Genomic DNA, 57,671 nt, shown 5'->3' with positions numbered 1-57,671 from the left:
TAGGAGAAGATCCGGCCGAGCGCCTCGGCGGCACCGTTCTCCGGCAGCTCGTCGACGCCGGCGAACAGCGGCACCACGGCCAGCCCCTGCAGCGCCGCGCCGAGGTTGCCGCGGATCATCGTGGACAGCCGGTTGGCCTTGCCGTCGAGCGAGAGCCGGACGCCCTCGATCTTCTCGTAGTGCTCGAGCTCCAGCTGGAACAGCCGGACCATCTCGATGGCCAGGCCGGCGGTGCCGGCGATGCCGACCGCGGAGTGCGAGTCGGCGACGAACACCTTCTCCATGTCCCGCTGAGCGATCAGGTTGCCCATGGTCGCGCGCCGGTCACCGGCGATGACCACGCCGCCGGCGAAGGTCAACGCGACGATCGTGGTGCCGTGCGGCAACTCGGCCGACCCGGGCGCACCCGCACGGGCGCCCGGCAGCAGGTGCGGCTCCGCGCCGGCCAGGAAGTCGGTGAACGATCCGGTGCCGGGGGTCAGGTAGGGCGCCGGGACGGCTGCGACCGGCCAGTCGGCCGGACCGGGCAGTCGGCTCACTGGCCGCCCTTCTGCACGTACGAGCGGACGAAGTCCTCGGCGTTGCTCTCCAGCACGCCGTCGATCTCGTCCAGGATGTCGTCGGTCTCGGCGGCCAGCTTCTCCCGACGCTCCTGACCGGCCGGCTCCGCGCCGGTGGCCTCGTCGTCGTCCCCGCCGCCCTGGCGGCTGGTCTGTTCCTGTGCCATGTCGTGCTCCCGTCCCGGACGCGTCCACGCTCGCGTCGTGATCCTTCGACCTTAACCGTTGGCCGTCCCGGCCGGATCGCGACGGTCGGGCAGGATCCGGACGGGCTCGTCCCTGCCCGGTCGGGCCGGGGTTCGTCGTCGCCAGTTGGTGAGCGCCGGGTGGCCGGCGCCGGGTGGGCCGGCCCAGGGTGGTCAGGGCCGCGCGGTCAGCGCCGGGTGGTCAGGGCGTCGACCAGCTCGGCGGCGTCCGCGGAGGCGTCGAGCAGCGCGCCGACGTGCGCCTTGGTGCCGCGGGCCGGGTCGAGGGTGGGGATGCGCACCAGCGACTCGCGGCCGACGTCGAAGATCACCGAGTCCCAGGAGGCGGCGGCCAACCGGTCGGCGTACTGGGACACGCACCGCCCGCGGAAGTAGGCGCGGGTGTCCTCCGGCGGGTCCGTCATCGCCGCCTGCACCTGCGCCTCGGTGACCAGCCGCTTCATCGACCCGCGGGAGACCAGCCGGTTGTACAGCCCGCGGTCCATCCGGATGTCGGAGTACTGCAGGTCGACCAGTGCCAACCGGGGCGCGCCCCAGGCCAGCCCGTCCCGGGCGCGGAACCCTTCCAGCAGGCGGAGTTTCGCCGGCCAGTCCAGGGTGTCGGCGAGCTCCATCGGGTCCCGGTCGAGCTTGTCCAGCACGTCCAGCCAGGTGGCGAGCACCTGTGCGGTCTGCTCGTCGACGTCGTCGCCGTACCGGTCGGCGACGTAGGCGGCGGCGGACTCGGCGTAGGCCCGCTGGACGTCGACGCCGGTGAAGCTGCGGCCGTCCTGCAGCCGGACGGTGACATCGAGGCCGGGGTCATGGGAGATCTGGTGCACGGCGTGCACCGGGCTCTCCAGGTCGACCGCGGGCAGCTGCCAGCCCTCCTCGATCATCGACAGCACCAGTGCGGTGGTGCCCAGCTTGAGGAAGGTGGCGGTCTCGGCCAGGTTCGCGTCACCGATGATCACGTGCAGCCGGCGCCACCGGTCGGCGTCCGCGTGCGGCTCGTCCCGGGTGTTGATCAGCCCGCGTTTGAGCGTCGTCTCCAGGCCGACCTCGACCTCGATGTAGTCCGACCGCTGGGCCAGCTGGAAACCGGGGGTCTGGCCGGCCGGTCCGATTCCGACCCGGCCCGCACCGGCGAACACCTGGCGGGAGGCGAAGAACGGCAGCAGCCCGGAGATCAGTGCGGGGAAAGGGGTCTCGCGCCGGCACAGGTAGTTCTCGTGGGTGCCGTAGGAGGCGCCCTTGCCGTCGGTGTTGTTCTTGTAGAGCTGCAGCTGCTTGGCCCCGGGGACGGCGGCGGCCAGGTTCGCAGCGGCCTCCATCACCCGCTCGCCGGCCTTGTCGTAGAGCACGCCGTCGAGCGGGTTGGTGACCTCCGGCGCGGAGAACTCCGGGTGCGCGTGGTCCACGTACAGCCGGGCGCCGTCGGACAGGATCACGTTCGCCGCACCGATGTCGTCGATGTCCGGGTCCGCGGCGCCGAACAGTGCCGACAGGTCGTAGCCGCGGGCGTCGCGCAGCGGCGACTCCACCTCGTAGTCCCAGCGCGGCCGCCGGGCCCGGGGCGCCTCGACCGCCGCCGCGTAGGCCAGCACCACCTGGGTCGAGGAGATCACCGGGTTGGTGCCGGGGTCCCCGGGTGCGGAGATGCCGTACTCGACCTCGGTGCCCATGATGCGGCGGACTGTCATGGCCCCGACAGTAATCGGACACCGGTCAGGCCCCTTCCCGACCCCGGTCACGCCCGGCGGCGGCCGATCGGTTCGGACGCGGACCGACGGTCGCACTCCCGGCGCGAGATCGGCGGGCGTGCGCGACCTGACCCGCAGCCCGCCGCTCGCCGCGGTTCCGTGCCCTGGCCTCAGCCCCGGGCCAGCGAGCCGGTCACCTCGCCGGAGTCCTTGATCCGGGCGATGCACCAGAAACCCCGTTCGCCGAGCACGAAGTCGGTCTCGGACGGCGGCAGGATCCGGACGTCGAAGCTGCCGGAGGTGTTCGGCGGCAGGTACGCGACCAGCGTGTCCTGTGTGCAGGTCTTCACCACGTTCGGGTCCTTGGCCACGTCGACCAGGCCGGGCGAGCGGGTCGTCGCCGCGAGCACGCCGGTGCCGTAGGCCTCCCAGCCGTGCGGCTCGTCGCAGGAGTCCAACGCGGTGGCCGTGCTGCGCGAGCCGATGGTCACCAGGTTGGTGAAGCAGGTGCCGACCGGCGGCGGTGTCTGGTTGATCACCACGGTGGTCGGGGTGGTGGTCGTGGGTGTGCTGGGAGCGGTGGTCGGCGTGCTCGGCGCGGTGGTGGGGGTGCTCGGTGCGGTGGTGGGTGTGCTCGGCGGGGTGCTGACCGAGCCCTGCGACGAGGTGACCGACCCGCTGGTGGTCACGGAGCTCGGCGACGCGGAGGTCACCGACAGGCTTCCGGCCGTGGAGCTGGAGGCCCCGCCCCCGGCGATCCGGGCGTCACCGCCGACGGCGGCCTCCCGCCCGAGCATCACGGCGGCGCCGATCACCAACGCCAGCACAACCGCGGCGGCGGCGATCACCGGCCAGGGCCGACGGCGCCCCGAACGCTGCGCGGAGACCTGCACCATGTCGTCGAGCAGGCCCTGCCCCGTGCGGTCCTGGGTGACCGAACCCCCGGAGCCACCGGTGCGACCGGTGTCGGCGCGTTCGTCGGTGCGGCCCGGCGGGACCGGTGCAGGGGTGGAGAACGGTCGCAGGCCACCGGCCTGCTCCGGGTGCCCGGCCCGGACCGCGGCGAGCGCGTCCCGGAAGGCCGCGGCGGTCGGATAACGGTCGCCAGGGAGCACGGCGGTCGCCCGCCAGATCACCGGCATGAGGTCCTCGGCGCCCTCGACCCCGGCCGGCGGCAGCGGCTCGTTGAGGAGGACGAGCAGCTTGGTGAGCGGCGGGGAGGCGCCGTTGGGATCGCTGCGGGGTGGTCGGCCGAGCAGCATCGCGTACAGGGTGGCGCCGAGCGCGTAGATGTCCATCGACGCCGTCGGCTCGACACCGCCGAACGCCTCCGGCGCCGCGTAGGACGGCGTCAGCGAGTCCATGGTCACCGAGTACTGCTCGCCCGCCGGCGGCAGCGCGGCCAGGCCGAAGTCGGTCAGCGCCGGGTTGCCGTACCGGGAGATGAGAATGTTCCCGGGTTTGACGTCCCGGTGCAGGATCCCTTCGCCGTGCGCGGCGACGAGTGCATCGGCGATGGCGAAACCGATGTCCAGCACCTCGTCGGCCGGCACCGGCCCGGACTTCTTGATCCGCTCGGCGTACGACCCGCCGGTGTACAGCTCCATGACGAGGTACGGGTGGTCGTCGGCCGTGGTGCCGCCGTCGTACAGCGTGACGATGTGCGGGTGCGCAGCCACCGCGCCTGCGGCGATGATCTCCCGGGTGAACCGGCGCCGGTCCCGCTCGTCCACCAGCCGCCGGTCGTCGACCTTGACCGCGACGTCCCGGTCGACCGAGAGCTGGTGACCCCGGTAGACGGTGGCGAACCCGCCGCGGCCGACCTCTGCGTCCAGCCGGACACCGGGCACCTGGGGGAAGGCGCGCCGGGGCGCGTCGTCACCCGACGGGGGTCCTGGCGGTGCGGTCACTCGCTCATTGTGAAGGGCCGCGGGACGCCGGGCGCGCAATTGTGCGAAACGACGGGACGGATCACTCGGGACGTCCGGCCGCCCCGAGGGCGACGACCACGGCCGGTGAGCTGCGTCCGCAGACGCTGCTCACCGGCCGTGGGGCGTCCGGGTCAGAGGTACTGGCCGGTGTTGGACGCGGTGTCGATGGCCCGCGAACCCTCGGACTGCTTGCCCGAAACGAGGGTGCGGATGTAGACGATCCGCTCCCCCTTCTTGCCCGAGATCCGAGCCCAGTCATCGGGATTCGTGGTGTTCGGCAGGTCCTCGTTCTCGGCGAACTCGTCGACGATCGCGTCCAGCAGGTGGCTGACCCGCAGGCCGCCCGGCGCCGGGGCGCCCTGCGCCAGCATCGACTCCAGCCGCTCCTTGATCGCCGACTTCTTCGCCCGGTCCACGATGTTCTGGATCATCGCGCCGGAGTTGAAGTCCTTGAAGTACAGGACCTCCTTGTCACCATTGGCGTAGGTGACCTCGAGGAACCGGTTCTCGTCGGTCTCGGTGTACATCCGCTCGACGGTGTGCTGGATCATCCCGTTGATCGTCGCCGTCCGGTCCCCGCCGAACTCGGCGAGGTCGTCCGGGTGGATCGGCAGCTCGCTGATCAGGTACTTCGTGAAGATGTCCCGCGCGGCCTCCGCGTCGGGCCGCTCGATCTTGATCTTCACGTCGAGCCGGCCGGGGCGCAGGATGGCCGGGTCGATCATGTCCTCGCGGTTGGAGGCGCCGATCACGATGACGTTCTCCAGACCCTCGACGCCGTCGATCTCGCTGAGCAGCTGCGGGACGATGGTCGTCTCGACGTCGGAGGAGACGCCGGTGCCGCGGGTGCGGAACACCGAGTCCATCTCGTCGAAGAAGACGATGACCGGGGTGCCGTCCGAGGCCTTCTCCCGGGCGCGCTGGAAGATCAGCCGGATGGTGCGCTCGGTCTCGCCGACGTACTTGTTGAGCAGCTCGGGGCCCTTGATGTTGAGGAAGTAGCTGGTGACGTGCTCCTCACCACGGGCCGCGGCGACCTGCTTCGCCAGCGAGTTCGCCACCGCCTTCGCGATCAGCGTCTTGCCGCAACCAGGCGGACCGTAGAGCAGCACACCCTTCGGCGGCCGCAGCTGGAACTCGCGGAACAGGTCGGCGTGCAGGAACGGCAGCTCGACGGCATCACGGATCTGCTCGATCTGCCGGGTCAGGCCGCCGATGTCCTCGTACGCGACGTCCGGCACCTCCTCCAGCACGAGGTCCTCGACCTCGGCCTTCGGCACCCGCTCGTAGGCGTAGCCGGCCTTGGTGTCGACCAGCAGCGAGTCGCCGGGCTTGAGCGCGATGTCCATCAACGGCGAGGCCAGGTGCACCACCCGCTCCTCGTCGGCATGACCGACGACCAGCGCACGGTCGGCACCCAGCACCTCACGCAGCGAACAGACCTCACCGATCACCTCGAAGTTGCCCGCCTCGACGACGGTCAGCGCCTCGTTCAGCCGGATCTGCTGCCCACGACGCAGCTGCTCGATCTCGACCGTGGGCGACACGGCCAGGCGCATCCGGCGGCCGCCGGTGAAGACCTCGACCGTGCTCTCCGGGCCGGGGGCCAGGAAGATGCCGTAGCCGCTCGGCGGCTGCGCGAGCCGGTCGACCTCCTCCTTGAGCTGCAGCAGCTGGGCCCGCGCCTCGCGCAGGGTGATGACCAGCTTCTCGTTGCGCTCGGTCAGCGTGTTGATCCGCTGGGCGGACTCCGCCAGCTGGCGCTCGAGCGGGCGGGTGTCCATCGGCGCCACCGCGAGGCGCCGCCGGAGCTGCGCGATCTCCTCGTTCAGGGCGCGCACCTGCGCGGTGAGCGCGCCCGTGCTCGGCGTGGTGACGCCGGTGCCGTCGGAACTGTCCTGCGGCTCCGGGGCACGGTGTGCCCCTTCCCATCTCCGGTTCGCTGCGTCGTCGGTCATGGCGCCTCCCTTTCCGGTGCGGCCCTCACCTTTTCAACCCTACAGTCGGCGTATGACAGCGGGCTGAGATCTGTGTGACGACCGCGAGTCGGGCGCCGGTGGCCGGGTGTTCACCGCTCCTTCGCCGAACCCGGTCCGTTCCCGTCGCACGGTCGCCCCACACGCGGAGATCCGGGTCCGCGCGAATTTCCCCGCCGCGCGACGGAACCGGAGCAGCCGATCGGGAGTCACAGCTCCGACGGGTGTCGTCGGCAACCCTCCGGCGACCTTCGGGCAGCACTTCCGCGGGGTCGTCGGTGACGGCGCGGCCCGTGGTGGGCAGCAGCACGGCGGACAGGCAGGACGGACGTGACATGAGTGGAGCGTGGGCCGACTACGGCCGCGAGCGCAGCGGGGCGTACTCCGCCCCCGGAGCCCCGACCACCGTGCGACCGGTGGTGCCGGAGCCGCCGGCCCGGGCGCACCCCGACTGGGCGCCCGCCCAGGCCTGGTCCGCGCCCCCGTCGACCCATTGGTCCCCGGCTGTTGCCCCGGCCCCGCACCCGACCCGGATGTTCGAGCGCCCGGCCGGTCACTGGCCGGACCCGCTGCCCTACCGCGGCGCACCGCTCCCGACCCTGCCGCCGCCTCCGATCGCACCTCCGATCGCACCTCCGAACGGCCGGCCGGGCCGCAGTGGCGGCCGCTCACCCGCGGTCGTGTGGCTGTCCGCCCTCGTGCTCGCCGCCCTCGCCGTCACCGCCACCGTGATCCTGCTGTCCACCCGCGATTCCACCGGAACCGCTGCACCGGGCGGTCCGGTCACCGCGGGGATCCCTGCGACCACGGGGACCGCTCCGTCCACTGCCGGTACCGCCCCGTCCACTGCCGCTCCGTCGACCAGTTCCTCCGGGCCGCGACAGTTCCCGCCGATGACCGGTACGTCCAACCCCGACGGCGGCGGTACCGGAGGTGGTTCAGGCGGTGGTTCGGTCAGCGACCCGCCGGATCCGGTCACTTCTCCGCAGACGGACCCGGAGACCACGCCGTCGTCCGAGGGCGACCCGTACGTGCCGCCGATCGGTCCGGACGGCGGGTCAGGATCCGGCGATCCGGAGGAACTGGCGACAGCCGCGGCGGAGTCCTGGGTCGCCGCGCTGAACGATGGCGACGCCGATGCTGCTGCCGACCTGACCTGCGCGTCCCTGCGGTCGGCGGTCGACGAGGAGTTCGTCGACGCGCTGGAGCCCGGGTCGCTGACCATCGAGGACATCACCGTCGATCCGGACAGCACCGCGACCGAAGGGTCCGGCGAGCTGCGGATCGGTTACCAGCGGGTCGGCGACGACCCGCAGGAGGACACCCTGGACCTGGTGATCGAGCAGCGGGCCTGGGTCATCTGCGACTGAGCGTCATCTGCGACCGAGCGTCGGCTGGGACCGGGTGTCGTCTGAGATTGGTGTCGTCTGGGGACCGGGCGTCGTCTGCGACTGGGTGTCATCCGCGACCGAGTATCAACCGCAACCCGAGCGCGGTCGGCCTCCGATTCTGAACATCCGATGGCCCGAAAAGCGCATCGGATGTTCAGAATCCGGAGAGGTCTCGTCGATCAGCGACCGGACGCGGTCGGGCGGCGCTGGGGTTTCGGCGCCACTACGCCGGGAGCCAGTTTGCGGGCCTTCAGCAGGAAGGCGGTGTGGCCGATCATCCGGTGCTCGGGCCGCACCGCGAGCCCGACCAGGTGCCACGGCCGGTGCATGCTCTCCCACGCCTCGGGCTCGGTGAACCCGCCGCCCTCGCGGATCGCCTCGGCCACCCGGGACAGCTGCGTGGTGGTCGCGACGTAGACCATCAACACCCCGCCGGGCACCAACGAGGCCGCGACGGTCGGCAGCATCTCCCATGGCTCGAGCATGTCCAGCACGATCCGGTCGACCTCGCCGGAGTGCTCGGCCATGTCGGCGACCTTGAGCGTCCAGTTCTCCGGCCGCTCGCCGAAGAAGCGTTCGACGTTCCGGACGGCATGCTCGGCGTGGTCCTCACGGATCTCGTACGACAGCACCGAGCCGGTCGGGCCGACGGCGCGCAGCAGTGAGCAGGTCAATGCACCGGACCCGGCACCGGCCTCGAGAACCCTTGCCCCGGGGAACATGTCGCCCCAGTGCACGATCTGCGCGGCGTCCTTCGGGTAGATCACCGCGGCGCCGCGCGGCATCGAGAGCACGTAGTCGGTGAGCAGCGGCCGCAGCGCGAGGTAGGAGGTGCCCTGGGCGGAGGTGATGACGACACCCTCGGGCTTGCCGATGAGGTCGTCGTGCGCGAGTACGCCGCGGTGCGTGTGATAGCTGCCGCCGGCCTCCAGCACCATCGTGTACTTGCGGCCCTTGGAGTCGGTCAGCTGGACCCGATCCCCGACGGTGAACTCGCGACTCACTGCTGCCTGCACTTTCCCTGACGGATCCGGTGGACCCGGTATGACCTCGATCGTCCGCGCGGAGCGGTGCGCCCGCCGGACCGGTACGAGTATCCCGGACGCGACCCGCCCGTCGGACCGACCGGATCACGTGCCCGGACGGTCAGGAGTTGCGGAGCAGCCGGTCGACCTCGGCGGTCGGCACCACGCCGGCGGGGTGGCCGTCGGCGTCGACCAGCAGCAGCACCGGCCCGGCGTCACGGAGCCGCAGCGCGATCTCGGCCGGGTCGTCGTCGACCAGCACCACCATCTCCGGTCGGATCGGGGTGGCACAGCTCAGGGCGGGCCGGCTCGGGTCGGTGCGGGCGGCGGCGATCGCCGCTCTCTCGTCGAGCAGGCCGGCGGCGAACCCCTCAGCGGAGGTCAGCACCACCGCGCGGTCGCCTGCCGCCTGCAGCGCCAACCCGACCGGGACCTCCTGCGGCAGCTGCACGACCGGCCGGGCGAGTGCGGCCAGACCGGCGTCGGACGGCCAGGTCACGGCGCGGTCGCCGCGCTGTTCCGCGAGCGCCCCGGCCCCGATGAACAGCGCCATGGCGACACCGATGACGCCCTGCAACAGTCCTGCCCGCTCCATGCCACCGAACTGGACGATGGAGTAGACGATGAGCGCCGCGGCGATGACGTACCCGCCGATCGCGCCGGCCACCGTCCCCCACCGCCGGCGACCGGTGGCCCGCCACACCCCGGCCCGCAGCACCCGTCCGCCGTCCAGCGGCAGCGCAGGGAGCAGGTTGAACACCGCGATGACGGCGTTCGCCAGGGCCAGCTCCAACAGGATCAGCCAGCCCAGGGTGCGCTCGTCCGTCCCGCCGACGAACAGGAAGAACAGTCCGGCGAGCACCACGGAGAGTCCGGGACCGGCAGCCGCCACCACCGCTTCCTCCCGGGCCCGGGTCGGCACCCGACCGAGCTCGGACACACCGCCCAGCAGGTAGAGCCGCACCTGCAGCACAGGGATGCCGAGTGCCCGTGCGGCCATGCAGTGGCCGAGCTCGTGCACCAGCACGCTGGCACCCAGCAGCACCCCGAGCAGGATCGCGATGGTGATCGATGTGCCACGGGTGGTCCCGGGCACCGCCTGCTCGACGATGGGGGTGGCGAGGGCGGCGATGATCACCACCGACAGCAGCCACGACCACGACAGCACGATCCGGATGCCGCCCAGCCGCCCGAGCGGGATGCCGGCGGAGGGCCCGCGCGGGGCCTTCCGGGCCGGGGCCGGTGGCTGGGTCATGCGCGCAGAGTACTGATCATCCGCGGGTGATCCCGTCGGGCCGGGCCGTCGATGGACAGGCAGTCCGGTGACCGGGCACTCCGGTGCGCGGTCCGGCGGGCGTGTGCAGGATGCGGAACCGATCCGTTGGCGTCCGCCACGCTGCACGTGGCCCACCGCACCCGATCCGCAGCGCCGGCCTGCGCCTCGACCACTCCGGCCAGGACCGCGGGCGACGCTCCACCTGGCCGACCTCAGCAGTTCGATCGATGCCTCCTGGCGGAGACCGGCCGGGCCCGGGAACGCTGGGAGCAGGGTGAACGGGACGCGAACGGTGTGGGTGCCGGACGCTGTCGGTCGCGGGCCGTAGGGTCGCCGTCATGCAGGTGATCGACGCGTCCGCCACTTCCCCGGCCCCGGCCGGGCCGGATCCGGCGACCACGGACCACCTCGACGGCACGCAGGAACCGGCTGCGCGTCCCCGCCGGCTGGCGCTGTCCCCGTCCCGGGCCTCGGACTTCAAGGCATGCCCACTGCTGTACCGGTTCCGCGCGATCGACAAGCTCCCCGAACCGTCCGGCAAGGAAGCGGTGCGCGGCACCCTGGTGCACGCCGTGCTGGAGCGGATGTTCAGCCGGCCGCCGGCCGAGCGCACTCCGGAGGGCACGGCCGCCGCGCTGCGCCCGACCTGGGAGGAGCTGTCGGCGGAGCGGCCGGACTGGCGCGAGGTGATCCCGGAGCCCGACCTCGCGGCCTGGCTGTCCAGCGCGGAGACCATGGTGCACAGCTACTTCCGGCTGGAGGACCCGCGCCGGTTCTCCCCCGAGTCGTGCGAGCTGGCGGTCGAGATCGATCTCGCCGACGGCGTCGCGCTGCGCGGTTTCATCGACCGGGTCGACGTCGCGCCCACCGGTCAGATCCGGATCGTGGACTACAAGACCGGTCGGTCGCCGTCGGAGAACTTCGAGGCCGGCGCGCTGTACCAGCTGAAGTTCTACGCGCTGATGGTCTACCGGATCCGTGGTGTGGTCCCGGCCCAGCTGAAGCTGCTCTATCTGTCCGACGAGCTCCCGCTCACCTACACGCCGAGCGAGCAGGAGCTGCTCGCCTTCGAGCGCGGGGTGTCGGCGTTGTGGAAGGCGGTGCTCACCGCCGTCCGGACCGGTGATTTCCGGCCGCGGAAGTCCCGGCTGTGCTCCTGGTGCCACCACCAGTCCCTGTGCCCCGAGTTCGGCGGTACCCCGCCGCCGTACCCCGGCCCACCCCTGCTGGAGAACGTGACCCCGCTCGCCGGTTAGTTTGCCGGGGTGAACGACCCGATCCGCGACGCCCTCCCCGACACGACCGCCGACGAGACTCCCGACGCCTTCTTCCTGCCGCTCGGTGACGGCCGGTTCCGGCCCACCACGCATGCCCAGGGCGCTTGGTCCGAGCACGAGTCGCACATGGCGCCGGTGTCGGGGCTGATGTTGCACGAGCTGGAGACCCGGCTCCCCCGACCGGATCTCGCGCTCTCCCGGGTCGCCTTCGACATCCTCGGCAAGATCCCGGCGGAGGACCTCGTGGTGCGGACCAGGGTGCTGCGCGCCGGCCGGACGATCGAGCTGTCCGAGGTCGACGTGGCCGGGCCGGACGGTCGGAGCGCCGTCCGCGCCACCGTCTGGCGGCTGCAGACCAGCGACACGAGTGCGGTCGCCGGTGTCGAGGACCCGCCGATGGACCTGCCCGGTCCCGAGGCGCGGTTCCGGATGGGCGGGCTGTGGAACAGCGGTTTCATCCGCACCCTCGAGGTCCGGACCGCGGAGCCGCCGCGGCCGGGTCGGTCCCGGGTGTGGCTGCGCTCCTCGGTGCCGCTCTTCGGCGGACCCGATGCGCCCGACATCTCCGCGACCGCACGACTGTTCGGCCTTGTCGACACGGCGAACGGGGTGGCGGTGCGGGCGCTGCCGTCCGAGGTGATCTTTCCGAACGTCGACCTGACCATCCACCTGCACCGCGATCCGGTCGGCGAGTGGCTCGGGCTCGACGTGTCGGTCAGTTGGGGGGTGCACGGCATCGGCGTCACCTCGGCGGTGCTGCACGACCTGGACGGACCGTTCGGCCGGTCCGAGCAGTCCGCCACCATCCGGCTGCGCTGAGCCGTCGACGCGCTCCGGCCACCCTGGCGACGGTCGGGCACGCGTAGCTGATGAAGCCGGCCGCACCCCGACTGATCAGGGTGCGGCCGGCAGGTACGTCAGAGGCGGCAGGTGCGGATGTCGGATGCCAGGATCGCCTTCGCCCCGATCCCGACCAGCGCGTCCATCACCGGGTTCGCCTTCGTCCGCAGCACCATCGCCCGCACGGCCACCCACTCGGGATCGGCCAGCGGGGCGACGGTCGGGGACTCCAGGCCGGGGGTGATCGCAGTGGCCTGATCGAGCAGCGCCTTCGGGCAGTCGTAGTCGAGCATCAGGTACTGCTGGGCGAAGACGATGCCCTGCAGGCGGTTCGCCAGCTGCTTCGCGGCGGTCGATGTCGGCTGGCCGGCGCGCTGGATCAGCACCGCCTCCGACGCGCAGATCACGTCGCCGAACGGCGAGAGGCCGTGCTGCCGGAGGGTGCGCCCGGAGCCCACGACGTCGGCGATGGCGTCGGCGACGCCCAGCTGCACGGAGATCTCCACCGCCCCGTCGAGCCGGATGACCTCGGCGGAGACGCCGTTGCGCTCCAGGTCGGCGAGCACGAGGTTCTGGTAGGCGGTGGCGATCCGCTTGCCCTCGAGGTCGCCGATCGACCAGTCGGCGGCGCCCGGGCCGGCGTAGCGGAAGGTCGAGTAGCCGAACCCGAGGCCGAGCACCTCGGACACCGGGGCACCGGAGTCCGCGGTCAGGTCCCGGCCGGTGATGCCGAGGTCGAGTTCGCCGGACCCGACGTAGATCGCGATGTCCTTGGGGCGGAGGAAGAAGAACTCGACGTCATTGGCCGGGTCGAGCACGGTGAGGTCGCGGCTGTCCGACCGCTGCCGGTAGCCGGCCTCGCGCAGCATCTCGGCAGCGGGTTCGCTCAGCGTGCCCTTGTTGGGGACCGCGACGCGGAGCAGGGAATCTCGTGACATTGCTTGTCCTTCAGGGAAGTTCGGGGAGCTGGAGGGTCCGGAGCCGGTGCTGTTCCGGCGGGCCCTCGCACCGTGCGACGCGTGTGCGGACGGTGCGGGACGGCGTCGTCGCAGCGCGACGACGCCTACAGATGCCGGTAGACCTGCTCCAGCGTGACGCCACGGCCGATCATGATCACCTGCGCGCGGTAGAGCAGCTGGGAGATCTCCAGCGCCAGGTTGTCGTCGGACTCGTGCTCGGCGGCGAGCCACACCTCGCCCGCCTCCTCCAGCAGCTTCTTGCCCTGGGCGTGCACGCCGGCGTCGAGGGCGGCCACCGTGCCGGAACCGGCCGGTCGCTGCTCCGCGCGCTCGACGAGCTCGGCGTACAGGGAGTCGAAGGTCTTCACGATGACCCAGTGTCCCAGATCGGAGGGGGTGTCCCGGCCACCGGACCCGCACAGCTGTTGACACACGGATGAACCCTCGCCGACGGCCACGAGTCGGCCGACCGGCGCACCCCGACCTGTGCGGTGTCCGCGGCCGCCGGCCGAGGGACGAATCTCGATCGATGAACGCGAGCCCGGCCCCCCGACTCGGTGCGACCCCGCAGTGGACCGCGGCGGCAGTGCCGCCGACCGGGCGGAGGCCAGCTGACAGACCGGCCGACCACGCCGACCGGCGCAGACTCACGGCAGTGCGCGGAGCGGCAGCAGCCGATCCGCCCCGTGACCGAGCCCGACGATCAGCGCAGCTTGGCCGCCCGGCGCCGGGCCTTCGCCGCGGCCGCCTTGGCCTCCGCGGCGCGCACCTCGTCGGAGGTGGTCACCTCGTCGTCGTCCACGGCATCGAGCACCGCGACCGAACCACCGCCGTTCACCGCCCGCTTCGCCCGCGATGTCGCTGCCCCGGTCTTCGCGGAGGACGTGCCAGATTTCGCCGACCCGTTCGCGGTGCCGTTCGCCGGGCGGGAGCCGTTCACCGCGGTGGTCGACGTCGCGGGCGCCTTGCCGGCGGACTTCCGGGAGCGCTTCGCCGCGGTGGTCAGCGTGGCCCGGCCGGCCAGGATGTCGGCGAGGAACTGACCGGTGTAGGAGGCCGGGTTCGCCGCCACCTCCTCCGGTGTGCCCTGGGCGATGACGGTGCCGCCACCGGCGCCACCCTCCGGGCCCATGTCGATGATGTGGTCGGCGGTCTTGATGACGTCGAGGTTGTGCTCGATGACGATGACCGTGTTGCCCTTGTCCACGAGCCCGTTGATCACCAGCAGCAGCTTCTCCACGTCGGCGAAGTGCAGACCGGTGGTCGGCTCGTCGAGCACGTACACGGTGCGTCCGGTGGACCGCTTCTGCAGCTCACCGCCCAGCTTCACCCGCTGCGCCTCGCCGCCGGAGAGGGTGGTCGCCGGCTGCCCCAGCCGGACGTAGCCGAGCCCGACGTCGACCAGCGTCTTCAGGTGCCGGTGGATCGCGCCGATCGGCTCGAAGAAGACCGCGGCCTCCTCGATCGGGGTGTCCAGCACCTCGGCGATCGTCTTGCCCTTGTAGTGCACCTCGAGGGTCTCCCGGTTGTACCGGGCGCCCTTGCACACCTCGCAGGGGACGTAGATGTCCGGCAGGAAGTTCATCTCGATCTTCAGGGTGCCGTCGCCGGCGCAGGCCTCACAGCGCCCGCCCTTGACGTTGAACGAGAACCGGCCCTGCTGGTACCCGCGGACCTTCGCCTCGGTGGTGGAGGCGAAGAGCTTGCGGATGTGGTCGAAGACGCCCGTGTAGGTCGCCGGGTTGGACCGCGGGGTGCGGCCGATCGGCGACTGGTCGACACCGACGACCTTGTCCACGAGATCCAGCCCGGTGACCCGGGTGTGGCGCCCCGGCACCATCCGCGCACCGTTGATCCGGTTGGCCAGCACGGCGTGCAGGATGTCGTTGACCAGGGTCGACTTGCCGGACCCGGAGACGCCGGTGACGGCGATCAGCTGTCCCAACGGGAAGTCGACGGTGACGTTGCGCAGGTTGTTCTCCCGCGCGCCGACCACCGTGAGCTTCCGTGCCGGGTCGATCGGCCGGCGCACCAGTGGCACGGCGATCTCCCGGCGGCCGGAGATGAACGCCCCGGTGATCGACCGCTCGGACGCCTCCAGCTCCTCGACCGTGCCGGAGACCACGACGTGCCCGCCGTGCTCCCCCGCGCCCGGGCCGATGTCGACCACCCAGTCCGCGGTGCGGATGGTGTCCTCGTCGTGCTCGACGACGATCAGCGTGTTGCCGAGATCCCGGAGCCTGGTGAGGGTCTGGATCAGCCGACGGTTGTCGCGCTGGTGCAGGCCGATGGACGGCTCGTCCAGCACGTAGAGCACGCCGACCAGGCCGGAACCGATCTGGGTGGCGAGCCGGATCCGCTGCGCCTCGCCGCCGGAGAGGGTCGCGGCGGCGCGGGACAGCGACAGGTAGTCGAGCCCGACGTCCATCAGGAAGCCGAGCCGCGCACCGACCTCCTTGAGCACCCGCTCGGCGATCATCCGGTCGCGCTCGGACAGTTCGAGGTTGCCGAACAGGTCGACGGCCTCGCGGATCGACATCGAGGCGATGTCCGAGATGTTCAGCCGGCCCTTGGTGCGGTGGTCCACCGTGACGGCGAGGATCTCCGGCTTGAGGCGGGTGCCCTTGCAGACCGGGCAGGGCACCTCCCGCATGTAACCCTCGTACTTCTCCCGGGCGAAGTCCGAGTCGGTCTGGGACGCGCGGCGCTCGAGGAACGGGATCGCACCCTCGAACTCGGCGTAGTACGACCGCTGCCGCCCGTAGCGGTTGCGGTAGCTGATGTGCACCTGCTCCTTGCTGCCGTGCAGCACCGCCTTGCGGGCGGCGGCGGGCAGCTTGTCCCACGGGGTGTCGACGGAGAAGCCCATCGCCTTCGCCAGACCGGACAGCAGGCGGACGAAGTACTCGCTGGTGGCGCCGCCGGACCAGGGGTGGATCGCACCCTCGGCCAGGGACAGCTCGCCGTCGGGCACGACCAGCTCAGGGTCGACCTCCTTGCGGGTGCCCAGGCCGGTGCACTCCGGGCAGGCGCCGAACGGGGAGTTGAAGGAGAAGGACCGCGGCTCGAGCTCGTCGAGGGCCAGTGGGTGGTCGTTCGGGCAGGCCAGCCGCTCCGAGTACCGGCGCTCGCGGGCCGGGTCGTCGTCCTCGAGGTCCACGAAGTCCAGGATCAGCACGCCGTCGGCGAGACCGAGCGCGGTCTCCACCGAGTCGGTGATCCGCTGCTTGCTGCTCGCCCGGTTCACCAAGCGGTCGACGACCACCTCGATGGAGTGCTTCTCCTGCTTCTTCAGGGTCGGCGGGTCGGTCAGCTGGTGCACGACGCCGTCGATCCGGGCCCGGGAGTAGCCCTTGGCCTGCAGGTCCTCCAGCAGGTCGACGTACTCGCCCTTGCGCTCGCGGACCACCGGGGCGAGCACCTGGAACCGGGTGCCCTCCTCCATCTCCAGCACCCGGTCGACGATCTGCTGCGGGGTCTGCTTCGAGATGAGCTCACCGCAGACCGGGCAGTGCGGATGACCGATGCGGGCGAACAGCAGCCGCAGGTAGTCGTAGATCTCGGTGATGGTGCCGACCGTCGACCGCGGATTGCGGGAGGTCGACTTCTGGTCGATCGACACCGCCGGCGACAGGCCCTCGATGAAGTCGACGTCCGGCTTGTCCATCTGCCCGAGGAACTGCCTGGCGTACGACGACAGGGACTCGACGTACCGGCGCTGGCCCTCGGCGAAGATGGTGTCGAACGCCAGCGACGACTTCCCGGAGCCGGACAACCCGGTGAACACGACCATGGCGTCGCGCGGCAGGGTGAGGTCCACGTTCCTGAGGTTGTGTTCGCGGGCACCACGCACGATGAGCTGATCGGTCACGATGAGCCATGCTAGGCGCGGGGTCCGACAGTCCGGTGTCGGCGCAGGTCAGGGCCGATCCGGGCGTCGGAACGGGTGCCGACCCTCATGTCGGGATCGAGGAGCGGGCAGGATGTCGGCCATGAGCACCGTGCGGTGGGCGCTGGCCGGCTTCGGGTCCGGCGGCCGGGTCTTCCACGCCCCGTTGATCTCCTCCGCCGCCGGCCTGGAACTGGCCGCCGTGGTGACCCGCGACCCGGGCCGTCGGGAGCAGGTCGCCGCCGCGCATCCCGGGGTCGTCTGCGTGGACGACCTCGCCGGGCTGGTCGAACTCGGGGTGCAGGGGGTCACCGTGACGACGCCGTCGGCCACGCATACGGCCGTCGCCCGGGAGGCGCTGGACCTCGGCCTGGCGGTGGTCGTCGACAAGCCGTTCGCCCTGACCGCCGAGTTCGCCACGGAGCTGGTCGCGCACGCACAGGAGATCGGCGGGCGGCTGACCGTCTACCAGAACCGCCGATGGGACAGCGACTTCCTGACGGTCCGGCGGCTCGTCGAGGGCGGCGAGCTCGGCACGGTGCACCGGTTCACCTCGCGCATCGACCGATTCCGACCGGTCAAGGCGGGCTGGAGCGGCGGCACCTCCGACGAGGGCGGCGGCACCCTGCTGGATCTCGGCCCGCACCTGATCGACCAGGCGGTGCAACTGCTCGGCCCCGTCGTGGAGGTGCATGCCGACCTGCGCACCGTGCGGCCCGGAGCCGGCGCCGAGGACGACGTCGAACTGCACCTGACCCACGTCGGCGGCGTCCACAGCACGCTGGCCGCCGGCATGGCGACGGCCGCCGGCGGCCCGCGGTTCCAGGTCAGCGGCGACCGCGGTGGCTTCCTGATCGACGGCTTCGACGTCCAGGAGTCGCAGCTGAAGGACGGCGGCTCGCCCGCCTCGCTCGGCGATGACTGGGGCGTCGAACCCGAATCGGCATGGGGCGTTCTCACCACGGCCGAAGGATCCCGGCCGGTGCCCGCCGAGCGGGGCCGGTGGGACACCTACTACCCCACTGTCGCCGCCTGGGTCGCCGGGAACGGTCCGGCGCCGGTCGACCCGCTCGATGCCGTGCACACCGCGGCCGTGATCGACGCGGCCAGGATCTCCGCGGCCGAAGGGTCGGTGGAAGGCATCCTGGTCCGGCCGCACTGATCCGGCCGCGGCACTCCGGCCGGAGGAACCGATGCGGTGACCGGAGCACGGCACCGGGCCAGGCCACGCACACGGCCGCCCGACACCCCGGGCCACCTCACACCCCGCAGGCCCGGACCCGCACGGTCCCGATAGGTTGGCGGACATGAGCGACTACAGCGGACATGTCGAGCCCGGCGGCGGGGCCGCGACCCGGTCCCTGGACGACATCACGATCACCAAGATCTCCGTCGGGCCGATGGACAACAACGCCTATCTGCTGGTGGACAAGGCCACCGGCGACGGGCTGCTGATCGACGCGGCCAACGACGTGGACCGGCTGGCCGACCTGCTCGGTGACGGCCCGGACCGCCCGCGGCTGCGCAGCATCGTGACGACGCACGGCCACTACGACCACTGGCAGGCCCTCGGCGGGATCGCCGGGCAGACCGGCGCCAACCTGTACGCGGGCGCCGAGGACGCGGCCGACCTGCCGGTGCCGACCGACGTCGCACTGCAGCAGGGCGACGAAGTGCCCTTGGGCAGCACACATCTCGAGGCGATCAAGCTCCGCGGGCACACCCCGGGGTCGGTGGCGCTGCTGTACACCGAGCCCGGCGGCCGCGCGCACCTGTTCACCGGGGACTCGCTCTTCCCCGGCGGCCCCGGCCGTACCACCACGCCGGAGGACTTCACCAGCCTGATGGACGATCTCGAGCAACGGGTGTTCGACCGTCTGCGCGACGACACCTGGGTCTACCCCGGCCACGGCGACGACACCACCCTCGGCGCCGAGCGCCCGCACCTCGGGGAGTGGCGGGCCCGCGGCTGGTGACCCGGGCCCGGCAGCGGACCCGCGGTCGGTGACAACCGCGGGCCCGCCGTTTTCTCGGCCGGGACCGATCAGATCATCGCGGTGTGCTCGCCCTGCGGGACGTCCTGCCGGCCCGCGTGGATGAGCAGGAGCGAGGCGACGCCGGCGAGGGCGAACAGACCCGCCGACCACAGGAACGCAACCCCGTAGCCGTCGACGTTCGCGGCGTTCAGGGCTTGGGCGAGCACGCCCACGGCCGGGTTCGCCTCGATGGCCGCCTGGAAGGCCGACGCATCGGTCGAGGACTGCAACGACACCAGGGTCTCCTGTGCAGCGGAGAGCTGCGCCGGCGAGATCCCGGGCGGGATCTGCGGCGGGTTGGCAGCCGCATAGGTGGCCGTCGCGGTCGCCGCGATGGTGGACAGCAGTGCCGTGCCCAGTGAACCGCCGATCTGCTGGGCGGTGTTGACCATGGCACTGGCCACGCCGGCGTCGTCGGGCGAGATGCCGACCAGCGCAACGTTCGTCGTCGACATGAAGATGAATCCCATACCGACCGAGATGATCAACTGGGCGGGCAGGATGTGCCCGGCGTAGCTGCTGTCCAGATCGATCGTGCCGAGCCAGGCCAGGCCGATCACGCCGAGCACGAGACCCGCCGGGACGATCACCCGTGGCCCGACCTTCAGCACGAGCTGCGAGCCGACTCCGGCACCGACGATGACACCGGCGCTGAACGGCAGGAACGCCAGGCCCGCCTCCAGCGGCGTGTACTGCTTCACGTACTGCAGGAAGTAGGTGATGAAGAGGAAGAAGCCGAACAACCCGGTGCCGACCAGCAGCCCCACGACATAGGCACCGGTGCGGTTCCGGTTGGCGAAGATGCGCAGTGGCAGCAGCGGATTGTCGGTCGCCCGCTCGCGGACGACGAACAGGACGATCAGCACCAGGCCGCCGAGCAGCCAACCGAGCACGTCGATCGACCCCCACGAGTGGTCGATGGCCCGCGTGAACCCCCAGACGATCGCGGCGAGGCCACCGGTGGCCAGGATCGCACCGAGCACGTCGTAGTGGCCGTTCGAGGGAGCTCGCGATTCCCGCAGCACCGGGATCGCGAACCCGGCGGCGATCACCGCGACCGGGATGTTGACGAACAGGCACCAACGCCAGTCCACGTACTCGGTGAGCACACCACCCAGGACGAGCCCGATCGCGGCGCCACCGCCGGCGATCGCACCGAACACGGCGAACGCCTTCGCCCGCTCCTTGGCCTCGATGAAGGTCACCGTGACCAGGGCCAGGGCGGCCGGGGCCATGATCGCGCCGAAGACGCCCTGCAGGGCGCGAGCGGCGAAGAGCATCCCCGGCGACTGCGCGGCACCGCCGATGGCCGAGGCGATGGCGAAGCCGGACAGCGCGATGATCAGCATGCGTTTGCGGCCGATGTAGTCGGCGATCCGGCCGCCGAGCAGCAGCAGGGCGCCGAACGGCAGCGCATAGGCCGTCACCAGCCACTGCCGGTCGGCCGGTGCGATCTCGAGCGCCGCGGAGGCGTGCGGCAGGGCCACGTTCACGATGGTCGCGTCGAGGATCACCATCAGCTGGGTGCCGCCGATGATCACCAGCGCCCACCATCGCCGTGGGTCGAGATGGTGCGCCACCGCGTCCTGCGACGCGTCCTTCTCGGTACGACCGGGATCGGTGCGATCGGACATTCCTGTGACCTCTCTGTAGCGGTCGGGGACAACCGCACAGCAGTATGAGGCCGGGCACCGACAGTCCCCAATGCTTTACGCCTTGAGCGGACCGACACCGGGGAAAGATCAGGGATGACCCCGAGAAGCCCTGAGTGGCAACGGTGTTCCGAGCACGATGATCACTGCCCGGTCGGTGATCGGGGGATGTCCGGACGGTGACGCACCGATGACCGGTCCGGTCAGGTGGCGCGAACCGGGAGGTACCGCTCCCACCAGTCGAGGATCGCGGCGAACCGCTGCGCACGGTGCTGCGGCCGCCCGGACCGGGACAGCTCGTGTCCCTCACCCGGGAACAGCAGCATCTCCGTCTCGGCCCCGCGCAGCCGGAGCGCCACGAACAGTCGCTGCGCCTGCTCGACCGGGCACCGCCAGTCCTGCTCCGAGTGGATGATCAGCAGCGGTACCCCGACCTTGTCGGCGTAGGCCAGCGGGGAGGCCTGCCACTGGGCGTCCCGGGTGGTGCCGACGTAGTTCTCCGCGAAGAACCAGCCGATGTCGCTGGACCCGGCGAACGAGTCCCAGGCGTTCACCGCCCGCTCGCTGATCCCGGCGACGAACCGCTCCGGGTGGTGCGCGACCAGCCAGGATGTCATGAAGCCCCCGTAGGAGCCGCCCATCACGCCCACCCGCTCGGCGTCGAGGTCGGCCCGCTCCAGGGCGGCGTCCAGCAACGCCAGCACGTCCGCGACGTCGACGGTGCCCATCCGGTAGCGGACGGCCATCCCGTGTTCCTGGCCGTAACCTGCCGAACCCCGCGGGTTCGGCAGCACCACGGCGTACCCGGCGCCGGCGTACGCCTGGGCCTCGTCGAAGAAGCCCCAGGTGTACTGCGCGTGCGGGCCACCGTGCACGTCCAGCAGCACCGGGTGCGGACCGTCGCCCTCCGGCAGCACCAGGAACCCGTGCACCGGATAGCCGTCCGGCGCGATGGCGGTGATCTCGACCTGCCGACAGGCGCCCGCGGCCAGCACGGCGCCGAAGTCGCTCACGGTCCGGTGGGTGCCGTCGGTCAGGTCGAGCACGACCACCTCGGCCGGGTCACCCGGCACCCCGACCACGGCGGCGAGCCGGTCGCCCCGCACGGTGAACGACCGGACGACGAGTTCGCCGCCCAGCAGGACGTGCATGGCCTCCAGCGGGAGGTCAGCGGCGTCCACCGGGAAGGTGCGCAGCTCCACCCGACCGCGGTGCAGCACACCCGCCAGCACCCGGCCGTCCCGCAGGACCGGGGTGCCCGACTCCAGGTCGATGTCGACCGTCTCGGTGTCGGTCAGCCGGCGGACCGACCCGTCGGCGGTCGCCAGGTGCACCCCGGCGGTGCGGCCGGAGTAGTCGACACCCTCGAACGGCACGGCGACGAACAGCAGCCCGGCATCGGTGTCGCGCTGGCCGGACAGGCCGCCGGAGAACTCGACGGCCTTCACCACACCTTCCTCCAGCGCCCGCTCGCCCTTCTCGTCGGCACCGTCGGCACCGTCGGCCGGCGGCAGCGGGAGGCGCAACAGGTCCTCCCGGAAGGTGTCGGCTCCCTCCGAGCGGGTCACCAGCAGCGCGGATCCGTCTGCGGTGAAGGCGATCTCGCCGACATCGACGGAACTGCCGGTGAGCTGCACCGGCTCCGACCCCTCGGCCAGCCCGAGCACGAAGACCTGCAACGGCTGGTCGGCCAGGAAGCCACGGCCGTCGCGGCGGTAGTTCATCGCCCGGATCGGTCGCGGCGCCTCCGCATCGCCGTCGATCTTCTCGTCGGTCCCGTACCTCCCCTGCTCGGGAACCCCTGCCACGTAGGCGATCCGCGTGCCGTCGGGGGAGAACACCACCCCGCCGGCACCCAGCGGCGGCGAGATCAGCGTGCGCGGCTCGCCGCCGTCGGCGGGCATCAGCATCAGTTGTGGCTTGCCACCGTCGACCGCACGGAGGAAGACGATACTGCGACCGTCCGGCGACGCCACCGGGGCCGAGTCACGGCCGCCGAAGGTGAGACGTGTTGCGGCAGGCGTGCTCCCGCCTTCCACGGGTGGCGCATCCGGATCGATGACCCACAGGCCGCCCTGGTACTTGTTGGACTCCAGGTCCGGCCGGGCCAGCGCGACGACGACTCTGCCGTCGTGCAGCAGTGCGGGCCGGGACAACGTGTGCAGGGTTTCCAGATCAGCGGCCTTCATGTCGGTCGAGGTTAGTCCGCATGCACTTGTCAGTGCTGTCGGGGCAGGACGGGGACGGTCCGGGTACCGGGCGGACGGGATGTGGCGCACATCGGGGTTCACCCTGAGGCGACCCGGCGTCCACTTCTGGCACTGTTGTCTGGTGCACCTCCCTCACCCCTGCGCCGACCTCGGTCCGGACATCTCGGTCATGCCGCCCTGCCCGACGCCCGCGGCCGGTGCCCGGTGAAGGCCCGGCTCTCCCGACTGCTGGCCGGCCGCACCCGGAAGATCGTCGCCGCGGTAGTGGTGGTGGTCGTGCTGGCCGGGGTCGGTGTGCTGGTGTTCCGTTCCGGCAGCAGCACCCCGACCATCGCGACGAGCGACCACACCATCACGGTGCCGGGCGGTCCGGACACCGACGACCCGGTCAACCTGGACGCCACCCTCTACCTCCCGGCAGTGACCCCGGCCCCGGCCGTGATCATGGCGCACGGGTTCGGCGGGTCGAAGGCCTCGGTGGCCGCCGACGCCCGCGAGCTGGCCGCGGACGGCTTCGTCGTGCTGGCCTACTCGGCCCGCGGGTTCGGCCGCTCGACCGGCCAGATCTCGCTCGACTCGCTCGACTACGAGGTGCCGGACGCCCGGGCGCTGGTCGACTGGCTGGCGGACCGGCCCGAGGTGGTCCAGGACGGCCCCGACGACCCGCGGGTGGGCGTCACCGGCGGTTCCTACGGCGGCGCGCTGTCGCTGATGCTGGCCGGGACCGACCAGCGGGTCGACGCGGTGGCGCCGCTGATCACCTGGAACGACCTGTCCCAGTCGCTGTTCCCGAACGGCCTGGTCCCCGCCGACGACGCCGCTGACACCGGCACCACGCCGGCGGACGTCCCGGGATCGGCGGACGGCGTGTTCAAGAAGGCCTGGGCCGCGTCGCTGATCACCTCGATCACCACCGGCAGCCTGCTCGAGTCCGGCACGAACGGTGTCGCCCCGACCGACAACGGCGACTCCGGTTTCCGCGGCGGCGGTGGCGGCAATTCGACCGACAGCACCGACGCCACAACGGTTCCCGACGGCGGAACGACCGGTTCCGGCGCCCCCACCGGCCCGCCGTCCGGGTTCCCGGCCGGCGGTGACGGCGCCGCCGCGGTCCAGGCCGCCGGCTGCGGCCGGCTGCGGCTGGACATCTGCGCCGCGTACTCGCAGGCCGCGCAGACCGGCCGGATCACCCCGGAGCTGCAGGCCCTGCTCGAGCGGTCCAGCCCGAAGGCCGTCGTCGGCGACATCACCGCGCCGACCCTGATCGTGCAGGGCGAGCGCGACACCCTGTTCGGCCTGGACCAGGCCGACGCCAATGCCCGCGCCATCGCGGCGAACGGCACCACGGTCGCGATGACCTGGTACGCCGGCGGCCACGACGGCGGCAGCCCGGACCAGGTCACCCGGGACCGGATCAGCGACTGGTTCACCCATTACCTGATCAACGACGGGGCCGGCGCGGCGCCGTCGACCGGGTTCGTCTACGGCGTCGCCGGTCCGCTCTCCGACACCGGCCGCGCCCGCACCCGGACCCTGGAGGCGACCGCCTATCCCGGCCTGACCGCCGGCAGCACGACGAACCGGCAGGACATCCCGCTGACCGGGTCGACCCAGGTCGTCGTCAACCCGCCCGGCGGCTATCCCGCCTCGATCACCTCGCTGCCCGGACTCTCCGGGGTGCTCGGCAGCGCCCTGGGCAGTCTGGGCGGCCTGGTCAGCGCGTTGCCCGGGCAGTCGGCGCGGTTCACCTCGGCGCCGATGGCGGAGCTGACGGTGATCGCCGGGTCGCCGCGGATCACGGTCCGGGTGGCCTCCGTCGGCGCCCTGGCCGGGATCACCGGTGACCAGCAGGGCGCCGCCGCGACCGACGACGGGGCGGTGCTGTTCGCCTCGCTGTCCGAGGTCTCCCCCGGTGGCACCCGGGAGCTCGCCGGGTCCGCCGTGATGCCGGTCCGGATCACCGATCTGCCGGCCGACGGGTCGCCGGCCGAGGTCACGATCGACCTGCCGGCCGTCGCCTTCCAGATCGAGGCCGGCAACAGCATCCAGGTCACCCTGTCCACCACGGACCAGGCCTTCGCCGGCCCGACAGCCCCTGCGGCGTATCTGATCTCGCCCGCCGACACGACGACGGTCAGCGTCCCCGAGGTCGGCGGCGTCCGGGTGTCCGCCGGTGAGGTGCCGGTCGGTGCGCTGATCGCGCTGATCGTGCTCGGCGTCATCATGGTCCTCGGGTTGGCCTTCGGCGGCCTCACCCGGCGCGGCCGCGCCGCCGGGTCCGACCGGGTCACCGATCCCGAGATCCCGCTGGTCATCACCGGTCTGGAGAAGTCGTACCCGGGCGGGGTGAAGGCTGTGCAGTCGGTCTCGTTCCGGGTCGAACCCGGCCAGGTACTGGGTCTGCTCGGACCCAACGGTGCCGGCAAGACCACGACCCTCCGCATGGTGATGGGTCTGATCACCCCGACGGCCGGTGAGATCCGGGTGTTCGGCCGGGAGATCACACCCGGCGCCGAGATCCTCTCCCGCATCGGCAGTTTCGTCGAAGGGTCCGGCTTCCTGCCGCACCTGTCCGGCAAGGCGAACCTGGAGTTGTACTGGGGCGCCACCGGCCGGCCCATCGCCGACGCCCACATGGAGGAGGCGCTGGAGATAGCCGGGCTGGGCAACGCCGTGCGCCGACGGGTGAAGACCTACTCGCAGGGCATGCGGCAGCGGCTGGCCATCGCCCAGGCGATGCTCGGGCTGCCGGAGCTGCTGCTGCTCGACGAACCGACCAACGGCCTCGACCCGCCGCAGATCCACGCGATGCGTGAGGTGCTCCGGCGGTACGCCCGGACCGGCCGCACCGTGCTGGTGTCCAGCCACCTGCTGTCCGAGGTGGAGCAGACCTGCACGCACGTGGTGGTCATGCACCAGGGCCGGACGATCGCGTCCGGGACCGTCGCCGAGTTGGTGGCGACGTCCGGCGACATGCAGTTCGTCGTCGACGACCCGCAGCGGGCGGTGGACGTGCTGACCGGCATGGACGGCGTCGGCTCGGCATCGATCGCCGAGCAGGCCACCGCCGGCCACGGCACGGTGTTCGCCGACCTGGGCGGCGTGACGGCGCCGGCCGCGATCGGCGCCCTGGTGGCGGCGGGCGTGCTGGTCAGCTCGGCCGCGCCGCGGCACCGGCTGGAGGACGTCTTCCTGCAGCTGGTCGGCGCCTCCGGACCGGCGGGCACCTCATGAACGCGCTCGTCACCGTGACCGTCCCTGCTCCTGCTCACCAGCTCCCCGACCGGAAGGGATCGCTCCGATGAGCACCTCTCACGATCCGTCCACCGAGGCTGCGGTCCATGCGATGTCCGGGCTGCCGGAGCCGGCACCGGTGACGTCGTCCGGCGTGCCGGTCGGCTTCAAGGCCGGCCGCACGCTGCCGGTTCGGGTGGAACTGGCCCGGCAGCTGCGCCGCCGGCGGACCCAGCTGTCGCTGGCCTTCATGGTGCTGCTGCCCATCATCCTGGTGATCGCGTTCTCGGTCGGCGACGACAACGGTGGTAACCGCAGCTCTTTCGTGGACCTGGCAGGGGCCGGCGCCGCGAACTTCGCGATGGTCACCCTGTTCTTCTCCACCAGCTTCCTGCTGATCGTGGTGATCGCCCTCTTCTTCGGCGACACCATCGCCTCCGAGGCGTCCTGGTCCTCGCTGCGCTACCTGCTGGCGATGCCGGTGCCGCGGATCCGGCTGCTCCGGCAGAAAATCCTGGTGGCCGGCCTGCTGTCACTGATCGCACTGGCCCTGCTCGCGGTCAGCGGCTGGCTGATCGGGCTGATCGTCTACGGCAACGGCCCGCTGACCACACCCATCGGGGACACCTTCACCGGCATGGACAGCATCGGGCGACTCGGCCTGGTGCTCTGCTACGTCGTCGTCCAGCTGACCTGGGTGGCCGGGCTGGCGTTCTTCCTCAGCGTCTCCACCGATGCGCCGCTGGGTGCCGTCGGCGGCGCGGTGCTGCTGGCGATCCTGTCCCAGATCCTCAACCAGATCGACGCGCTCGAGGACCTGCGGAACCTGCTGCCGACGCGCTACGCCTTCTCCTGGACCGGGGCGCTCGTCGACCCGGTGCGCTGGGACGACATGGTGCGCGGTGGGTTCTCCTCACTCGCCTACGCCGTGGTGTTCTTCGGCCTCGGCGTGCTGCGCTTCCGGCGCAAGGACATCACCAGCTGATTCCTCACGGCGCCGGGTACGCCCACGACGAACCGCAGCTCTACAGCTCGGCGATCGCTGCGATCGCCGGCTCGCGGACGGCACTGGCATCCGTGTGATCGACGGCGGTGGGTCCGGCGCCGGCGTCCGGGCTACTGCACGCAGAACTCATTGCCTTCCGGGTCCTGCATGACCATCCAGTGGTCGCCCCAGTCGCTGCGTCGTTCCTCGACGACGGTGCCGCCGACACCGATGAGTCGTTCGACGTGGGCCATCACCGTCTCCCACCGCTCGTCCGGGTCCTTGATCCCCTTCCCGACGCTGACGTCGAGGTGCAGCCGGTTCTTGCCGGCCTTGGGCTCCGGGACCTTCTGGAAGAAGAGCCGGGGACCGTTGCCGTGCAACGGAACCAGCGCGCTCGCGTCGTCCCAGCGCTCCTCCGGCAGCCCCGAGGCCTGCAGTGCCTCCTCCCAGGTCTCGAACCCGGGCGGCGGATCGTCCAGCCGGTAGCCGAGGGCCACCGCCCAGAACTCGGACAGCGCACCCGGGTGGGCCGCGTCGAACGTGATCTGCACGGCGATCGTGCCGGTCATGCACACCTCCACTGTTGCAACAGTTCTCGGTCCACTCATCTCGCACGCCGGCGCCGGGACTGCGCCGGGGCATCTGCGTCCAGCCTGGCACAACCCTCGGCGCGATGCCGGGCGGCCGGTCCGGTCAGCGGCTGGATGCTGTGACGCCGGAGGCGTCCATGTCCCTGATCTCCCGCTTCAGCTCGGCGATCTCGTCACGGAGCCGCCCGGCCAGCTCGAACTGCAACTCGCGTGCCGCGGCCATCATCTGATCGGTCAGCTGCTGCACCAGGTCGGCCAGCTCGGACCGGGCCATGCCGGCGGTCGAGTGCCCGGCGTACACACCCGACGACCCGCCCTTCTCCGGCGCCTTCCGGCCCCGCGAGGCGTTCCGGCCGGACCCGCCGATCGGCACCTTGCCACCCTCGACGGTGTCCTCGGCTTCTGCGTACACCCGCTCCAGGATGTCGTTGATCTTCTTCCGCAGCGGCTGCGGATCGATCCCCTTCTCCTTGTTGTAGGCGGTCTGCTTGTCCCGGCGCCGGTTCGTCTCGTCGATCGCGTGCGCCATCGACGGGGTGATCTTGTCCGCGTACATGTGGACCTGGCCGTTGACGTTCCGGGCGGCCCGGCCGATCGTCTGGATCAACGAGGTCTCGGACCGCAGGAAGCCCTCCTTGTCCGCGTCCAGGATCGCCACCAGCGACACCTCGGGCAGGTCGAGTCCCTCCCGGAGCAGGTTGATGCCGACCAGCACGTCGAACTCCCCCATCCGGAGCTCGCGCAGCAGCTCGACCCGGCGCAGGGTGTCGACCTCGGAGTGCAGGTACCGCACCCGGATGCCCAGCTCGAGCAGGTAGTCGGTGAGGTCCTCGGACATCTTCTTGGTCAGCGTGGTGACCAGGATCCGCTCGTCCTTCTCGGTGCGGGTGCGGATCTCGCCGACCAGGTCGTCGATCTGGCCGGTGGTGGGCTTGATGATCACCTCGGGGTCGACCAGCCCGGTCGGCCGGATGACCTGCTCCACGAACTCGCCCTGCGCGCGGCCCATCTCGTACGGACCCGGGGTCGCCGACAGGTAGACGGTCTGCCCGATGCGCCCGGCGAACTCCTCCCAGGTGAGCGGCCGGTTGTCCATCGCCGAGGGCAGCCGGAACCCGTGCTCGACCAGGGTGCGTTTGCGCGAGGCGTCTCCCTCGTACATGGCGCCGATCTGCGGCACCGTCACGTGCGACTCGTCGATCACCAGCAGGAAGTCGTCCGGGAAGTAGTCGATCAGGGTCGCCGGCGCGGTGCCCGGCCCGCGGCCGTCGATGTGCCGTGAGTAGTTCTCGATCCCGGAGCAGAACCCGACCTGGCGCATCATCTCGATGTCGTAGGTGGTCCGCATCCGCAGCCGCTGTGCCTCCAGCAGCTGGTTCTGCTTCTCCAGCTCGGCCAACCGCTGCTCCAGCTCCTGCTCGATGCCGGAGATCGCCTTGGCCATCCGCTCCGGGCCCGCGACGTAGTGCGTCGCCGGGAAGATCCGCAGGCCCGGCACCTCGCGGACGATGTCGCCGGTGAGCGGGTGCAGGTAGTACAGCCGCTCGATCTCGTCGCCGAAGAACTCGATCCGGACGGCCAGTTCCTCGTAGGCCGGGATGATCTCCACCGTGTCGCCGCGCACCCGGAAGGACCCACGGGTGAACGACATGTCGTTGCGGGTGTACTGCACGTCGACCAGGGCGCGCAGCAGCATGTCGCGGTCGATCTGCTGGCCGACCTGCACCGGGAGCGAGCGGTCGAGATAGGACTGCGGCGTGCCGAGGCCGTAGATGCAGGACACCGAGGCCACCACGATGACGTCGCGCCGGGACAGCAGCGACATGGTCGCCGAGTGCCGCAGCCGCTCGACGTCGGCGTTGATCGACGAGTCCTTCTCGATGTAGGTGTCCGTCTGCGGGACGTAGGCCTCGGGCTGGTAGTAGTCGTAGTACGAGACGAAGTACTCGACCGCGTTGTTCGGGAAGAGCTCGCGCAGCTCGTTCGCCAGCTGGGCGGCCAATGTCTTGTTCGGCGCCATCACCAGGGTGGGGCGCTGCACCTGCTCGATCAGCCAGGCCGTGGTGGCGGACTTGCCGGTACCGGTGGCACCGAGCAGCACGACGTCCTTCTCGTTGCGGCCCAGCCGCTTCGCCAGCTCGTCGATGGCCGCCGGCTGGTCGCCGGACGGCTTGAACTCGCTGACGACCTCGAAGCGCGCCTTGCTACGGGGGACCTCCCCCACCGGACGGTGCTCGGAGACCGCCAGGACCGGATGTTCTGTCGCGAATGCCACGGATCAGAGCGTACGCAGCGGCACCGACAGTCCGGTTGCGGCGGCCGTCGTCGCAGGTCACAGCAGTGCCGTGACCGAGACAGCCGATCGCACCCCGGGCAGCACGAAAGCCTCGACCTCAGATCGAGCTCAAGACATTTCGACAAGCCTCAAGTCCAGGTTGAGGGCGGGATCGGCGGGCCCACGCCGATCCGCGTCACCCGCCACCGGCGGGAATCCGGCGCGGGTCAGCGCCTCGCCGGACTCTGCCGCGGACGCCGGGAGCTCGACCACCAGCGGCGCGCCGCCGGCCCCGCCCGCAACCCTGGTCGCCTCCTGCCCGGTGGCGCGGTGCAGCCGCAGCACCGTCCGGGCGGCCGACCCGTGTCGCAGCGACTCCCCGGTCCAGCCGGTGGCCACCCCGTTCGCCACCGCGTTGCGCATCGGCACGATCCGCTCCCGCCACAACTCGTCGACCAGTTGGTCGGTGTCCTCCGGCGCCCCGTCGTTGCCGATCCAGGCGTCGCAGAGGCCGCCGCGTGCCTCGTCGTCGATCTGAGCGGCGATCCGGGCCCGTGCATCCGCCTCGGTGTGACCGCGGTCCACCAGCCGACGGACCCTGGTCGCCAGCTCGACGTGCACCCCCACCACCAGATGGAAGGTGGCCGCCACCTCCTGGCTGACCAGCAGCGGGATGTCGTTCACCACCACGGAGTCCTCGGGTGCGGCAGCGGCCAGCTCGGCGAAGCGGGCCCGGACCAGGGGGTGGGTGATGCCTTCGAGCACCTTCCGGGCATCGGGGTCGGCGAACACGATCGACCCGAGGGCCGGACGGTCGAGCGATCCGTCGGCGGCCAACACCGCCGGACCAAAAGCCTCACCGATCGCCGCCAACCCGGGACTGCCCGGCGCGACCACCTCGCGGGCGAGCCGATCGGAGTCGATCACCACCGCGCCGTGCCCGGCCAGCACCCTGGAGACCGTCGACTTGCCCGCCCCGATACCGCCGGTCACGGCGATCAGCAACAGCATGGGCCCAGCTTGGCACGGACCCGTCGCACCGGCTCACACAGGTTCCGAGGCGACCGGTGGGCGTCCCATTCGTCACTGCTGTGACGACGATTCACTCCTGTCCCGTCTGACACGCCGTGCGGCCTACCGAGAGTGATCGGAGACCTGGGTTAGCGTCACGGTGAGGTCCGGAGCCTGTGCCTTCCCCAGCTCCCCGTCGACATCGGCGCACCGGATTCCGCGAGGCCCTGCCGAGAGAGGACCCACCGTGACGAGCACGATCACCGCACCCGAGGTCGTCGGCCGCCACCGCTGGGGTTCTCCCGGCCTCGTCCCGGTCCAGGAATTCACCCGGGTGTCCCGGCGCAGCTTCCTCACCGCGATGTTCCACCGCGGCAAGCACCGTGCCGCGGTCGTCCGGCCCTCGAGCGGCGGCCCGGCGCCGTCGGTGCGCCCGGCCGTCTGAGCCGGGGCTACTTCTCACCCCGACGGCTGCCGCTGACGGCCGTCGGCGACTGCTGCACGGGCTGCACGCCGCTCCATCCGCGGACCGTCGAGTGACGGCCCCGGGTGGACGGGACTGGTGCCGACTTCACCCGGCTGTGGACATGCACCCGCGGGAAGATGTTGGAGCAGAAGCGGTTCGACGATCCGGAGGTCGGACCGGTCAGTCTGCGCATGCAGGCGTTCGGGGTGCCGGCCGCGCCCGGCCAGGAACTGGTCGTGTAGAACGCGGAACCCTGCTCGCCATCGGCCGACGCGTTCGGACTGCTCGGCCCCTGGTCGCGGCCCCGGAGCCGCCGGCACCCGTCGAGCGGGCCTGAGCGCGCTGAGTTCCCGGGTCAGCCGTTCTTGACCACGCGGGCCAGCGCCAGGCGGGCCAGTTCGGGCAGCCCTTCCTCGAGCTCCGCCTCCGAGGCCAGCCCGTTGGCGGCGACCAGGGTCAGCGTCCAGTCGCCGTACTGGACGACGATCAGACCGCCCTCACGGAGCAGGATCTCGGCCGGGTAACCACTGACCTCGACCGAGGACGCCTTGGCCCCCAGGTCCTCCTCGGACGACTTGGTCAGCGCGACCTGGTCGGCCGCGGCGGCCTCGCTGGAGTAGGTGGTCAGGATGGCGGTGACCTTGCCGGCCTCGTCACCGGTGGCGCCGAAGCGGCAGCGCACCTTGCCGGTGATCTTCCGCTCGGGATCGGCGACGTCCTTGATCCGCACCGAGCTGGCCGAGATCGTCGCGCCCAGCGCCTTCTTCACGTCGGCCGGGGCCAGGATCACGTTGCAGGCGACCTGGAGCGGGTCGACGTCCTGCACCGCAGGCGTGGACGAGGCGGGGGCACTGGACGCGGACGTGCTGGCCGGGGCGGACGACGACGCGGAAGCGCTGCCGGTGCCGGACGGGGCGGTCGTGGCCGCGCTCTCCGAACCGCTCGGCGGGACCACGACGATGCTCGACTGGCTGCCCGACGCCCCGGTGCTGGGGGCGCCGCTGCTGCTGGTGACCGTGTTGACCACGGTCACGGTGCGCCGCGCCTCCGTGCCCGAGCTGCAGGCGGACACCGTCAGGACGGCGGCGAGGAGGGCGGGGACCACGAGCGAGCGACGCATGGCTCCAACCTAACGAGGGCGACCGTCAGGAAACGGTAAGCCCGCGGGGGTGTCGCGCACGGACGGTGACATCACACTCACCAGCGGGAGCCGGTCGTCCCGCACCGGCCGGTCCGGGAACGCGAACGGGGCCGCCCCTCCGAGGAGGGACGGCCCCGTTGCGGGACTCGATCATCCGGGACCGGGGCCCCGGGTGTCAGGTCAGTTGCCGGCGAGACGCTCGCGGAGAGCGGCCAGCTGCTCGTCGTTCACCAGCGAGCCGGCCGGAGTGGCGGCGGCATCGGTGGAACCGGACGAGTAGTTGCTCGGCTCGGCAGCCTCGGCGTCGGCCTTCTGGGCCGCGGCGATCTGCTTGAGGTGGGACTCGTACACGGTGTGCGCGTCCGAGTACTGCTTCTCCCACGCCTCGCGCTGGGTGTCGTAACCCTCCAGCCACTCGCCGGTGGCCACGTCGAAGCCCTCCGGCGGCAGGAAGTTGCCGGCGTCGTCGTAGTGGTCCACCACGCCGTACTGGGCACGCACCTCGTCGAAGTCGGTCTCCGGGGTGATCCCCTCGTTGGCCTGCTTCAGCGACAGCGAGATCCGGCGACGCTCCAGGTCGATGTCGATGACCCGGACGAAGATCTCCTCGTCCACCGTGACGACCTGCTCCGGGATCTCCACGTGGCGGCCGGCCAGCTCGGAGATGTGGACCAGGCCCTCGATGCCGTCGTAGACGCGCACGAACGCACCGAACGGCACCAGCTTGGTGACCTTGCCCGGCACGATCTGGCCGATCGCGTGGGTCCGGGCGAAGTGACGCCACGGGTCCTCCTGGGTCGCCTTCAGCGACAGGGAGACGCGCTCGCGGTCCATGTCCACGTCGAGGACCTCGACGGTGACCTCCTGGCCCACCTCGACGACCTCGCTCGGGTGGTCGATGTGCTTCCAGGACAGCTCGGAGACGTGCACCAGGCCGTCGACGCCACCCAGGTCCACGAAGGCACCGAAGTTGACGATCGAGGAGACCGTGCCCTTGCGGACCTGGCCCTTGCCCAGCTGGTTGAGGAACTCGCTGCGCACCTCGGACTGGGTCTGCTCCAGCCACTGGCGACGGGACAGCACGACGTTGTTGCGGTTCTTGTCGAGCTCGATGATCTTCGCGTCCAGCTGACGGCCGACGTACGGCTGCAGGTCGCGGACACGACGCATCTCCACCAGCGAGGCGGGCAGGAAGCCGCGCAGGCCGATGTCCAGGATCAGGCCGCCCTTGACGACCTCGATGACGGTGCCGGAGACGACGCCGTCCTCCTCCTTGACCTTCTCGATCGTGCCCCAGGCGCGCTCGTACTGCGCACGCTTCTTGGACAGGATGAGCCGGCCTTCCTTGTCCTCCTTCTGGAGAACCAGGGCCTCGACGTGCTCGCCGATCTCGACGACCTCGTTGGGGTCGACATCGTGCTTGATGGACAGCTCGCGGGAGGGGATGACGCCCTCGGTCTTGTAACCGATGTCGAGCAGGACCTCGTCACGGTCGACCTTGACGATGATGCCCTCGACGATGTCGCCGTCGTTGAAGTACTTGATGGTCTGATCGACCGCGGCGAGGAAGTCCTCGGCCGTCCCGATGTCGTTGATCGCGACCTGCGGGACGGTGGTGGTGGGGGTGGACATGTGGTGGGTTGATCCTCGGATAGGAATCGTAGGGACGAACTGGCGGGGGCCGCCGCCCGGTCGGGCGCCGTACTCCCGGTGGGCTCCGCCACCTCGCGCTTCCCGACCGGGCGCGGATCGTGCACGATGTCCGGAACGGACCTCGCACACCTCGCGGCCGGGACGATCGGCGCGCAGCGGCTGCGCCACCCACTCCATTCCGGGGCAGCACGAACCCACAGTGCACCGACCAGCCTACCCCGCTCCCGGCGTGCCGCCGACCACACCGCTCCTGCCCCCGCCGGCCGCTCGCAGCTCCCGACGCCCGGTTCGGTCCCCGACTGCCGCGTCCGCGGTCGGGGCCGGTCGCCGGTCGGGATCAGGGACCGTTTCCCCCGGCAGCCGATGTTTTCGGTCCCGTCTTCGACCGGGCGCCATGCCAGCTCACCCTGGTGCCCGGGCAGGCCGGTGCCGACGACCCGCCACGGAACGGCAGGGTGCAGGATCGTCCGGTGACCTCCCTGGGCCCGACCCGGCCACGCCGCCGTGACGCCGATCAGGACGATTCGCGGTTCGCCAACCGACGCTGGTGGGACGCGGACGCCGACGACTACCACGCCGAGCACGGCACGTTCCTGGGCGACGCCGACTTCGTGTGGTGCCCGGAGAACCTGCACGAGGCGGAGGCGGGCCTGCTCGGCGACGTCGCCGGGGCGACAGTGCTGGAGGTGGGGTGCGGGTCGGCGCCGTGCAGCCGGTGGCTGGTCGGCCTGGGTGCCCGGGTGGTGGCGTTCGACCTGTCGGCCGGGATGCTGCGGCACTCGCACGACGCGGACCGGCGCACGGGCGTCACGGTGCCCGTGGTCCAGGCCGACGTCTGCCTGCTCCCCTTCCTCGACAACTCCTTCGACATCGCCTTCTCCGCCTTCGGCGGCATCCCGTTCGTCGCGGACTCGGCCGGCGCGCTGCGTGAGGTCGCCCGGGTGCTGCGACCGGGCGGTCGGTGGGTGTTCTCGGCGACCCACCCGATGCGCTGGATGTTTCCGGACGACCCCGGTCCGGCCGGTCTGACCGTGATCCAGTCCTACTTCGACCGCTCCCCGTACCTCGAAGTGGACGCCGACGACCGGCCCGCCTACGTCGAGCACCACCGGACCTTGGGTGACCGCATTCGGGAGATCGTCGATGCCGGGTTCGTACTCGACGCCCTGATCGAGCCGGAGTGGCCGGAGGGTTTCGAGGGGACCTGGGGTCAGTGGTCGCCGGAGCGCGGGGAGATGTTCCCCGGGACGGCCATCTACTGCTGCACCCTCCCGGGCTGAACTCCGGAACCTGCCCGGACCTGGCCCCACTCGAACGGGCGGTGCGACCGGGGTGGCTGTCGCTGGGAACCGGTCGAGCTCCGGACCCTGCAACCACCTGATCCATCGGGGCGATCCGGGTCGAGCAGGCCACTGGCACGACCGACCCGGGTCCGCCGGGCGATCAGGGGCCGGCAGTGGCGCCTACGTCGTTGACGTCCGCCGGGCGCGGGCTTTCCTGACCGGTGCGGATCCGTCCGTCGCCTTCGGCGCTGTCGATCCGTCCACCCCAGCGGCAGGAGCCACGGCGCGGGACCGGCGCACCCGCTTCTTCGGTTCGGTGGCCGCGAGGTAGGCCTCGCCACGGGGCGAGAGCAGGTAGCCGACCTCGAGGCTGATGGTCAGGCCGAGCGTCTTCAGTCGGCGGACGTCGGTCTTGAGTGCCCACCGCTCGCGGTCCAGCGCCGCGGCCATCTCGGTGGACACGATGCCCGGGTGGTCCCGGATCCAGCGCAGCACCTCGCGCGTCCAGGGGCCGGTGGGGCTGCCCTTGTCCATCCGGTCCATCTTCGCGGTGAGCGCCTCGATCTCCACCGGCTCCGGGATCAGTTCGCGCAGCGCAACTCTCGGGTCGGGGCCGGCCAACCGGAGGGTGATCCGGTACAGGTCACCCTCGGTCCTGGCGAGCATCTTGTGCAGCGTGGCGAGGTTCTTCAGACCGGCGAGCTCGGCGTCCCGCTCGGTCAGCGTCGACTCGTCGGCCGGTTCGACCGCGTCGAAGGCGACCGTCCCGACCGGGGTGAGCTGGGTGCCGCCGACCTTGACCCGCGGCTTGTCCCAGCGGCGGAACGCCTGGGTCACCCGCCCCTCGGCGATCCCCTCGCACACGGCCTTCGGCAGCAGCACGCTCGGAGTATGCCCGATGCCGGTCGAATCGGGCCGGGCCGCGGCACTCCCGACCACGTCACTCGGGACCACGCCCGCCCCGACCGGATCGACCCCACCGCTGCAGATCCGGTGCGACCAGCCACGTCGCACGTGGCCCACCGCACCCGATCCGCAGTGCCGCTCGGGCACCGGGTGCCATGCACCGGCTCGATGCGTTCAGGCCCGATCCGTTGCCACCCCCCACGTCGCACGTGGCCCACCGCACCCGATCGGGAAGCATCACCCTCCGGGCCCGGAGCCCGACCGCGCCCTCGACGCGAGCAGGGCAGCCGCCTTCCCCGGCGACGGGTGGGATCAGTGCGCGGCGTCGTCCCAACTGCGCCCGACCGGGATCAGTGCGCGGCGTCGTCCCAGCTGCGCCCGACCCCGACGGACACGTCGAGCTCGACGGAGAGCTGGTAGGCGCCGGCCATCTCCTCCCGGAGCAGCGCGGTGAGCTGCTCCTGCTCCCCCGGCGCCACCTCGCAGACGAGTTCGTCGTGCACCTGCAGCAACAGCCGCGACCGCAGCTGCTCCTCGTCGATCCGGCGCTGCGCACCGAGCATCGCCACCTTGATGATGTCGGCGGCGCTGCCCTGGATCGGCGCGTTCAGCGCGGCCCGCTCGGCGAGCTCCCGCCGCTGCCGGTTGTCACTGGTCAGGTCGGGCAGGTACCGGCGCCGGCCGAACACCGTCTCGGTGTAGCCGTCGAGCCGCGCCACGTCGACGGTGCGCCGCAGGTAGTCCCGGATCCCGCCGAAGCGGTCGAAGTAGGCGTTCATCTGCTCGCGCGCCTCCTCCACCGGGATCTTCAGCTGACCGGCCAGCCCGAAGGCCGACAACCCGTACGCCAGGCCGTAGCTCATCGCCTTGATGCGCCGGCGCATCTCGCCGTGCACCTCCTCGGTCGGGATGGAGAAGGCCATCGCCGCGACCGCGGTGTGCAGGTCCTCGCCGGAGCGGAAGGCCTCGATCAGACCCTCGTCCTCCGACAGGTGCGCCATGATCCGCATCTCGATCTGCGAGTAGTCGGCGGTCAGCAGGTTGTCGAAGCCGTCGCCGGCGATGAACGCCTTGCGGATCAGCCGGCCCTCGTCGGTGCGCACCGGGATGTTCTGCAGGTTCGGCTCGGTGGACGACAGCCGGCCGGTGGCGGCGACCGTCTGCAGGTACGTGGTGTGGATCCGGCCGTCGTCGCCCACCGCCTTCTGCAACCCCTCGACGGTCGACTTCAGCTTGGTGACGTCCCGGTGCCGCAGCAGGTGCGTGAGGAACGGGTGCCCGGTCTGCTCGTGCAGCGCGATGAGGGCGTCGGCATCCGTGGTGTACCCGGTCTTGGTGCGCTTGGTCTTCGGCATCTGCAGCTCGTCGAACAGCACCACCTGCAGCTGTTTGGGCGATCCGAGATTCACCTCCTTGCCGATCTCCGCGTAGGCGGCCTGCGCCGCGGTGGTCGCCTCGGTCGAGAAGGTGCTGTGCAGATCGGCGAGATAGTCGCTGTCGACGGCGATCCCGGTCCGTTCCATGCGGGACAGCACCCGCATGACCGGCAGCTCCATGTCCGTCAACAGCCGCTGCTGCTGGCCGCCCTCGGCGAGCTGGGTGTCCAGCGCGGCCGCCAGGTCGAGCACGGCGCGGGCCTGCACCATGTCGGCGCGGTCCTTCTGCTCGGACCCGTCCTCGTCGAAGGAGAACGCCGGCTGCGCGTCGTCCTGCTCGGGGCCGGCGGCCTCGAGGGTGCGGTGCAGGTAGCGCTGCACCAGGTCGCCGAGATCGAAGGCGCGCTGTCCGGGCAGCGCGAGATAGGCGGCCAGCGCGGTGTCGTCGGCCAGGCCCTCCAGCGTCCAGCCGCGGGCGGCGATGGCGTTCAGCGCGGGCTTGAGGTCGTGACCGACCTTCGGGATGGCCGGGTCGGCCAGCCACCCGGCCAGGGCCGCGTCGTCCGACTCGTCGAGGGCCGTGACGTCGACGACGGCCCCCTCGCCGTCCTGGGTGGCGAAGGCGATGGAGTGCACGTCGCCACCGCCCGGCCGCCACACCCCGCGCACGGTCAGACCCACCGGCCCGACCGCGGCGTGCCGGGCCAGCCATCCGGCGACGTCACCGACCGCCAGCCGGGCGCCGGCGATCTCGAAGCCCTCGGTGCTCGTCTCGTCGGCCTGCTCGAACGTCTCCAGCAGCCGCTCCCGGAGCACCTTGAACTGCAGGTTGTCGAAGATGCTGTGCACGGCCTCGCGGTCGTACGGCTGGGCCTTCAGGTCGACCACCGGGTCGACGTCCAGCGGGATGTCCCGGACCAGCTCGGTGAGCCGGCGGTTCTGCAGGACGTTGGACAGGTTGGCGCGCAACGCATCCCCGACCTTGCCGCCGACCTCGTCCACCCGGTCCACCAACTCGGTGAGCGACCCGAAGTCCCGCACCCACTTCGCCGCGGTCTTCTCGCCGACCCCGGCGATGCCCGGCAGGTTGTCGCTGGGATCGCCCCGGAGCGCGGCGAAGTCCGGGTACTGCAGCGGCGTCAGCCCGTACTTCGACTCGACCTCCTCCGGGGTGAACCGGGCCATGTCGGAGACACCCTTGCGGGGGTAGAGCACGGTGACCTTGTCCTGGACCAGCTGCAGCGCATCGCGGTCGCCGGTGCAGATCCGGATCGACATGTCCTCGGCGACGGCGCGGGTGGTCAGGGTGGCGATGACGTCGTCGGCCTCGAAGTTCTCCGCCGTCAGGCTGGGGATGCGGAGGGCGACCAGCACCTCCTTGATCAGCTCCACCTGCCCCTTGAAGTCGGTCGGCGAGCTGCTCCGGTTGGCCTTGTACTCCGCGTACTCCTCGCGCCGCCAGGTCTGCCGGGACAGGTCGAAGGCGACCGCGACATGCGTCGGCCGCTCGTCGCGCAGCAGGTTGATCAGCATCGAGGTGAAGCCGTAGACCGCGTTGGTCGGCTGGCCGGTGGTGGTCGAGAACTTCTCCACCGGGAGCGCGAAGAAGGCCCGGTAGGCCAGCGAGTGACCGTCCAGCAGGAGCAGCAGCGGGCTGCCGTCGGCCGGCGGGGCCGCCGGGGTCGGCTGCGTCGAGGCGGGGGTGGTGCTGCGCCGGCGGGGGGTGGTCGTGGAGGTCGCCATCACCGGGCCGAGTCTAGGGTCAGACACCGACAGCCGACCGGCCACGGCAAGGGAGCCCAGCGGCGGCCGGAGCACGAGTCGACAGCCGATCCAATGGCCACCACGGCCGAACACCCCGGAGGTACACGTGACGGAAGCGGCCGGCGGCCTGGTCGATCCCCACTCGCCCGACCTGGTCGGCGAACTCAACGCCCGACCGGGCGAGCTGGGTGAGCGGATGGGGATGCGGTTCGTCTCTGCGAGCCTCACCGAGATCGTGGCCACCCTCCCGGTCGAGGGGAACCGGCAGCCGTTCGGCCTGCTGCACGGCGGCGCCAGCGCCGTGCTGGCCGAGTCGATCGGGTCCACCCTCGGTCTGCTGCTGGCGCCGGCCGGTCACGTCCCGGTCGGGATCGAGCTGAACTGCACCCATCACCGGTCGGCGACCGGCGGCACGATCACCGGCCGCGGCACGGTGCTGCAGGCGGGACGCACCCTGGCGACCGTGGCGATCGCGATCACCGACGAACAGGGCCGGCCGATCTGCACCGCCCGGCTGACCAACCTGTACCGGCCGCTGGCGGCGCTCGGCGGTTCCGGGTCCTGAGGGGTCCTGAGGACCGGGCCCGGGGCGGTACGCTCCCCGCATGTCCGTCCTCTGCCTGTTCGCCGGCGGCCCCAGCATCCTGCCGCCCCCGCGCTCCTGACCGGAGCGCACAGGCGCCTGCGTTGCTGACGCCTGCGCCGTGAGTCCGGTGCCGTCCCGACCCGCACTCACCCCCCTCGAGGACCTGTCATGTCCCCCACCCCGGCCCCGGCGCGCGCCGGGCTCCTCTTCGTCACCCTCGCCGCTGTGCTCTGGGGCACCACCGGCGTCGTCGTCCAGGTGGTCCACCGCGACACCGGCCTGGGCGCCCTGTCCATCGGTTTCTGGCGGCTGGTGGTCTCCGCCCTGGCCCTGCTGCTCGTCTCGCTCCCCCGCCTGGGACGGCTGGTCGAGGCCGCCCGGCGGCATCCGGTCGGCCTGTTGCTGGCCGGCGCCGGGCTGGCGGTCTACCAGGCGCTCTACTTCCTGTCCGTGGTGTGGTCCGGGGTCTCGGTCGCCACCATGGTCTCGCTGGGCACCGCCCCGGTGCTCACCACACTCTGGGAGGCGTTGCGCCACCGGCGTTCTCCCGGCCGCCGGCAGCAGCTGGTGCTGGTGCTCGCGCTGGCCGGTCTGCTGCTGATCGGACTGGATCACGGGGAGACCGCCGGGACCAGTCCGGGCTGGGGTCTGGTGGCGGCGCTCGGCTCGGGCACCGTCTACGCCGCCACCGCAGTACTGTCCGAGCGGCTGGCCTCCGGGGATCCCGGGGTGCCGGCCGGCGTGCTGACCACTGCGATGTCGGTGGTCGGAGCGGTGGTGATCCTGCCGGCGGCGCTGGCCCAGGGCATCGTGCCGACCGCCGTCGACACCCGCTCCGTCCTCGGCGTCGTCTACATCGGGGTGGCCACCACCGCGATCGCCTATGCCCTCTTCAACGCCGGTCTGCGCACGGTGCCGAGCAGCGTGGCGTCGGTGCTGACCCTCTGGGAGCCGCTCACGGCGGGCGTGCTCGCGGTCGTGCTGCTCGCGGAGCCGCTCGGCCTGCTGACCGGGCTGGGCAGTGGCCTGCTACTGGTCGCCGTCGTCCTGCTCTACCTGCGGCCCCGCGGCCGGACCGACCAGCCCGAAGGGGTTCTCGCGGACGAGGCCACGCCGGTCGGAGCGCCGGCGGGACTTCGCCCGGTTACCGCAGACGGCCATGATGCACCAGCGCCGCCGACCGCCCTGGTGCAGGAACAGCCAGCCGCACCCCTCACCGGGGCACCGGCCGACCGCGGCCGGCCCGGGGTCGGCGAGGAATCTGTCGGCGAGCAGCGCGATCCGGTGCAGCGGCAGCCGTAGCGGGTCGCCGCCGCCGTCGAGGGCCCAACCGCCCTCGGCGGTCCGGACGTAGGCGGAGTCCCGCACCGCGGTGGTGACCATGCGGTGCAGGTGATCGGCGGCGGGGCCGGGCTCGGCGCCGGTCAGCACGGCGTAGACCGACTGCCGGAGGTCGACCAGGTCCCGGCGGGCGGCCACTGCGGCTCCCGGGGCCTTCCGGGCACGCGCCCGGAAGGTCTGTTCCTCGTCGACGGTCAGCACCCCGTTGACGCGCGCCCAGACGCCGATGGCGGCATCGTCGACGAGGTAGTCCTTCGCAGGGACCGGCAGCGGCCCGGTCTCCGGGGCGGGCCACCCGGCGGCGGTGTTGCAGAACTCGAGCACCGGCTCCTCGGCGACCCGTACCGGCAGCACGCTGCCGTCGATCAGCTCGCTGGCCATGGGGCACCTTCCTGCACCGGATCCGGCTCGGATCCGGTGCAGTCTATAGCCGACAACGGCGTCTGAGAAGGACAAGATCCGCTGCTCCACAACGGGTGACGCACGCCTTCGGGGTCGCTATGCTCCTAGCTCACCAGGTACAACACCACTTGCAGGTGATGTCCGGTGCAAAGCGGCGGGGAGGAGATCGGATGAGACTGGAGGCGGGGCTCGCCTGGTCCGGCCTCCGACACCGCCCCGGCAGCTGGCTGCTGCTGGCACTGGGCGTGGCCGTGGCCGCGGCGCTGCCGGTGATCGCCGCCGGCCTGCGCACCGAGGCCATGGTCGCGGCGGTCCGGACCTCGGTGGACGCCCTGCCGGCGCCGTCGCGGGCGGTGCTGGCGGTCACCTCCACCGATCTCCGCGACCAGGACCTGTCGACCACCGACCGGACGGTGCGCGGCGGATTCGCCGGCGCCGGACTGCTCGACGTCCGGCAGGCGCTGACCTTCCGCCAGCTCTCGGTGGGCGGCGCCGACTTCACCCTCGGCGCCGTCACCGGACTGGACAGCGCGGTCCGGCTCAACTCCGGCACCCTGCCGACCACCTGCACGCCGGACCGCTGCGAGGTGCTCGCGCTCGCCGCCCCGGACGGCAGCACGCCGGTCACCATCGCCGACTTCGCCGGTGCGGAAAAGGATCTCGGCCTGGTGGTGACCGGCACCGGCACCCTCACCGACGGCCGACCGGCCGGAACCCGGCTGATCTCCACCGACGTGCCACTCCTGCTCGGCACCGACCCGGCGGGGATCAGCGACCTGTCATCGCTCGATCTCTTCGGCCGCACCACCTCCTGGTTCGGCACCCTCGACGGCGCCGCCGTCGCCGCGATCGGGGCATCCGGATTCGACCGCATCCTGGCCGGCATCTCGCAGACCGTCGGCGCGGCCCAGGGCCCGCTGACGATCACCTGGCCGTCCGACACGGTGCTGGATGCGTCGGCCCGCGCTGCGGCGAGCGCCGACCGCTTCCGCATCCTGGGGGTGGCCGCCGGCGTGCTGCAGCTCGGCTTCTGCGTGGTCGTCGCCGCCGGGCTGCGCCGGCGCGGTCAGCTGGTCGGTCGGCTGCTCACCCGGCGAGGCGCGTCGTGGCGGCAGATCCTGCTCACCACGTCCCTCCAACCCCTGCCGGCGGTGCTGGTGGGCCTGCTGGTCGGTGCCGCCGCCGGGGCGTTGCTCACCGCCCTGCGCGGGCGCGGCATCGTCGCGGACCCGTCCGCCGCGGCACTCGACGCGGTCGACGCCACCTGGCCGACCCTGGTCTGGCTGGGTGTCGCGGCGATCGCCATCACCGTGGCCACCGTTCGCTGGCCGGACTCGGCCGTGCGCCCGACCAGACTGGTGCTCGACTGCGTCGCAGTGCTGGCCGTGGGGCTGACGGTGCTGGTGCTGACCGGTGGCGCGGCCGCCGACGGAACCCTGACGACCGGCGCCGTGGTGCTGCTCGCCTCGGCCACCGGCCTGGTCACCGCCCGGCTCTGGTCGCCGTTGCTGGCACTGGTGTCCCGGTTGAGCCGGGCGGGGACCGGACCGGTCCGCGAAGTGGCCGTCGTCGCGGCGCGGCGCCGCCCGCTGCTGCCGATGGTCACCGCCGGGTTCCTCGCCGCGGCCTGCTGTTCGCTGATGTTCGCCGGTGCCGACCGGGCAGGCCTGCAGCAGTCCGCCCGGGACCAGGCGGCCGCGCAGGTGCCGCTCGACGTACGGATCACGCCCAGCGCCGGGGTGAGCGTGCCGCTGGACGCGCTGGACACCACCGGCCTCGTCGCGGCGGCCCCAGGTGCGGTGATCCGGCCGGTGGTCAGCTCGTCGGTGACCGCCTTCGCCGGAACCACTCTCGCCTCGTCGGTCCCCCTGGTGGGGATCGATCCGGCCGTCCTGACGGAGATGCACGAGTTCGGCCCGGTCACCGGATCCGACGACGCCCCCGCGGAACTCGCGAGTCGGATCACCGCCACCGGCCTCACCCCCGGCACCCCGGTCCCGGCCGGATCCAGCACGCTGGTCCTGCAGGTCGCCGGGGCGAACGACGACATCACGGTGCGGGTGTGGGTGGCGACCACCGAGGGTCGGGAACGCGGGATCGCGCTGCAGCGCAACGGCGACCGGCTGAGCAGCGCACTCGACATCGCCGGCCCGCTCACCATCCGTGCCATCGAGATCTCCGAGTCCGACGCGCATCTCATGCACCGCCAGCACGGCGTCGGCGAGGGGGACAGCGATCGCGCCCTGGCCACCGGGGACCTCACCTTCACCACGGTGCGGGCCGGCGGTGCCGACCTCGGGTTGTCCTGGGCGGGCTGGGGTTCGGACGAGGCGGACGTCGAGGCCGGCGCCACCGGAATGCGGGTGCACTACCAGGTCGGCGACAACCGTGTGGTCCTCACGCCCGATTTCGTGCCCCGCACCGACCTGACCCCGATCCCTGTGCTCACCGACCCGGCGACCGCTGCCCGGGCCGGGGGTTCCGGCGAGTTCGGCGTCACCGTCAACGGTGTCGCGATCCCGGTCCGGATCGTCGGTGTGCTCCCCCGACTGCCCGCCCTGGGCACCACGTACCTCATCGCCGACCGCTCTGCCGCCACGGCGATCCTCGACCGGACCGCTCCCGGAACCGCTGCGGTCACGCAGGTCTGGATCGGCGCGCCGGCCGATGAGCTCGCCGCGGTGCAGGCCGCGATCGACACCTCCGGCGCGGCGGCGGCGACGGTGGCGTACCGCTCGGTGGTGCTCGGGGCGATCGAGCAGGACCCGGTCGCGGTCCGGTCACTGGACCTGCTGGTGCTGTCGGGTGTGATCGCACTGCTGCTGGCGCTCATCGCGGCCGCGGCGGCGGTGCGGGCCGACCTGGACGAGTCCGCCGCCGACCACCACGCCCTCGAGCTGGACGGGCTGACCGGCGGCCGACTGCGGTTGGTCCTGCTGACCCGGTCGACGATCACCCTGCTGCTGGGCATCCCGCTCGGGGTGCTCGGCGGCGTGGCGCTCACCGCGGTGGCGTTGCACCTGCTGGTCACCGGGGCCGCCGGCGGGCCGGTGGTGCCGCCACTGCGACTGGTGGTGCCGGCGCCGGTGGTGCTCGTGGTGGTGGGGTCGGCGCTCGTCGGCTGCGCGTTGACCGCCGGTGTTGCCGCCCTCACCGCCTTCCGCGGTCGGCTCCCCCGTGCTCCCGAGATGGACCTGCGATGAGCCCCGCCACGACCAGCCCCGACACCGACCGGATCCCGGCTGTCCGCAGCGCACCGATCGTCATGGTGCGGGACGCGTTCGTCGCCTTCGAAGGCGCGGGTGGGAACGTGATGGCGTTGCGCGGCGCCGACCTGACGGTGGACGCCGGCGAGCGATTGCTGGTGCAGGGGCCGAACGGATCCGGCAAGTCGACATTGTTGCGGGTGATCACCGGCGAGCAGGCCGTCGCCGCCGGCGATGTCGTGGTGTCCGGCACCGCCCTGCACCGCATGTCGACGGCGGCGCGCCGACGCTGGCGGGCGGCCTCCGTGGGCTTCATCGACCAGCACGCCCGGCGCAGCCTGCTCCCCGAGCGGACCGTGCCGGAGAACGTCGCCCTGCAGCTGCGGATCACCGGGCGGTCCGCGTCGACCGCGACAGCCGCTGCCGTCCAGACACTCTCGGAGCTCGGGCTGGAGCACCTGGCCGGTCGCCGGGTGGCCGATCTGTCCGGCGGCGAGGCTCAGCGGGTGGCGATCTGCGCCGCCGTCGCCCACCGGCCGAGCCTGCTGTTGGCGGACGAACCGACCGGCGAGCTCGACGAGGAGTCGGCGCACGAGGTGTACCGACTCCTCTCCGAGATCGCAGCCGGTGGCACCAGTCTGGTCCTGGTCAGCCACGACCCCCGCGCCGATGCCTTCGCCGACCGCGGGGTGCGGGTGCGGGACGGCCGGATCGCGGAGCAGTGGATACCAGGCCGGGACGTGGTGGAACAGGTGCCGGACAGCCGCGGCTGGATCCGGATCCCGCCCGAGATGCTCTCCGGCGCGGTGGTACCCGGGATGGTGGCCGAGCCGGAGCCGGCCGGCGTGCGGTTGACCGTCACCGATCGCCCGGTGGTCGCACCCCCGCCGATCCCCGCAGTCGACGCACCGGTCGCCGATCCGACCGAGATCGCCCACCTGCCCGCCGATCTGCACGGCACGGTGCTGCTGTCCTACGACGCGGTGACCGCGGGCTTCGGCAGCAGGGTGCTGTTCGACGGTCTACGGCTCGACATCCGGTCCGGCGACTGGACCGTCGTCACCGGACCGTCCGGGTCCGGGAAGTCGACGATGCTGGCGATCGGGGCCGGCCTGCTGGACCCGGTGGCCGGTCGGGTGTCGACCGGCGGCGCGGACTGGTCGGGCATGGACCGGGCCGCGCGGGCGGAGCACCGGCGCCGCTGGGTCACGGTCGCGCCGCAGCGGGCCTCGCTGGTCGAGCCGTTGACCGTCCGGGAGAACCTGCAGCTGACCGCCACCGTGCGGAGCGCAGGTGCGGACGGGATCGAGAGGCAGGCGGACCGCCTGGCGCTGACCCCGCTGCTGGACCAGCCGGTGCACAAGCTGTCCGGCGGCGAGCGGCAACGGGTCTCGCTCGCCCGCTGCCTGGTGTCCGCCGCCCCGGTGCTGATCCTCGACGAGCCCACCTCCCAGCAGGACGAGGCGTCCGCGGACCGGGTGGTGCGGGTACTGCTCGCCGAGACCGCTGCCGGCCGCTGCGTCCTCGCCGCCTCCCACGACCCGCGCTTCGTCGAGCGCGCCCGCACCCGCATCGCCCTCGGCCGCCCCTGACCCCGGAGCCCCACCCCGCGCGAGGATCATCATCCGATGCGCGTACGAAAGTGGCGACTCCTGCACCATCAGTCCCAATCTCGCCAACTTCCTACGCGCAGGCGATGATGATCCTCGCGCCAGGCGGGGGGTGGGGAAAACGGCGGAGGGGCGCGGGCCGGCGAACCGGTCCGCGCCCCTCCGGGCAGAGCGTGGATCAGCCGCCAAGGTAGGCGGCGGCGACGGAGTCGTCGTTGAGCAACTGTGCTGCCGGGCCCTCCATGTTGAGGTGACCGGACTCGAGAACGTAGGCGTAGTCCGCGATCTCGAGGGCCGCGAGGGCGTTCTGCTCGACCAGCAGCACGGTGGTGCCCTGGTCCCGGATGGTCTGGATCGTCTCGAAGATGACGTCGACCAGCACCGGGGCCAGACCCATGGACGGCTCGTCCAGCAGGAGCAGGCTCGGGTTGCCGAGCAGCGCCCGGGCGACCGCGAGCATCTGCTGCTCGCCGCCGGACATGGTGCCGGCCTTCTGGTTGATCCGCTCCCGCAACCGCGGGAACAGTTCCAGCACCCGCTCCCGGTCCTGCGCGATCTGCTCGGTGTCGTTCCGGGTGAACGCGCCGAGGTCGAGGTTCTCCGACACCGTCATCCGCTGGAAGATCTTCCGACCCTCCGGCGACTGGCAGATGCCGAGCTTGACGACCTCGTGCCCCGGGATGCCGTTGATCTTGCGCCCCTTGAACACCACGTCACCGTGCTTGGGCTTGAGCAGGCCCGAGATGGTGCGCAGCGTCGTGGACTTCCCGGCACCGTTCGACCCGATCAGACAGACGATCTCACCGGTGTAGACGGTCATCGACAGGCCCTTGACCGCCGCGATGTTGCCGTAGCTGACCGACAGGTCGTCGAGCTGCAGCACGACATCCTTGCCGGCACCCCGGACCGGGGCGACGTTCTCGCTGGGTGCTGTTGTCATGCCAGCCGCTTCCCTTCCCGGGTGCCGGTCTTGCCGAGGTAGGCCTCGATGACCTGCTGGTTGTTGCGGATGTCGTCCGGCGTGCCCTCGGCGATCATCGTGCCGCGGTCCAGCACGGTGATCCGCTCGCTGATCTTCATGATCACCGACATGTCGTGCTCGATGAGCAGGACCGAGATCCCCTTCTCGTCACGCACCCGGTAGACGAAGTCGTTGAACTGCTGCGACTCCTGCGGGTTCATGCCGGCGGTCGGCTCGTCGAGCAGCAGCACCTTGGGTCGCAGCGCCATCGCCCGGGCGATCTCCAGCCGGCGCTGGTCGCCGTAGGACAGGTTGCGGGCCAGCTCGCCCTCGGACTTGCCGATGCCCACGTACTGCAGCAGTTCCCGTGCCGTGTCCCGCGCCTCGCGCTCCTCGCGCCGCTGCCCCGGGGTGCGCAGCACCGTGGAGATGATCCCGGACTTCAGGTGCGGGTGCATCGCCACCATCACGTTCTCCTCGGCCGTCATCAGGCCGAAGAGTCGGATGTTCTGGAACGTGCGGGCCAGACCCATGGCGGCCCGCTTGTGCGGCTTGACCATGGTGATGTCCTCGCCTTCGAGGAACACGGTGCCCTCGGTCGGCTCGTACAGGCCGGTGATCACGTTGAAGAACGTGGTCTTCCCGGCGCCGTTCGGGCCGATCAGCGAGATCACCGACCGTGGCGGAATGGTGAACGAGACGTCGTTCACCGCAACGAGTCCGCCGAACCGGATGGTGATGTGGTCGGCGTAGAGCACGTTGTCGACCGCAGCGTCCCCGGTCAGCGCCGGAGTGGCAGGGGCGCTCATGACTGGTCTCCCTTCCGCAGATCGGGGGTCTCCTCGGCCGGCACGCTGTCCTCGGCCAAAGTCGGACTGACCGCGACCGCGGACGCGGCGATCGCCGCCTCCTCCTCGGCGGAGGTGGCCTCCATGGCCTCGGTCTCCGCCTCGGCCTCGGTGATGTCCGCGCCGACGGACTCCATCTCCGTCCGGTTGGGCGTGCTCATCAACGCCTTGGTGCGTTTCTCGGGTATCAGTCCCTCACGTCTGAACAACATCATCAGCACCAGCAGAACGCCGAGGATGATGTAGTTGTAGCGCGGCAGCACACCCTCCAGCGAGGTGCCGAACCACTCGTCCAGCTGCACGCCGATCTGCTTGAGCCCGTTGCCGTTGAGCCAGGCCAGCAGGAACGCACCGATCGTGACGCCCCAGACGTTGCCCATGCCGCCGAGCACGACCATCAGCAGCACCAGCACCGACTTGCCGAAGTCGAAGCTGGCGGGTGCGACGTTGCCGGTGATCGCCGAGGCGTTCGCGACACCGCCGATACCACCGAAGAAGGCGCCGACCGCGTACGCGGACAGCTTGGCGCGCACCAGCGGCACACCCATCATCGAGGCGGCCAGTTCGTCCTCGCGGATGGCCAGCCAGGCCCGGCCGAGCCGGCCCTCGCGGATGCGCAGCGAGATGAACAGGCAGACCCCTACCAGCAGGCCGAGCACCAGGATCTTGTAGACGTTGTCGTTCGGATTGTTCAGCAGTGTCTTCGGCACACCGAGGTAGGTGAAGAAGCCGGTGCCGATCGGGTCGACGATGGAGATGCCACCGTCGCCGCCGGCCAGGTTGAAGCCGGCGATGTCGTTGCTGTTGCGGAAGAACTGGCTGATGACCTCGCCGAAGCCCAGGGTGACCAGGGCCAGGTAGTCGCCGCGCAGCCGGAGCGTGGGCGCACCGATGATGATGCCCAGGATCGCGCACAGCACGCCGGCGATGATGATCACGAACCAGAAGTTCACGTGCGTGCCAGGTGTCGTGATCGACGACATCAGCGAGAAGTTCCAGGTCCAGTTGAACGGCGCCGCCATCAGCCAGCCGGCGGTGTAGCCGCCGAGGGCCCAGAACGCCACGTAACCCAGGTCGAGCAGGCCGGCGTAGCCGACGACAACGTTGAGTCCCAGGGCCATGATGACCCACATCAGCGACTCGTTGAGGGTCGCGACCGGCAGCCAGGCCCGGACGTTCTCGCCGATGCTCGGGATCAGGGCCGGCAGCACCGAGTGGTAGATGATGAACAGGCCGATGATCACGACCACGAAGCCGACGGGCCAGCTGAACCGGCTGAGGTTGCGCGAAGGGCGGGAGAGGGTGGGAGTGGCCATGGGTCTCACACCTTCTCTGTGGTGCGCCGGCCGAAGATGCCCTCGGGTTTGAAGACCATGAAGATGATCAGGATGATGAAGATGACGGTCTGCGACCAGGCCTGGCCGAGCCCGAAGGACCCGCCCTCGTTGATCGCCTGGATGATGCCGATCATCAGCCCGCCGACGACGGCGCCGACCAGGTTGCCGATACCGCCCAGCACCGCCGCGGTGAAGGCGATCAGGCCGAGCTGCGTGCCGGTGTCGTAGAAGGTCTGCGACTGCACCAGGAAGAACAGCAGACCGGCCGCACCGGCGAGGGCGCCGCCCAGTGCGAAGGTGAACGAGATGGTGCCGTTCACGTTGATGCCCATCAGCCGGGCACCGTCCTGGTCCTGGGCGACGGCGCGCATCGCCTTGCCGCGCTTCGTGTATCCGACGATCCAGGTCATGATCAGCAGCAGCGGCACCGTGACGCCGAACACCAGCAGCAGCTGGTAGATGTACACGCCGCCGTACTGCGGACCGCCCCAGACGATCGGCCAGTTCTTCGGCGCGGAACCGTTGATGTAGTCCTGCTGGGCAATGCCGCGGAAGACGAAGCTCAGGCCGACCGCGGTCATCAGCGGGGCGAGCTTCGGCGCCGACCGGAGACGCCGGTACGCCAGGAACTCAGCGGAGACGTTGATGAAGGCACCGAACGCCATCGCCACGGCCAGGGTGATCAGCAGCGGCAGCAGGGTGGCGACACCGAGGTTGTTGACCCCGAAGATGTTCACCATCACGTTCGCCGAGACGATGGTGGCCAGCATGAACAGGTCGCCATGGGCGAAGTTGATGAGCTCGATGATGCCGTACACCATGGTGTAGCCGAGGGCGATGAGCGCGTACAGCGCACCGTTCTTCAGTCCGGTCAGACCGGAGGCCGCGAACCGCGAAGGATCGTCGATCAGGTTGGCGGCGACCCAGACGATGCCCAGGGCGAGCACCGCCAGCCCGAGTATGCGTTCGACCAAGGGGCCCACCCGGACCTTGGCCTTCCGGCTGGTCCCCCCGGCTGCGAGTGTGGTCATGTCTTCAAAGGCCCTTCTCCGGACGAACCTGCGCCACGCAGGCGGGACCGGCTGTTGTCGAACGTGGACCGGGCGGAAGCGCCGATGCCCGGGCCGGGAGTCGGTACTCCCGGCCCGGGCATCGGCGAACTTCTGATGTCAGGGACGACTACTCGATGGACTGGGCCTTGAAGAAGGTCTCCTTGCCGCCGGTCACCAGCTCGACGGTGATGTCCTTCGCGCTGGTGTCGCCCGTCGCCGGGTCGATCTTGATCTCCTTGCCGGTGACCGAGTCGGCCTCGGGGATGGTGATGCCCTCACCGGAGAACACGGCGTTGTTGACGCTCTCCCGGGTGCCGTCGGAGGCGGCGATGGCGGCCAGGATGACCTGCATCGCGGCGACGCCGTACAGCGGGTAGTTGCCGGTCGGGGCCTTCCCGAACTTGGCGGTGTAGGCCTCGATCAGCGCCTTGCCCGGGCCGTCCTGCTCGATCAGCTGGTCGGTGGTCAGGCCGGCGAAGGTGAGGTACATGCCCTCGGCCTCCGGCAGCGCCAGCAGGTCGTCGTAGCCGGTGAAGCCGTCGGGGCCGAGCAGCTTCACGGTCTTGTTGTCACCGAGGACGGCAACCTTGTCCTTGATCAGCTGGCCACCGTTGTTGTCGTAGATGCCACCCAGGTAGATGCAGTCGGCACCGGCGGACTTGGCCTCCTGGTACAGGGCGGTGTAGCTCGGCTGCTTGACGTCCCAGGCCTCCTCGCCGACGATCTCGATGCCCTGGGCCTTGGCGGCATCGGTGAAGGCCTTCGCGACACCCAGGCCGTAGGTCTGGTTGTCGTTGAGGATGAAGCACTTGGTGACCTTCAGGTCCTCCTTGGCGAAGGCTGCGGCGGCGGTGCCCTGGAAGTCGTCGGTGGTCACCACGCGGGCGTAGGTGCGCTTGCCGGACGGGAAGTACTTCTCCGGCTCGCCGGTCTCCCAGGCCTTGGTCAGGCCGGGGTTGGTGTTGGCGTGCGACACCATCAGCAGGTTGCCCTGGTTCAGGGTCGGGACCTCGATCTTCGCGCAGCCCGAGTTGAAGGTGCCCATGACGGCGACCTCGTTCTCGTTCGCGACGTGGTCGGCGGCGTTCTTCGCGCAGGCGGCCTCGTCCCAGGCGCCCTTGGCGGCGGTCGAGTCGTCGTAGGGCTTGAACTCGATGGAGTAGTCGCCGGCCTTGTAGCCCTGCTGCTCCAGGTAGAGCTTGATCAGCTCGTTGGTCGACTCGGACTGCGAGGCGGAGCTGCCCTGCAGCGGCAGATCGGACGAGACCACGACGGTCTTGCCGGTGCCGCCGCCGCCACCGGTGGCGCCACCACTGGTCGCCGCACCGCCGCCGGACGACGTGCCGCCGGAATCACTGCTGCTGGCACAGCCGGACAGCGCCAGCGCGAGGGCCGCACCAGCGGCCACCACGCGGGTGATCGAACGAGTTCGCAAAGCTCCTCCTCATCGGAATCCGGCCGCTGCCAGGCGCAGCGGCCGGGGTGTCACAGATGCTGGTGTTGCGTGCCCTACCCGGACGGTCGGTGTCCCGGGTTCTTCCCCGCATGCCGAGCGAACCCGCGCTTAGCACACGGGTGCCGCCGACCGTCGACCGGGGTACCGATCGACGGACTGGCGGAAGCTTGACGCACGTTTGTTTCCCCTTGGTTAACCCGTTCGAGCAATCCGAACGCGTTGCAACACAGTCGGGCTGGCGAATGAAGCCCAGGGTTTCGAGACCTGTCCGGCGGGTGGCGTGAGGCTAACCCCACGGACACCGCCCTGCACAGCAACAACCCAGCGGAAGTACCGAAATCGTGACAAAAATGCTTACGTGTTGCGGGACACGCAACGATCAGCGTGTCGGATCGGCGTTCGGCGACGGCTGTCGCACAGGTGGACCGGAGCCGAACGGCCGCTCCGGCACCCGGGCATCGGACGGCAGCGGCTGTCGTCCCCCGGAAGTTCTCCGGCTCGAATCGTTCCGAGCGAGGATTCCGGGCGCAACGCGGGTGTCGACGGGAAGATCGTCAGCGCATCCGGCACGGGGAGCTGTTGCGGATCTGCTCCGGCGGGCGCCGGGCGGCGCGGGTGAAGCCGGCACGACGGGAGGGATCTGTCGGCAGCAGAACAAGGCGGGTTCCGGGGACCGACCGACGCCCGAGAGGGTCGAGGCTACGCAGGAGAACGGAGGACAGCCGTCACCTGCAGGCAGGCAGTACGCGCGTGACCCACGGCGGCCCGCGTGACGAGGCGGACGGAGGGGACGTCGAACCGTCGTCCGGGGCGCCGGCGGGCGCCCCGGACGAGTGAACGACTCAGGAGGACTTCGCGCCCAGTCCGTCCAGGACCGCCTGGGCGACGACCTGCATCGAGGTGCGCCGGTCCATCGCGGTGCGCTGGATCCAGCGGAACGCCTCGGGCTCCGTCATCTTCTGATTCGTCATCAACAGGCCCTTGGCCCGGTCGATGAGCTTGCGGGTCTCCAGGCGCGCCGACACGTCGGCCACCTCTTCCCGCAACTGGACCATCTCGGCGTAGCGGGCGACCGCCAGCTCGATGGCCGGCAGCAGGTCCGCCTGGTTGAAGGGCTTCACCAGGTAGGCCATCGCTCCGGCATCCCTGGCCCGCTCGATCAGATCCCGCTGCGAGAACGCGGTCAGCATCACCACCGGGGCGATCTGGTCCGACACGATCTCCGCCGCAGCGTCGATGCCGTCCTTCTTGGGCATCTTGACGTCCATGATCACCAGGTCGGGCTTGAGCGAGCCGGCCATGGTGACCGCCTCCTCGCCGTCGGCCGCCTGACCGACGACCTCGAAACCCTCTTCGGTGAGCATCTCCGCCAGATCGAGTCTGATCAGCGCTTCGTCCTCGGCAATGAGCACGCGACGCGGTGCCGCCATCGGCTACCTCCCGGCAATGTCGACGCGGGACCGCTTCTCGGCCCCACGTGGCGGCAAGAGCCTACCCAGGCCATGTGTCCCCCGCATGACAGCTGATCGCTCTACGTGACCGACGCCGCAGGTGAGAGGTACGGCGTTGATCACACCCGGCTTGATCACAGTCAGCCGTGGGCGGAATCCGGGCCGTGGTGGCAGGCCCGATGCGGGGGCGGCAGGCCGCGATCGGAGGTCGTGCGCCGGCCGGTCCGCGGGGCGGGAAACGGCGTCGGCACATGCCATAGGATCGGTGCCGGTCCGCAGCGCGGACCCTGCCCCCGTATCCCAATTGGCAGAGGAAGCGGATTCAAAACCCGCGTAGTGTCAGTTCGAGTCTGACCGGGGGCACCACACAGGTTCTTGCGCCGGCGCTCCGATCCCCTGGATCCGCTGCCACCCGCCACGTCGCACGTGGCCCACCGCACCCGATCCGCCTACGTTCCGCCCGGGCCGCCGGATGTGCGGTCACCAGTGATCAGTGCGCGAGGAAGCCGCCGTCCACCACGATCTCGGTCCCGGTCACGAACCGCGCGTCGTCGGAGGCGAGGAACGCCACCACCGCGGCGATCTCGCTGACGTGGGCGCGCCGCCCCAACGGGGTCTGCGGGATGACCCCACCCTCCTTCTCGTGCTCGTTCATCGGGGTGCTGACCCCGCCCGGGACCAGCGCGTTGACCCGGATCCCGTGCGGGGCGAGCTCGAGGGCCGCGGTCTTCGTCAACGCCAGCAGGGCACCCTTGCTGGCCGTGTAGGCGACGTACCCCACGGCGCCGACCACCCCGAAGATCGACGCGGTGTTGATCACCGACCCGCCGCCGGCCGTGATCAGCAGCGGCGCCGCGGCCTGGATGCCGAGCAGCGGACCGGTGGTGTTGACGGTCAGCGTGCGCTGCCAGTCCTGCTCGCTCTGCTCCAGGATCGGTGCGACGTGGATGATGCCGGCGTTGTTGACCAGCACGTCCAGGCGGCCGTACCGCTCGGTCACCTCGGCGATCGCGCCCGCCCAGTCGGCGGCGGAGGTGACGTCCAGGCGCCGGTAGGTGACGTCGAGTCCCTCCTCCCGCAGCGCCGCGGCGGTCGCCTCGCCCTCGGTGTCCAGCACGTCGCAGGCCAACACCCGCGCCCCCTCGGCGGCGAGGCGTTCGATGTGCGCCGCACCCTGGCCACGCGCGGCACCGGTGACCAGTGCCACCCGCCCGACAAGCCGGCGCGGCATCTCGTCGAGCACGAGGGCGCTCATCGGGCTGCCACCTGCTGCCGGGTCGGGGCCGGCGCGGCCGGTAACCGGTCGAGGTAGCGGTGGGTGTGGTCCATCTGCTGCTGCCACTCCTTGCGGATGATGTCGATGCGGGAGTCGGGGGTCTGTTGCGCGGCGAGTGCGGCCGACACCGGCCGTCCGTGCTGCAGGAATCGGGCCACCAGCTCGGCCTGCGCCGAGTACACGGGGAGTTGCGGGCCGCGGGGCGCGGCGAGACCGATGAGGTAGAGGTTCTCGGTGCCGACCGGCACCGTCAGCCCGGCCACCCGCAGCGGCACCCCGTCCCGCCAGGTCAGCAGCCCGCGGTCGAGGAACGGCAGTGAGGTGTGGAACCCGGTCGCCCACAGCACGGTGTCGAACTCGCCGGAGCTGCCGTCGGTGAAGTGGACGGTGCGGCCGGCGAACCTCTCGATCCCGGGCCGGGCGGTGATCCTGCCGTGCTGGATCCAGTACGGCAGCAGCGAGTTGACCACCGGTCGCTGCTTGTTCAGGTTCTCGGTCAGCGGCGCCTGCAGCCCGCGGTAGGAGGTGGGCGCGCCGACCGCGATGCGCACCATCGCCCTGGTGATCCGCTCCCGCGCCGTGTCCGGCAGCCAGGACGGCCAGCGCAGTTCGGCCCGCGGCCGGCCGAGCAGCGCCTTCGGCTGGAACACCTGCCCCGATCGCACCGAGACGTGCGCGTCGAGCCGCGCGTGCGCGGCATCGACCGCCAGGTCGCACCCCGAGTTGCCGGCGCCCACCACCAGCACCCGGGTGCCCTGGATGTCGGAGGCGTCGTGGTAGTCCGCCGAGTGGACCTGGTGCCCGGTGAACTCGCCGGCGAAGGCGGGGATGCGCGGGTCGGTGAGGTGCCCGTTGGCGATCAGCACCGCGTCGTAGTCGCGGACCGTGCCGTCGTCGGTGGTCACCGTCCACCCGTCGCTGCCCCGCTCACCGCGCGGCCGCACCTCGGTCACGGTCGTGCCGAAGGTGACCTTCTCGCGGAGCCCGTGCCGGTCGGCGAAGGACTCGATGTAGTCGACCATCTGCGCGCGGCTCGGGTAGACCGGGTAGTCGGGCGGCATCGGATCACCGGCGAACCCGGACAGGTCGCGGGAGGTGATCAGGTGCAGCGACTCGTAGTCGGTGTGCCAGTGCCCGCCGACCCGGTCCGACCGCTCGAAACAGTCGACGTCGATGCCGTGCGCGCCGAGCACGCGCAGCGCGGCGAGTCCGGCCGCGCCGGCCCCGATGATGCAGTACCGCGGTGTGCTCACCACTGGCTCCTTCTCCCGATCGTCTGCCGGCACCAGTCTGGGCACCCGGCGCACGCCGGTCCAGCCTTGATCGGCGAGATGCCCCATAGGCTGAGCCTTGATCCAAGACCCGCACTCGCGCATGCTTCCCCGGTGACGCTGCAACAGCTCGAGTACTTCCTGGCCTCGGTGCGCCACGGCTCGTTCTCCGCCGCCGCCCAGGCGTTGTGGATCGCCCAGCCGAGCCTGTCCGAGCAGATCAAGAGGTTGGAGACCGAGCTCGGCGTGCCGTTGTTCATCCGCACCAACCGCCGGTTGGTGCTGACCGAGGCGGGTCGGCTGTTCGCACCGCGGGCGGAGCAGGCGCTGGCCGCGACCCGGGCGGCGGCGGAGTCGGTGCGCCAGGTGCGCGAGCTGGTCGGCGGCACCGCCGTGCTCGGGACCTTCAGCAGCGCAAGGCATCTCGTCGTCACCGATCTGATCGAGCAGTTCCGGGTCCGGCACCCGCAGATCCGGGTGCGGATCGTCGGGCTCAACTCGTCCGAGGTGGCGGACGAGGTGCGGTCCGGCGAACTGGAGGCCGGTCTGGTCGCACTGCCGGTCGACGACCGCGGGCTGACAGTCGGGCCGGTGGTGTGGTCTGCGGCGGTGGTGCACCTGTCGGTCGCGCCACCGACCGCCGGGCCGATCGACGTGCGCACCCTGGCCGCCCGGCCGCTAATACTACCCGAAGCCCGTTGGGGCGCAGCGGATCCCACGAGACGACAGCTGGTCGACCGGTTCCAGCGGGCCGGGCTGACGCTCGCCCCGGAGATCGAGGTGGAGTCGCCGCAGTCCGCACTGGAGCTGGCCGCCCGCGGCGTGGCCGACACCGTGCTGACCCTGCCGCTGGCCCGTGCCCTGGGCGCGGTCCCCGGCCTGCACGCCACCCCGCTCGACCCGCCGCTGGCCGAGAACTTCGCCTTCGTCACCCGCCGCGATGCGGTGTTGTCCCCCGCCACCCTGGCCCTGACCCGGCTCGCCACCGAACTGCTCGCCGCGCTCCGGTGATCGCGGGACACATGCCCCACCGGAAATTTCCGGTCCGGTGTCCTTTCCCGGCGGTCCCGTTCGTTCCATGCTGACGGGACCGGACGGTCCCCGGACGAAGGAGACATTGTGGCCCTCTACCTGGCACTGACCTACACCGCCGACGTCAACTGGTGGGACGCCGAGCACGCCGAGGAACTCGCCGAGTACCGCGGCTGGGCCGTCGAGCATGCCGACGCCCTGCGCAGCAGCGCGCTGCTGCATCCCACCCCGACCGCGACCGTGGT

At 71.2% G+C, this 57,671-nt stretch carries 42 protein-coding genes, 1 tRNA gene and 3 pseudogenes (2 of these 46 only partly in view); 18 read left to right on the top strand and 28 right to left on the bottom strand.

Annotation, left to right across the window (positions count from 1 at the left end):
- From prcB to arc, 5 genes are all read right to left on the bottom strand, one after another.
- A protein-coding gene (prcB, locus tag GIS00_RS22925; RefSeq protein ID WP_154770879.1) for a proteasome subunit beta crosses the window boundary here: on the bottom strand, positions 1-530 show its 5' portion. 313 nt of this gene lie to the left of the window's left edge; 530 of the gene's 843 nt are visible here — the first part of the coding sequence; its start codon is at positions 528-530; its stop codon lies off the left edge, out of view.
- 5 nt (positions 531-535) lie between these two features.
- Entirely contained in the window at positions 536-727 is a 192-nt protein-coding gene (locus GIS00_RS22920) for a ubiquitin-like protein Pup (protein WP_154770763.1), read from the bottom strand.
- Positions 728-933: 206 nt separating this feature from the next.
- Positions 934-2,448, bottom strand: a complete 1,515-nt coding sequence (dop, locus tag GIS00_RS22915; protein ID WP_154770762.1) for a depupylase/deamidase Dop — start codon at positions 2,446-2,448, stop codon at positions 934-936.
- Positions 2,449-2,618: 170 nt separating this feature from the next.
- Complete coding sequence (locus GIS00_RS22910) at positions 2,619-4,358, bottom strand: serine/threonine-protein kinase (protein WP_196073412.1); 1,740 nt, start codon at positions 4,356-4,358, stop codon at positions 2,619-2,621.
- A gap of 152 nt (positions 4,359-4,510) precedes the next feature.
- Positions 4,511-6,337 carry a proteasome ATPase gene (arc, locus tag GIS00_RS22905; RefSeq protein WP_230314011.1) on the bottom strand — a complete coding sequence of 609 codons (1,827 nt, stop codon included), beginning with the start codon at positions 6,335-6,337 and terminating at the stop codon, positions 4,511-4,513.
- A 353-nt stretch (positions 6,338-6,690) separates the two neighbouring features.
- Here arc and GIS00_RS22900 point away from each other — a divergent pair, with 353 nt between their 5' ends.
- Entirely contained in the window at positions 6,691-7,725 is a 1,035-nt protein-coding gene (locus GIS00_RS22900) for a hypothetical protein (RefSeq protein WP_154770760.1), read from the top strand.
- Between the two features lie 200 nt (positions 7,726-7,925).
- On the opposite strand, the gene GIS00_RS22895 is transcribed toward GIS00_RS22900, so the two are convergent.
- A complete protein-coding gene (locus GIS00_RS22895; RefSeq protein WP_322098340.1) occupies positions 7,926-8,750 on the bottom strand; it encodes a tRNA (adenine-N1)-methyltransferase in 825 nt (274 codons plus the stop codon).
- A 142-nt stretch (positions 8,751-8,892) separates the two neighbouring features.
- Complete coding sequence (locus GIS00_RS22890) at positions 8,893-10,026, bottom strand: site-2 protease family protein (RefSeq protein WP_154770759.1); 1,134 nt, start codon at positions 10,024-10,026, stop codon at positions 8,893-8,895.
- A gap of 359 nt (positions 10,027-10,385) precedes the next feature.
- On the opposite strand from GIS00_RS22890, the gene GIS00_RS22885 reads away from it, so the two are divergent.
- Together GIS00_RS22885 and GIS00_RS22880 are read left to right on the top strand one after the other, a co-directional pair.
- Positions 10,386-11,303, top strand: coding sequence for a RecB family exonuclease (locus GIS00_RS22885; RefSeq protein ID WP_154770758.1), 918 nt, complete (start codon positions 10,386-10,388; stop codon positions 11,301-11,303).
- Between the two features lie 9 nt (positions 11,304-11,312).
- Positions 11,313-12,143: a thioesterase family protein gene (locus tag GIS00_RS22880; protein ID WP_322098339.1), complete on the top strand. Its 831-nt coding sequence runs from the start codon at positions 11,313-11,315 to the stop codon at positions 12,141-12,143.
- A gap of 98 nt (positions 12,144-12,241) precedes the next feature.
- On the opposite strand, the gene hisG is transcribed toward GIS00_RS22880, so the two are convergent.
- The 3 genes and pseudogenes from hisG to uvrA all read right to left on the bottom strand — a co-directional run.
- The gene (gene hisG / locus GIS00_RS22875; RefSeq protein ID WP_154770876.1) at positions 12,242-13,087 is read right to left on the bottom strand and encodes an ATP phosphoribosyltransferase; all 846 of its coding nucleotides are present in this window, start codon (positions 13,085-13,087) and stop codon (positions 12,242-12,244) included.
- 140 nt (positions 13,088-13,227) lie between these two features.
- Entirely contained in the window at positions 13,228-13,491 is a 264-nt protein-coding gene (locus GIS00_RS22870; protein WP_456094177.1) for a phosphoribosyl-ATP diphosphatase, read from the bottom strand.
- A 658-nt stretch (positions 13,492-14,149) separates the two neighbouring features.
- Positions 14,150-16,994 (bottom strand): annotated as a pseudogene (gene uvrA, locus GIS00_RS22865) (excinuclease ABC subunit UvrA); the annotation flags it as partial.
- A gap of 121 nt (positions 16,995-17,115) precedes the next feature.
- Here uvrA and GIS00_RS22860 point away from each other — a divergent pair.
- Positions 17,116-18,174, top strand: coding sequence for a Gfo/Idh/MocA family protein (locus tag GIS00_RS22860; RefSeq protein ID WP_154770757.1), 1,059 nt, complete (start codon positions 17,116-17,118; stop codon positions 18,172-18,174).
- A gap of 145 nt (positions 18,175-18,319) precedes the next feature.
- Positions 18,320-18,988: an MBL fold metallo-hydrolase gene (locus GIS00_RS22855; RefSeq protein WP_154770756.1), complete on the top strand. Its 669-nt coding sequence runs from the start codon at positions 18,320-18,322 to the stop codon at positions 18,986-18,988.
- Positions 18,989-19,056: 68 nt separating this feature from the next.
- On the opposite strand, the gene GIS00_RS22850 is transcribed toward GIS00_RS22855, so the two are convergent.
- Positions 19,057-20,682 carry an MFS transporter gene (locus GIS00_RS22850; RefSeq protein ID WP_154770755.1) on the bottom strand — a complete coding sequence of 542 codons (1,626 nt, stop codon included), beginning with the start codon at positions 20,680-20,682 and terminating at the stop codon, positions 19,057-19,059.
- 221 nt (positions 20,683-20,903) lie between these two features.
- Positions 20,904-22,889, bottom strand: coding sequence for a S9 family peptidase (locus GIS00_RS22845; protein WP_154770754.1), 1,986 nt, complete (start codon positions 22,887-22,889; stop codon positions 20,904-20,906).
- Between the two features lie 225 nt (positions 22,890-23,114).
- Between GIS00_RS22845 and GIS00_RS22840 the strand changes: the two genes are divergently transcribed.
- Both GIS00_RS22840 and GIS00_RS22835 read left to right on the top strand, forming a co-directional pair.
- On the top strand, positions 23,115-26,144 hold the full coding sequence (locus GIS00_RS22840) for an alpha/beta fold hydrolase (RefSeq protein WP_322098337.1): 3,030 nt from the start codon (positions 23,115-23,117) through the stop codon (positions 26,142-26,144).
- 67 nt (positions 26,145-26,211) lie between these two features.
- Positions 26,212-27,129, top strand: coding sequence for an ABC transporter permease (locus GIS00_RS22835; protein ID WP_154770753.1), 918 nt, complete (start codon positions 26,212-26,214; stop codon positions 27,127-27,129).
- A 131-nt stretch (positions 27,130-27,260) separates the two neighbouring features.
- On the opposite strand, the gene GIS00_RS22830 is transcribed toward GIS00_RS22835, so the two are convergent.
- The 3 genes from GIS00_RS22830 to coaE form a co-directional block, all read right to left on the bottom strand.
- Positions 27,261-27,701: a VOC family protein gene (locus tag GIS00_RS22830; protein WP_154770752.1), complete on the bottom strand. Its 441-nt coding sequence runs from the start codon at positions 27,699-27,701 to the stop codon at positions 27,261-27,263.
- Positions 27,702-27,825: 124 nt separating this feature from the next.
- Positions 27,826-29,997 (bottom strand): excinuclease ABC subunit UvrB, encoded by a 2,172-nt coding sequence (uvrB, locus tag GIS00_RS22825; protein ID WP_322098336.1) that lies wholly within the window; start codon positions 29,995-29,997, stop codon positions 27,826-27,828.
- A 129-nt stretch (positions 29,998-30,126) separates the two neighbouring features.
- Positions 30,127-31,008, bottom strand: a complete 882-nt coding sequence (gene coaE, locus GIS00_RS22820; RefSeq protein WP_230314009.1) for a dephospho-CoA kinase — start codon at positions 31,006-31,008, stop codon at positions 30,127-30,129.
- A 247-nt stretch (positions 31,009-31,255) separates the two neighbouring features.
- Here coaE and GIS00_RS22815 point away from each other — a divergent pair, with 247 nt between their 5' ends.
- Together GIS00_RS22815 and GIS00_RS29445 are read left to right on the top strand one after the other, a co-directional pair.
- Positions 31,256-31,453, top strand: a complete 198-nt coding sequence (locus GIS00_RS22815; protein WP_154770751.1) for a hypothetical protein — start codon at positions 31,256-31,258, stop codon at positions 31,451-31,453.
- Between the two features lie 104 nt (positions 31,454-31,557).
- Positions 31,558-31,716: an MmyB family transcriptional regulator gene (locus GIS00_RS29445; protein ID WP_196073411.1), complete on the top strand. Its 159-nt coding sequence runs from the start codon at positions 31,558-31,560 to the stop codon at positions 31,714-31,716.
- Between the two features lie 113 nt (positions 31,717-31,829).
- Here the strand turns inward: GIS00_RS29445 and GIS00_RS22805 are convergent, their stop codons facing one another.
- Together GIS00_RS22805 and rpsA are read right to left on the bottom strand one after the other, a co-directional pair.
- On the bottom strand, positions 31,830-32,594 hold the full coding sequence (locus GIS00_RS22805; RefSeq protein WP_154770750.1) for a hypothetical protein: 765 nt from the start codon (positions 32,592-32,594) through the stop codon (positions 31,830-31,832).
- A 201-nt stretch (positions 32,595-32,795) separates the two neighbouring features.
- Entirely contained in the window at positions 32,796-34,247 is a 1,452-nt protein-coding gene (gene rpsA, locus GIS00_RS22800; protein ID WP_154770749.1) for a 30S ribosomal protein S1, read from the bottom strand.
- 500 nt (positions 34,248-34,747) lie between these two features.
- Here rpsA and GIS00_RS22795 point away from each other — a divergent pair, with 500 nt between their 5' ends.
- A complete protein-coding gene (locus GIS00_RS22795) occupies positions 34,748-35,548 on the top strand; it encodes a class I SAM-dependent methyltransferase (RefSeq protein ID WP_196073421.1) in 801 nt (266 codons plus the stop codon).
- A gap of 183 nt (positions 35,549-35,731) precedes the next feature.
- Here the strand turns inward: GIS00_RS22795 and GIS00_RS22790 are convergent, their stop codons facing one another.
- Both GIS00_RS22790 and polA read right to left on the bottom strand, forming a co-directional pair.
- Entirely contained in the window at positions 35,732-36,433 is a 702-nt protein-coding gene (locus GIS00_RS22790) for an ASCH domain-containing protein (RefSeq protein WP_196073410.1), read from the bottom strand.
- Between the two features lie 374 nt (positions 36,434-36,807).
- Positions 36,808-39,576, bottom strand: coding sequence for a DNA polymerase I (gene polA / locus GIS00_RS22785; RefSeq protein WP_154770748.1), 2,769 nt, complete (start codon positions 39,574-39,576; stop codon positions 36,808-36,810).
- Between the two features lie 127 nt (positions 39,577-39,703).
- On the opposite strand from polA, the gene GIS00_RS22780 reads away from it, so the two are divergent.
- Entirely contained in the window at positions 39,704-40,162 is a 459-nt protein-coding gene (locus tag GIS00_RS22780) for a PaaI family thioesterase (protein WP_322098334.1), read from the top strand.
- Between the two features lie 189 nt (positions 40,163-40,351).
- Positions 40,352-41,227: pseudogene (locus tag GIS00_RS22775) on the top strand (DMT family transporter); the annotation flags it as partial.
- Here GIS00_RS22775 and GIS00_RS29440 read toward each other — a convergent pair.
- Positions 41,213-41,566 carry a CGNR zinc finger domain-containing protein gene (locus GIS00_RS29440; RefSeq protein WP_154770869.1) on the bottom strand — a complete coding sequence of 118 codons (354 nt, stop codon included), beginning with the start codon at positions 41,564-41,566 and terminating at the stop codon, positions 41,213-41,215. The pseudogene GIS00_RS22775 and the gene GIS00_RS29440 overlap by 15 nt on opposite strands.
- A 530-nt stretch (positions 41,567-42,096) precedes the next feature.
- Between GIS00_RS29440 and GIS00_RS22765 the strand changes: the two genes are divergently transcribed.
- The 3 genes and pseudogenes from GIS00_RS22765 to GIS00_RS29430 all read left to right on the top strand — a co-directional run bounded on the left by GIS00_RS22765 (position 42,097) and on the right by GIS00_RS29430 (position 46,724).
- On the top strand, positions 42,097-45,129 hold the full coding sequence (locus GIS00_RS22765) for a hypothetical protein (protein WP_154770747.1): 3,033 nt from the start codon (positions 42,097-42,099) through the stop codon (positions 45,127-45,129).
- Positions 45,130-45,260: 131 nt separating this feature from the next.
- Positions 45,261-45,638, top strand: a pseudogene (locus GIS00_RS29435) (ATP-binding cassette domain-containing protein); the annotation flags it as partial.
- A gap of 285 nt (positions 45,639-45,923) precedes the next feature.
- Complete coding sequence (locus GIS00_RS29430; RefSeq protein WP_407666915.1) at positions 45,924-46,724, top strand: ABC transporter ATP-binding protein; 801 nt, start codon at positions 45,924-45,926, stop codon at positions 46,722-46,724.
- A gap of 196 nt (positions 46,725-46,920) precedes the next feature.
- On the opposite strand, the gene GIS00_RS22755 is transcribed toward GIS00_RS29430, so the two are convergent.
- From GIS00_RS22755 to GIS00_RS22730, 6 genes are all read right to left on the bottom strand, one after another.
- The gene (locus tag GIS00_RS22755) at positions 46,921-47,682 is read right to left on the bottom strand and encodes an ABC transporter ATP-binding protein (RefSeq protein WP_154770745.1); all 762 of its coding nucleotides are present in this window, start codon (positions 47,680-47,682) and stop codon (positions 46,921-46,923) included.
- Positions 47,679-48,512 carry an ABC transporter ATP-binding protein gene (locus GIS00_RS22750; RefSeq protein ID WP_154770744.1) on the bottom strand — a complete coding sequence of 278 codons (834 nt, stop codon included), beginning with the start codon at positions 48,510-48,512 and terminating at the stop codon, positions 47,679-47,681. The genes GIS00_RS22755 and GIS00_RS22750 overlap by 4 nt, the downstream gene beginning before the upstream one ends.
- Positions 48,509-49,867, bottom strand: a complete 1,359-nt coding sequence (locus GIS00_RS22745; protein WP_230314007.1) for a branched-chain amino acid ABC transporter permease — start codon at positions 49,865-49,867, stop codon at positions 48,509-48,511. Before GIS00_RS22745 ends, GIS00_RS22750 begins: the two co-directional genes overlap by 4 nt.
- A gap of 5 nt (positions 49,868-49,872) precedes the next feature.
- Positions 49,873-50,919: a branched-chain amino acid ABC transporter permease gene (locus GIS00_RS22740; protein ID WP_154770743.1), complete on the bottom strand. Its 1,047-nt coding sequence runs from the start codon at positions 50,917-50,919 to the stop codon at positions 49,873-49,875.
- Between the two features lie 148 nt (positions 50,920-51,067).
- The gene (locus GIS00_RS22735; protein ID WP_154770742.1) at positions 51,068-52,375 is read right to left on the bottom strand and encodes a branched-chain amino acid ABC transporter substrate-binding protein; all 1,308 of its coding nucleotides are present in this window, start codon (positions 52,373-52,375) and stop codon (positions 51,068-51,070) included.
- 863 nt (positions 52,376-53,238) lie between these two features.
- Positions 53,239-53,826: an ANTAR domain-containing response regulator gene (locus GIS00_RS22730; protein ID WP_154770741.1), complete on the bottom strand. Its 588-nt coding sequence runs from the start codon at positions 53,824-53,826 to the stop codon at positions 53,239-53,241.
- Between the two features lie 310 nt (positions 53,827-54,136).
- Between GIS00_RS22730 and GIS00_RS22725 the strand changes: the two genes are divergently transcribed.
- Positions 54,137-54,213: transfer RNA gene (locus GIS00_RS22725), tRNA-Leu, on the top strand.
- A 124-nt stretch (positions 54,214-54,337) separates the two neighbouring features.
- Here GIS00_RS22725 and GIS00_RS22720 read toward each other — a convergent pair.
- Both GIS00_RS22720 and GIS00_RS22715 read right to left on the bottom strand, forming a co-directional pair.
- A complete protein-coding gene (locus tag GIS00_RS22720) occupies positions 54,338-55,102 on the bottom strand; it encodes an SDR family NAD(P)-dependent oxidoreductase (RefSeq protein WP_230314006.1) in 765 nt (254 codons plus the stop codon).
- Positions 55,099-56,376, bottom strand: coding sequence for a flavin-containing monooxygenase (locus GIS00_RS22715; RefSeq protein ID WP_322098333.1), 1,278 nt, complete (start codon positions 56,374-56,376; stop codon positions 55,099-55,101). The genes GIS00_RS22720 and GIS00_RS22715 overlap by 4 nt, the downstream gene beginning before the upstream one ends.
- Positions 56,377-56,508: 132 nt before the next feature.
- Here GIS00_RS22715 and GIS00_RS22710 point away from each other — a divergent pair, with 132 nt between their 5' ends.
- A complete protein-coding gene (locus tag GIS00_RS22710) occupies positions 56,509-57,405 on the top strand; it encodes a LysR family transcriptional regulator (protein ID WP_322098332.1) in 897 nt (298 codons plus the stop codon).
- 108 nt (positions 57,406-57,513) lie between these two features.
- Positions 57,514-57,671, top strand: the start of a protein-coding gene (locus tag GIS00_RS22705; protein WP_322098331.1) for a YciI family protein. Its footprint extends 190 nt past the window's final position; only the first 158 of its 348 coding nucleotides appear in the window; its start codon is at positions 57,514-57,516; its stop codon lies off the right edge, out of view.

Source organism: Nakamurella alba, from assembly GCF_009707545.1.
Classification (GTDB): Bacteria; Actinomycetota; Actinomycetes; order Mycobacteriales; family Nakamurellaceae; genus Nakamurella; species Nakamurella alba.
This window is presented reverse-complemented; position numbering and strand designations above follow the sequence as displayed.

Excerpts from the sequence above, each read along its gene's own strand:
- GIS00_RS22845 (WP_154770754.1), bottom strand. The coding sequence starts at position 22,889 with ATGAAGGCCGCTGATCTGGAAACCCTGCACACGTTGTCCCGGCCCGCA.
- GIS00_RS22745 (WP_230314007.1), bottom strand. The coding sequence starts at position 49,867 with ATGGCCACTCCCACCCTCTCCCGCCCTTCGCGCAACCTCAGCCGGTTC.
- dop (WP_154770762.1), bottom strand. The coding sequence starts at position 2,448 with ATGACAGTCCGCCGCATCATGGGCACCGAGGTCGAGTACGGCATCTCC.
- GIS00_RS22755 (WP_154770745.1), bottom strand. The coding sequence starts at position 47,682 with ATGACAACAGCACCCAGCGAGAACGTCGCCCCGGTCCGGGGTGCCGGC.
- GIS00_RS22835 (WP_154770753.1), top strand. The coding sequence starts at position 26,212 with ATGAGCACCTCTCACGATCCGTCCACCGAGGCTGCGGTCCATGCGATG.
- GIS00_RS22920 (WP_154770763.1), bottom strand. The coding sequence starts at position 727 with ATGGCACAGGAACAGACCAGCCGCCAGGGCGGCGGGGACGACGACGAG.
- GIS00_RS22855 (WP_154770756.1), top strand. The coding sequence starts at position 18,320 with ATGAGCGACTACAGCGGACATGTCGAGCCCGGCGGCGGGGCCGCGACC.
- GIS00_RS22830 (WP_154770752.1), bottom strand. The coding sequence starts at position 27,701 with ATGACCGGCACGATCGCCGTGCAGATCACGTTCGACGCGGCCCACCCG.
- GIS00_RS22885 (WP_154770758.1), top strand. The coding sequence starts at position 10,386 with ATGCAGGTGATCGACGCGTCCGCCACTTCCCCGGCCCCGGCCGGGCCG.
- GIS00_RS29430 (WP_407666915.1), top strand. The coding sequence starts at position 45,924 with ATGCTCTCCGGCGCGGTGGTACCCGGGATGGTGGCCGAGCCGGAGCCG.
- GIS00_RS22900 (WP_154770760.1), top strand. The coding sequence starts at position 6,691 with ATGAGTGGAGCGTGGGCCGACTACGGCCGCGAGCGCAGCGGGGCGTAC.
- GIS00_RS29440 (WP_154770869.1), bottom strand. The coding sequence starts at position 41,566 with ATGGTCACCACCGCGGTGCGGGACTCCGCCTACGTCCGGACCGCCGAG.
- GIS00_RS22720 (WP_230314006.1), bottom strand. The coding sequence starts at position 55,102 with ATGAGCGCCCTCGTGCTCGACGAGATGCCGCGCCGGCTTGTCGGGCGG.
- GIS00_RS22805 (WP_154770750.1), bottom strand. The coding sequence starts at position 32,594 with ATGCGTCGCTCGCTCGTGGTCCCCGCCCTCCTCGCCGCCGTCCTGACG.
- GIS00_RS22850 (WP_154770755.1), bottom strand. The coding sequence starts at position 20,682 with ATGTCCGATCGCACCGATCCCGGTCGTACCGAGAAGGACGCGTCGCAG.
- GIS00_RS22860 (WP_154770757.1), top strand. The coding sequence starts at position 17,116 with ATGAGCACCGTGCGGTGGGCGCTGGCCGGCTTCGGGTCCGGCGGCCGG.
- GIS00_RS22750 (WP_154770744.1), bottom strand. The coding sequence starts at position 48,512 with ATGAGCGCCCCTGCCACTCCGGCGCTGACCGGGGACGCTGCGGTCGAC.
- arc (WP_230314011.1), bottom strand. The coding sequence starts at position 6,337 with ATGACCGACGACGCAGCGAACCGGAGATGGGAAGGGGCACACCGTGCC.
- GIS00_RS22740 (WP_154770743.1), bottom strand. The coding sequence starts at position 50,919 with ATGACCACACTCGCAGCCGGGGGGACCAGCCGGAAGGCCAAGGTCCGG.
- rpsA (WP_154770749.1), bottom strand. The coding sequence starts at position 34,247 with ATGTCCACCCCCACCACCACCGTCCCGCAGGTCGCGATCAACGACATC.
- GIS00_RS22765 (WP_154770747.1), top strand. The coding sequence starts at position 42,097 with ATGAGACTGGAGGCGGGGCTCGCCTGGTCCGGCCTCCGACACCGCCCC.
- GIS00_RS22890 (WP_154770759.1), bottom strand. The coding sequence starts at position 10,026 with ATGACCCAGCCACCGGCCCCGGCCCGGAAGGCCCCGCGCGGGCCCTCC.
- coaE (WP_230314009.1), bottom strand. The coding sequence starts at position 31,008 with ATGCTGTTGCTGATCGCCGTGACCGGCGGTATCGGGGCGGGCAAGTCG.
- GIS00_RS22730 (WP_154770741.1), bottom strand. The coding sequence starts at position 53,826 with ATGGCGGCACCGCGTCGCGTGCTCATTGCCGAGGACGAAGCGCTGATC.
- polA (WP_154770748.1), bottom strand. The coding sequence starts at position 39,576 with ATGGCGACCTCCACGACCACCCCCCGCCGGCGCAGCACCACCCCCGCC.